The sequence below is a fragment of the Streptomyces pinistramenti genome, assembly GCF_020564935.1.
In the GTDB taxonomy this organism is placed as follows: Bacteria; Actinomycetota; Actinomycetes; order Streptomycetales; family Streptomycetaceae; genus Streptomyces; species Streptomyces pinistramenti.
Map to the genome: position 1 here is coordinate 1 of NZ_JAJCXB010000016.1, position 57,671 is coordinate 57,671.

Sequence of the window (57,671 nt, forward strand, 5' to 3'; positions counted from 1 at the left end):
CACCCCCGACCACCCGGCCGCCCCCTCCGACGGCCTGCGCGCCACCGGGCTCCAGGTCGCCTTCACCCACCGCCGCCACACCCACCAGGCCCTGAACGGCGCGGAGTTCCACGCACCGGCCGGCACCGCCACCGGCATCACCGGCCCGTCCGGATCCGGCAAGACCACCCTCCTGCGGACCCTGGCAGGACTCCAGAAACCCGACGCGGGCTCCCTCACCTGGAACGGCCGGCCGCTGCCCGCAGACGTCCGCAGGCGCAGCCGCGCACAGCAACGGAGCATCCAGCTCGTCCCGCAGAACCCACTCGGCGCCCTCAACCCCACCCGCACCATCGGCGCCTCCCTCACCCGCCCGCTCCAGCTCCACCGGACCGTCGCCAAGCCCCGGCGGCCCGCCCGGGTCCGCGAACTCCTCCACGATGTCGGCCTCCCCGCCGACTTCGCCGACCGCTACCCCCACGAACTCTCCGGCGGCCAGCGCCAACGCGCCTCCATCGCCCGCGCCCTGGCCACCGAACCCGACCTCCTGCTCTGCGACGAGGTCACCTCGGCACTCGACCCGGCAACGGCCACCGCGGTCCTGCAACTCCTCACCCGCCTGCGCGCCGACCGCCGGCTCACCCTCGTCCTGGTCAGCCACGAACTCACCCTGGTCACCGCCTACACCGACACCCTCCACCTCCTGCACGAGGGCCGGGTCACCACGGCACACCCCCAGGAGCCCGCCGCGAACCGGACAACCGGAGCCGTCAGGTCCTGATCCCGCCGGACCCGACCACCGGCGGCCAGAGCATCAGCGGACCCCCAACTCCCCCAGAACCCGCCCCTGTTCCGACGTCAACCGCACCGGGAAGTACAGGTAACACACCCCACCGGAACCGCCCTTGACCTGGCCCTTGTCGTCATACCGCTTCGTCCGCAGCCAGATGTTCTCGAACTGGGGCGCAGCGCTTTATCAGACACAGCCGCCCCTGACAAACATGCAGGTCAAAGGCTTGGGCTCGTCCGCGCCGAACGAGCCCAAGCCGGGCCGTGCTGACGTGGTGCTGAGTTCCCGCCCCGCCCCTTCCGGTCCGTTCGGGAGCGTTGCGCTGGATCGGTGCTGGCAACCGCCGCACCTCCGAGCGATGGCAGACTCAACCCACAGCGCCCCCGCGTTCCGCCTGGGGACCTCTCAGGCTCAAATCCACCACCCGCAGACGCCCCTTGCGATGGGCACCAGCAACCCCAGACGGCCTTGCGCGGGAGCATTCGGCGCGGCCGGGATTCGTCCTTATTGTGCCGCACTCCCAAACTATGGATGTGAACAGCCATGGACCAAACCATGTGGACCGTAACTTCCCTGGCCAGCTCCCTCGGAAAGCCCACGTCATGGGTTTATGACAATCACGAGAAACGAGCCATCCCCAGCTTCGCTTGGGACCGGGGCTGCGGGCGGCCTGACGCGGGATCTCAGGTGCGCCCGAGCAGGGGAGAGAAGGCGGCCGAGTTCCGTGCGCCGCGCCACCATGGCCGTCGACCGCGCCGCTGGACGCGTGCCGGGTGTCGAGGAGTTCGCCGAGGCATGCCGGGACGCGATCCGATTCTCAGTTCATTGTTGGAGTTTGACTGACGTAGGCGGAGGCTTGAGCTTGAAACAGGCCGGCGTAATGACCGTCGTCGGCCAGCAGTTGGTCATGGGTGCCTTGCTCCACGAGGGCACCTTTGTCGAGGACATAGATCCGGTCGGCGTCGCAGACGCCGTAGAGGCGGTGGGAGATGAGCAGTACTGTGCGGCCTGCGAACAGCCGTCGGATGTGAGCGAAGAGTTCGGCTTCTGCCTGGGGGTCGAGGGAGGCGCTGGGTTCGTCGAGGATGACCAGTGGGGTGCTGCGGTAGAAGGCGCGGGCGATTGCGAGTCGTTGCCACTGTCCGAGGGACAGGTCGGCGCCCTCGTTGAACTCTTTACCCAGGATGGTGTCGTAGCCGGCGGCGAGTGCGTCGATGGCGGTGTGGATGCCCGCTAGGCGCGCGGCCCTGGTCACTGCTGCGGCATCGATCGGAACTCCGGGCCGGCCGAAGGCGATGTTGTCGGTCACCGACATCCGGTAGCGCAGAAAGTCCTGGAACACCACTGTCGACAGGCTCCGCAGTGTTCGGGTGTCGGTGAGGTGCTGTCCGTTGAGCAGTATTTCACCGTGGTCAGGCGGGTAGATGCCCGCGAGGATCTTGGCGAGTGTGGTCTTGCCTGAGCCGTTCGTGCCGACCAGTGCGACGACCTGCCCTGCGGGCAGGGACAGCGAGACGTCGTGCAGGACCGGTGCGAGTGAACCCGGGTAGGTGAACCCGATGCCGGTCGCGGTGATTTCGCAGTGGTGCGGCAGTTGTCGCTCGGGGAGTGCCGGTGGCCTGGTGTTGGTCGTGAGCAGCCGGAGATCGTTGATGTAGAGAGTCGTTTCACCGGTGCTGGCGAGGACGCTGCTGGTATTGCGCATCTGGGTGGACAGCAGCCAGAGGCCGCCGACGGCAGTCAGCGTTGTGGACAGCTCGATCCAGTGCGCGTAGGTGGCCAATGCCAGGGTCGTCAGCGTGGCGAGCAGGACGAAGTCGCCAAGGGCACGTGCGCCCAATTGCCGCCAGAGGAAGCTCTGCGCGAGTACGGACCGGCGATCTACCTCGTCCGCGAAGTCCGCCTGCCAGCGGTTCAGCAGCAGGGGGCCCAGGCGCAGTGCGTGCACCTCGGCGGCTTCGCGCCGGCCGGTGAGCGTCTGCTGAAGGTACTCACGACGCCGTCGGTTCTCGGCCAGGTCGCGGTGGACGCCGTAGTAGGCCAACCGCATTCGGTGGAGCGTGCGCAGGGTGGGGATGGCGGCAATGACGAGCAGCGGCACCAACCACCACACCATCGTGGCGAAGGTTACGGCGACGATGACGACGCTCAGCGCGGATTGGATCATGCTCAGTGCGGTGAACAGCAAGATCGTCGGCTGGTGCTGGGACGCCGTGATCGCCCGTTCGACGCGGTTGTGGAATTCGGGGTCCTCGAACTGGTAAGGCTCGGCGTGAGCGGAGACGTCGAGTACCCGACCGACGGCTTCTCGTTCGAGTTTGGCGGACAGCACCAACTCTTGGGAGTCAACCACGTCCGTGACCACGCCGCCGAGCGTGGCGAGCACGACCAGGACCGCGGCATGGGCGATCAGTGCGGTGAGCGAAGCGTCATCGCCCGCGTTATCGAGGGACACCGTGCGGGTCAGGGTGCCGCGCAGGGCGAGAACTGCGGCACCGAGCCCTATCGCGGAGGCCAACTGCAGGCCCACCACAAGAAGAAGTCGCGTTCGGTCGGCGTGCCACGCCAACCGGATCGCGAACGGCAGCACGGTTCGCAGCCTCGCCGACACGCCTGCGTCCGCCGGGTCGACGGGGTTCACGGTCCTCATGCTGCACCACCAGGCTTTCCGGGCCAGGGAGACCGCCGTCGCTCGTGGCAGGGGAGCCGTGCGGCCCGACGCGGCGGTTGCTCGCGCTCGGTAATTCAGAGTGGAATCACTCGGCGTCAGACTACGCAGCGAAGCGGAACAAGCTTATGCCGGGTCATGAAACTCACTCATACGGTTACGCATTTCACTCGTCAAGGTGGTGATGTGATCGACCCCCGATTCAGGGATGGAGTTCGACCGAGCCGACCTGCTACATTCGCCTGGACCACACTGAAAGTTCCCACTCTTGAACGTACCGTGGCGCACGACATATATCTTTTAATTTTCACCGGAAGCGGCGGAGTGCAGTCCGGGAAATCCAAGCAACTCAACCTGGCCAGGCCGAGGTACGAGCTTCTCGAAGGATTTCGTTGGCCATCACTGCCATGCAGTCCCTGGAATTCTGACGGACCACCGTTGTCCCGAAAATCGAGTCACGGGGAAACGGAGTCCGCAGTGACTTCCCGAGCCGAAGAAATCGATTCGGGATGCAAGTGGAAGACCGGTCCGGCTTCCACGGCTCCGTGGTGTTAGCGAAAGAGGTTTGCCATGGCAGAAATGGTCCAGGACATCTTCGACCTTGACGTTCGAGAAGTGACAACGGAAGCCGATCCCGCCCCGACGGGAATGGTGACGGAGGGGTCCATCGTGATCACATCGTCCTGCAAGTGCACCTGCTGTTGGTGCACCCGCGCCACTTGTTAGCAGCCGTGGGTACCTCTGCCCGCACGGGCAGAGGTACCCGAGCGTGACAGCGCACTCAACACCGCGGATGTGGCTTATGAACAAGCAGGACATGTTCTCATGTGCGGACTTCGCACTGCTTCGCGCGCCGGTGCAGCCGATTGCTCGGCTTCATGAGACCACAGGCGGCGGCCTAGACGACGGTTTCGGTGACGAAATCGGAGCTGCGATCGAGAGTTTGCGGACATTGGCGGCAGACCCTTTGGTGGGTGAGGCGGTCCTGGTGTCCAGCGGTTCCTTGGCCCACGGACTGAGGCGTGTGCTCCTCGGCGGTGACCGGGGTGGCGCCAGCAAGACCCCGCGTCCGGCGGATCTGCACCGGATGATGCGGGCGCTCCTGAGGTACCGCCTGCGGATGGCCACCAGGCCCACGCCGTTCGGTCTGATGGCAGGGGTGGCACAGGTCCAGTTCACCGCCAACGCCGACGAGGTGAAGGTCCGCCTCGGCGACCGGCACCGACGGGTCAGCCGTCCCGACCGGGAGTGGCTGGGTCACCTGGCGGCGGACTGGGAACGCAGCCCGGAAGTGCTGACGCGACTCCGACTGGTGCGCAACAACCTCTGCTTCGTGCGCGGTACCCGGCTCGTCCTCCCGTACCAGCCTGAGACCGACACGGCGGGCGACCCGGAACGGCTTCACGAGATCAGCGTCCGGTACACCGAAGCTGTTCGCGCCATTTTGGAGGCCACCGCCGTGCCGGTGGCGTACCCCCACCTGCGGGACCGCTTGGTGACGAGCTTCCCCCAGGCGCCGAGCACGGCCATCGACACCGTGTTGCTCCGCCTCGTGGACAAGGGGTTCCTGCTCACCGAGCTCCCGCCACCGCCGGACTCAATCGACCCGGTCGGCCACATGCTGGAGGTGCTCGCCGGAGTCGACGCCGGCCAGTCGCCCGAGCAATGCGACCTGGCAGCGATCCGGGCCGGTCTCGTCGACTATGACGAAACACCGCTGGGAGAAGGGACTGCGGCTTGGGAGGCCGTGACCGCCCGGATGCGCGGTCTGCGACCGGGGGACGCCTTGGTGCAGGTCGATCTGGCCCTAGATGCCGACGTGCGGCTGCCGACGTCGGTGGGTACCGAAATCGCACGGGCGGCCGGACTGCTCTGGCAGCTGGCACCCACCGAGGACGAGCCCGGCTATCTGCGCGATTATCACGCCGACTTCGTGGAACGCTACGGGTTGGATCGGCTCGTGCCGTTGAAGGAGCTGCTCGACCCCAATCGCGGGTTGGGCGCGCCTGCGGGCTATCACCTACCGCCGGGTTCCCGACAGACACGTCCACCGCACGGGAAGGTCGACGGCCACGAGGCGCCGCTGCGGGACCGGATGCTCGGCGATCTCGTCCAGAGCGCCAACGCCGCCGGCCAAGGCGAGGTGGAACTGACCGACGACCACCCGGTGGTACGCGAACTCGCGACCGACACCGGTCAGCCGCCTGACTCGATCGACCTGTGTGCCCAGTTGTTCGCCGATTCGGTCGACGCGCTGGCTGCCGGTCGATTCACAGCAGTGGTCGCCGGCTGGTCCGAACGGGCTGGGTCGATGATGGGACGGTTCGCCCACCTGTCGTCGTCAGTGCAGCAGGCATTGTCCGATCTCGCATCCGGCGCTGTCGGAACGTCCCGTCCCGACGTTCTGTCCGCCCAGGTCGCTTTCCACCCCTTCTACCCGCGGTTGGCGAATGTAGCGAGCGTCCCGCGTCTGCTCTCCCACGCGATTCCGGTGGCGGTGTTCGCCGATCGGGACAACCCCGCCACCCTGGACCTGGACCGACTGGCGGTGGGAGCGCTACCGGACCGGCTGTTTGTCGTGGACCGCGACAGCGGACGGCGGATTGCCCCGACGGCGTTCGACGTGATCAACGATCGCACGAATGCCCCCAACGTGGCGCGCTTCCTGCGGGAGGTCCAACACAGCGGTGTCAGACCTTGGCAGGGGTGGTCCTGGGGCTCTGCCGAAGCCCTCACTCATTTGCCCAGGGTGCGCTACGGCCGCACCGTGCTTTCACCCGCTCGATGGCGACCTGATCCGGTCCTGTGCGACAAGCGGGCACGGTTCGACGACTGGAGCGCCGCCCTCGACCGGTGGAGGGAGCGCTGGCGCGTGCCCTCCCAGGTTTGTCTGTCCTACCTCGACCAACGCATCGAGCTGGACCTCGACAGCACGGCGCACCTCCACCTGCTCCGCCACGAACTGGAACGCAGGCCGACCACGGTGTTGCGCGAGTCCTACCGGGGCGCCGCACCAGGACACGGCTGGCTTGCCGGGCCCGGCGGGCCGCACCACAACGAGGTGGTGTTCGCGCTGACCCGTCGCACTCCGCCCGAGGAACCCCGCCGCGACGACCATCATCGACGCGCGCACGACCGGGCGATGTCGACCGTCAGGGAGGCTGCGGAGGGGGAACAGCCACCGGGCGGGCAGTGGGTCTACGCCCTCCTGCACTGCCCCACCGAACAGCACGACGAACTGCTCGTCGACGAAGTCGCACCGCTGGTCGAGCACCTGCCCGAAGGGGTCGATCGCTGGTTCTTCATCCGGTACCACGACACCGCCCCGCACCTCCGCCTGCGGATCCACGGTACGGATGCGGCCCGTGCCGAGTTGACCGATCGGGTACGCGACTGGGCTGCGCGGCTACGCCGTCTCGGTCTGATCAACCGAGTCGTCTTCGACACATACGACCCGGAATGGGAACGCTACGGCGGCCCCGACACGATGGCAGGAGCAGAGCGGGTCTTCCACGCCGACAGCGTCGCCGCCCTGGAGAAACTCCGCTTGCGCAACGCCGGGCAACTCTGCAGTGACCCCCTGCTCCTGCAAGCCTCCAATCACATCGACCTGATCCGCGCTTTCTCACACGACCCTGAAGAAGCTGACGCCACTGCTGCGGGCCGGCAACCGGAACCCTGGATGCACCAACTCCTGGACCGTACGGTCCGCCTTCCCGAACATCGTGCCTTCCAGCAACGCCGCCGGGAGGCATTGGCACTGGTAGACCCTTGGGGCGGCTGGAACCGACTGCGCGCGGAACCAGGAGGTGCGACGCTGCTCCGCTGCTGGGCCGACCGCGCCGGCGCGGTACGCGCATACCGGAAGCAGCTCGACCAACTGGGCCCACACTCGTGGTCATCGCAACCGGAAGTGCTGGACGCGCTGCTGCACATGCAGCACAACCGCTTGGTCGGCGTCAATCCCGAGTCGGAGCGGAAGGTTCTCGCTATCGTCCGAGGCGTCGTGCAGAGCGCCGTTGACCGTTGGAGAAAGGAACAGCGATGAGCAGCACGGCAATGGGTGCCCTCGACGTCGTCTACCCGCCCGGCACCGAAGACAGCCGGAAGGACGCCGCGCGGATCGTCACCGAATTGGCCACCCGGCTGTCCGATCCCGCCGCCGTGCTGGCGATCACGACCGCTCCGGACAACCTCGAACAGGTCCCCGGGGAGCCGCCCAGGAGCCCATGGGGACGAGCCGGCCTCGGAGAAGGCAACGCGGCGGTCGCAATGCTGTTCGCCGAACTCGGCCACATCGACACCCGCCACCGAACCCACGCCCACGCCCACCTGTCCGCAGCCGCCGCCGGAGTCGGCTCCTTCGCAGAGGAAGGACTCTTCTACGGAGCGCCGGCCGTCGCGTTCGCCGCACGCATGGCACAACACACCAGCACCGACTACGCACGACTGCTCCACGATCTCGACCAGCAGGTGACAGCGCGGCTCAATACCCGGCTCACGCTGGAGAACCGACGACTCGACGCCGGGATCCCGGGAGCAGACGTCCGCAGGTACGACGTCATCAACGGCCTCACCGGATACGGACGTTACCTGCTTCTTCAGGCGCCACAACACCGGCGACTGCTCACCGACGTCCTGACCTACCTGGTCCGATTGACCAAACCTGTCACGGCGCAAGGACACACCGTGCCGGGCTGGTGGCTGCCACGGCCACCGGATTCCCCTGACACCCCCTTCCCCCACGGTCACTTCAACCTCGGCCTCGCACACGGCATCCCCGGTCCACTGGCACTGCTCGCGCTGGCGAAGCAGAGGGGAATCGAGGTTCCAGGGCACGACACGGCGATCAACGACATCGTCGAGTGGACACTCGCCTGGCGACGCCACGACGACCACTGGCCAACGGAAATCAGCTTCGAACAGCAGATCGAACCCGACACGACAACATCGCTCCCGGACCGGACCGCGTGGTGCTACGGCACCCCGGGAGTAGCACGAGCGCTGTACCTCGCCGGCACCGCCCTTGACCGGCCTGATTGGCGACAGACAGCAGTCGACTCACTCATCGCCGTCATCGACAACCCACTGCACGTTCACGACCAGGCGATCTGCCACGGCTGGGCCGGACTTCTGCATATCGCCTGGCGAACAGCCCGCGACAGCGGCGACCCCCACCTCGCTGCCCGGCTTCCCCGGCTCGCATCCCCCATCCTCGCCGCCTACGACGACGCCCACCCTCTCGGCTTCCTCCACAGCAGCCCCTACACCGACCTGGCACCCCACCGGGCCGGCCTCCTTGACGGCGCCGCTGGTATCGCACTGGCCCTGCACGCGTACGCCACCAACACCTCCCCTGCCACCCCATGGGACGCCGCGCTCCTCCTCACCTGACACCGCATCAATGCCAGGGTGCAACCGATCAAAGTCACACTCTCCAGTGTGAGCTCGGAGGCCATGAGATGACATCTTCGTCCGGACCGCGCCGCTAACCTCGATCTTTCGAGATGGGCCGCTGACGGAGTCGGTGGCCCATCTCGCTGTCGATGCCAGTGATTGGGCAGGTCGTGGGCCCGAGCGTCGTGTCGGGTGAACACCGGGTTCCGCTGCTCGGGGTTGGAACCTTCTCTCATAGGGGCGGGTGAACCTACTGGTCAGCCGGATTTTGGGAGAGCGTTGAGTCGCTCGGTCGTGCCTGTGATGACGTCGGTCCAGGGCCAGTTGCACGAGCTCCAGCCAGATCTGGTTCTGCGCCGTCTTGTGGAGGGGCAGGTAGCGCGGGCGTTTCGGATGCGGTCCTCGGCGCGTACGCGTTGGCGGTGTCGCAGTTCGAGTGCGGCGATCCAGGCACGGTCGCGGATCTCGCCTTCCGGTTCGACGGCCGCCGTCCAGACGGTGGGCGGGACCGTGCGGACGGCCTGAGGAATCTGCTCGGTGATGGTCATGCCGACCGAGTACGACGGCCACCCACCCCACTTCGCGAGCCAGGCGACGAACTCGTGGGCGCCGCCACCGGAATCGGTGCGGATGAGCGTCTGCCGTCCGCGCCGGTATCTCTTCGGCCACTGGGCCAGGGCTAGTTGAGCGGTGATGATGTGGTCGGCGGCGGTGTTGCTGCCCGCGTTGCCCGGCCGCAGCAGACCCGCGACCGGGCACCCCGCTGCCACCGCTTCCATGGTCGGCGCTGCCCATCAGCGGATGACGTCCGAAGGTGTTCTTCCAGGTCGCGGTGACGTCCTGCTTCTCGGAGTGGGCCAGGACGAGTACGCCGTCCAGGTCCACAACCACCTGACCTGCGGTGCTGGGGGCCGCATCCTGGGCCAGCCTCCAGACCCGCTCGCGCGCTTCGGCACGCGCGGCCCGGATCGCTGAAAGGGCACTCGGGCCGACCGCGGCAAGGCACTCGATGAGGCGGGAGGCCGTTGGGTCGGAGGCCACCGGTCCGAACACGGCCGGCTCGGCCCGCAGCATCCCGACATCCGCGAGGCAGCCCCCGCCCAGCGCGACCGCGAGGACCGCGTCCAGCAAGATCTTGCCCGGATCGTGTACCGCCCGCTTCACGTCCGACCGCCCCGCCCGGCTGTCTACGGGGTGCGGGGCGGGTGCTCTTCAGGGCTCGTCGGCGATCCGGCGTGCCGCACGGCGGCAGCTGCTGGGTGCTTTCTACACTCACCCTCGCGGAAATCGACCTGGCCGACGAATTGATCAAGTGGGAAACGCAGGCATGGGCGGAAATCCAGACCGGCGCCTTTCGGTGGACACGGCCCAGGAGGTCCACGAGCTTGTTGTCGCCCATGCGGATGCCGCGGGGCAGCAGCGTATTGATGTCGAGGCCGCATTGAAGCGGCGCGTGCGGCGTCCGGAGGCCGACGGGGCGGAAGTAGGCCCGGGTCAGGTGGGGTCGACTGTCAGGCCGGGCATGACGAGGCGGCCGGGGTCGCTTTCCATGCCGGTGAGGCGCAGGCCGGCGGGGGTCTGCGCGTCGAGGCGCAGCTCGTTGGTGAGCAGTTCGGCCGCGTGTGCCGTCTCGTCGGGGTCGAGGACGGCGTGCTCCCACCACCCGGCAAGCGGCCGGTCCCACCCGCGCCGCCGCATCTCGGCGTGAGGCGTCGGATCGGGCCGGGCCCGGTCGTCCACCAGCACGGTGAGGTCCTCGCTGCCCTGGGCGACGCCCCCGACCGTGCGGCCGTTGTCAGCGGTGGGTTGAAGCCGAGGTGCCCGCGGGGCGGGAGGGCGGCGGCCACGGCGGGTTCACCTGTAGCTGCCACATGTACGGCAGACGGGCGAAGTCGACGCTGTGCGGGTCAGTGTCGAAGTGCCCCCGCTCGGCCTCTGCCAGATCGTGCGGGTGCCACACCGCCAGGTGCAAGGTGGTCGCGGCGCTCCGCGACAGCAGGAGGACGCGGCCTTCCATGGTCCAGCGGACGTACGGGCCACGCACGGCGCCCCCGTAGATCGCCGGGCCGCCGATGCGGCGGCATACCGCCGCGATGGCGGCCCGTATCGCGCCGGGGGCATCGGGTATCGGCTCGGGAGGCGCCTCCGCACCAGATTGGGCGAGACGGCGGCAGGCGATCTCCACCGAGTCCTCTAGACCGCGTATTCGCCCAGCCATGTGGATATCGTGACTGAGTGTGTGATTTTGCGCATGTTGAGGTGTTAAGGGCTGGTGGGGCTGTAGGGCCTTCAGCCCCACCAGCGTGCGTGAGGGGTTCGCGTAGGTGACCGCAGGGGGGTGCTTCAGACCGTGCATGGCGTGAAGCACTCCAGAGGGCGGGCTGCGTCATGCAGCGGAAGGTGGGAGTGCCCTTCGCCTTCAGCAGCCTCGGCCCGCTTGGCGTTCGCCGACTGTCACTTGCAGTAGGGCAGGAGGTCCACCATGTGCGACCAGCCGTACTGGTCCAGGTTGGTATCGCTCACGTAGACGTTGCGGTGCCCGGTGTCATCGTCCGTCCGCAGCCAATAATTACTTCCCCGGCCGTTGGTTTCGTTCTTGTAGAAACCGCCCTCGACATAGCAGTAGAAGTAGTTGCGGCCACCGTTGAGCGTGCCGGCGTGGCTGCTGCTCTGCGCGTCCGGCGTGTAGTGCGTCCACTGCGTCCGGGCGGTGTTGAAATACACCTTCGAAGACGCCGCGGCCTGTGCGGTAAGCGGCGCCCCGGGTGCGTGTGCTGCCGTGTTCCCGGACGGCTGGGCCGCGCTGACGCCCGTGGCGCCGAACAGGAGTCCGCCAGCCGCGAGCGCACCGAACAGTGTGCGCCGGAAAGTCTTGTACATCCCCGTTCCCTCATTCTTCTGCGGCCCTTGATCGGTGGGCCAGTTGAGCAGATGCTCACATGCTCATCCAGAGCCTCACAAAGGTCAATACGCACAAGTGCGTACACCGCGAAACTCCGGCCCCGAGGGGCGAGGTGGGCCCGCGCGGCGGCACATCGGCCGGCGCCCTATCCGCCCGTGAGTGCGACAGCAGGCGGATGGCTGCGCCGCATCCGGCTCCTCTTCGGGGTCGCCGGATGGTCCGGCCATGACGGGAACGGTGCGCGACGGGCTTCCGCGCCCGCTGCCGGTGATGTCAGGGGCAGTGGTCGGCCTCGGAGAGGAAGAGGGCGAGGGGCCGGCAGGGAGGAGGAAGCGGCTGTGGCGGGCGGCGTCAAAGGCGTCGCCCATGGGCCACCACATGAGTTTGAAGTCGGCTTCGGTCGGGGTGAGTTCTTGGGGGCCGAGGATGAGGTGGCGGGCTTCGTAGAGGTGAACGCGGGTGGTGGAGGCCAGCGTTATGGCGTAGGAGCCGAGGGGGCGCCACTGCTGTGCGGTGCCGCCAGGAAGGATCACCGCCGTGGCGGGGGAAGTCAGCGGTGAGGAGGGCGACGAGGCCCTGGCCGTCCCGGGCCACTACGACGGAGGCGTCCCGGGACGGTGCAGTGCGTTCGGCATCGGTCATGCGCGAGCGTAGCGACTACCCACATACCCAGGGTGGTGTGGGAGGGGCGGTGGTTGGCGCACTAGTTGCGTTCGCGGGACGACCAGTTGGCCGGGGAGAGGAGGGGGTGTTCCGTTGTTCCTGCGGGGGCCAGAGTGCATGACCAGGCCGTGAGTGCGGGGCGGCCCTCGTGGTCCCAGTCCGTGACGTACTGCGCTACCTGGTCGGCGAGGTCTTGGGCCTTGGGGCCGGGTGCGGGGTGGAGTCCGCCGGGTTGGACGAACACTGCGATGTCGTCGTCGACGAGCGCGCACCCGGTGTAGTCGGTGGTGCCTTCGGCGCCTGCGCAGGTGGTGCGTGCGTCGCGGGCCGCCAGGTGCATCCACAGGTCGACGTAGGACCCGCGGGCGTCCAGGTCACCGGGGGTGGGGTGGAGACGGGCGCAGGAGGCGGCTGGGGCGGGAAGGCGCTGTCCGCGAGTGGCCGGTGAGGTGGCGGCTCCGGCGTAGAGGGGGCCGGTGGCATTCATGAAGTCGGCGTTGGCCACCAGTTGCCCGACGAGGCTGTCGGCGTCGGTGCGGGTGACGCGGAGCAGAGGGTGGAGGCCGCCGTGCGCGACGGGGGCGAGGATGGCACCGTCGGGGGCGAGCTGGTCGAGCCAGGCCGGGGAGATGCCTGCGATGCCGCAGGTGACGAGGATCAGATCGTACGGGCCGCCTTCCGGGTGTCCGAGGTATCCGTCCCCGGTGTGAACGGCGACGTGCCGGCTGTCCGCGCGGGCGAGGGCTTCTCGGGCTTCGGCGGCGACGAGGGGGGAAGCTTCGACGGTGTGGACGTTCGCGCCGGTGATGTGGGCGATCAGGGCTGCGTTCCACCCGGTGCCCGCGCCGATCTCCAGGACCTTCAGGCCGGGCCGTAGTTGGGCGGCTTCCAGCGTCTTGGCGACGATGGAGGGCTGCGAGGCGCTGGAGAATCCGCCGGCGTCGTCAGCGGGGGTGTGGGTCATGATGCCGCGGTCGGTGTAGGCGAGGCGGAGAAGTTCGTCGGTGGGCTGCTCGGGGTCGACCGTTGTGTGCTGACCGGTGGCGTAGTGCCCTGCGATGAACAGATGCCGGGGCACCGCTTCGATGGCCGCGGCCACGGTCTCGGAGCGGAGGGCGTTCTTCGTCCGCAGGTCGGCGGTGAGTGCTTGGGCCCTGGGGGTCCAGTCGAGGGTTGTGGTCATCGGCGCGTGTGCTCCTGGGGGCCGTATCGGGTGACGGGTGTGTAGATGCGGGTCGGGTCGCTGGGCTCACCGGCGGGTCGGCCTTCGGCCTCCAGCCAGGCGTGGACCTCGGCGGTGCCGGGTTTGATGCCGACGACCAGGGCGGGGGTGTGGCCGTGGGCGCGGCAGTACAGCAGTGCCGCCACCGAACGGGACAGACAGGCGCGACGGCCACCAAGGCGGAGGTTCGCGGTGCAGACCGCCAGTACGGCGTGCTCGGTCTCCGCCGTACTGGAGGGGCGGGCCCGGCGCTGGGCTCGGGCCAAGGTGCGTTTCAGCCGGGACGTGCTCGCGCTGATCGGGGGTGCGAGGGCCCCTGTCGTGCGGGCGAGGACGTACTGCCACGGGCCGAGTCGGATGTGGGGCGGCAGCGCGACGGGGAAACTCATCGCGTGCTCCCCCGGACACCGGATTCCCCGCGCTGCCGCACCACTCCGGCCTCCTGGAGCTTGCCGAGGAGGGCGTCGAGGTCGGCGCGTAGCCGGGTGCGGGGGACGGCGGGCCAACGGCGGGCCAGTGCCTCCTCGGCACTGCCGACCGTGCCGCCGCCCGCGAGTTCGGTGACGGCCACCGCCGCGGTGGGGTTGAGCGTCCACACCTCGCCCGCGGGGCTGATCAGGTTGGCGCGGCCGGTCGCCGGGTCGGTCACCACGCGTACTCCGGTCGTCAGGGTCAGCATCGTGTCTCCGCGGGGGGAACGAGGGTCGGCAGGGGGCGGTTGTCGGCGGTGCGGGCCCAGATCTCGCACATGACGGTCAGGTGCAGCAGGAGGTCGGTGCGCTCGTTCAGACGGTCCCAGCCGGTGAGCGCCGCCCGCAGGCGTTCGGCGTCGATGAGCCCGTACGAGGCGAGCAGGCAGTCCGCATCCAGCAGTCGCGCGAACGCCCCCTGCATGGCGGCGGCTGCGCTCGTGGTGTCGGCGCTGTATCCGCCCTTGGTGCGCCGGGTGAGATGGGCGGCGGGCACGATGCCGCGCATCGCCGCGGTGAGGAGCGGCTTGTTCTGGTACGGGCTGGTGCGAGCCTCGGCACGGGTGGCCAACGCGGCTTCGATGACCTGTTGATCGGCGTACGGGTAGCCGAGCCGGATACCGAACGGGCCGGCGACATCGGCCTGGAGCCGGTTCCAGCGAGCCAGCGCCCGGATCGCGGCCATCGCCGTGTGCTGGTGAGGACGATCATGCAACGGTTCCGCGACGTCTGCTGCCGCACCCACGGTCTCGGCCAGTACCGTGCGGGCCGACGGGGTGAGCCACGGCGGGACATGCGGCCCGGCTTCCCACCCGAAGGGCTCGCCGTCCCCGCGAGTGAGACACCCGGCGAGCCACGCCGCGTACGGCTCCGGCGCCACGGCCCGGGACCGGATCTGCTGGACGGGCACGCCCCACAGAGCAGCCCACCCCTTCACATGCTGACGGGCGGTGCGCCGATCGCGGCGGCGGGTGTACCAAAGGTAGGGCAGGGCGGTCAGCGTCAGTTCGTCTCCGCCCTTGCCCGACAGCAGCGTCCTGGCTCCGGCTCCGGCGGCGTGACGCCACCAGAAGGCCGAACGCAAAGGGCTGGCGGCGGAGGGCGACGGCGCGTCCAGCGCGAACGGCGCGTCCATCCCGGCGAACTGGCCTGGTATGGAGCCGACTTCGAAGACGTCGTGTGAGGCGCCGGGCTGGGATGTGGCCACCAGGCGGGCCCAGTCGGTGTCGTCGTTCCCCGGATCCGCCGGTGCGCGCGTGAAGTTGGCCAGCCGCGCGCCGCCGACCTCTTCGTAGGCAAGGGCGGACAGCGCGGCGCTGTCGGCGCCTCCGGACAACTCGCAGCCCACCGACGGTTCGCCGCGGGTGCGCACGGCCACCGCGCGGTGCAGCGCGTCGCGCAGGGCCGGTGCCGCTGATGGCATGCGGCGGACTCCGCATTGGCGAATCGCTTGGCGTCTTCCCGGAGGATTTCCAAGAAGGCACTTTGCGCCTGCGGCGTCAAATAGTTCGAAACCGAGATAAGAACGGAATCTACACACCACGCTACGCATCCCTGAAGCACCGAAAGGAAGGAGAGTGGCGCGATGCTCCCATCCCTGGCTTCCTCTCCGCCCAATCCGATCGATTCTCCATCGTCAATCAGCAAGGCGGCATGACCTACCCCGGACTTGTCCGAAGCTCCTGGGATCGAGCCATCAAGCGCCTGGGGCTCCGCGCGTACACGCCGCACGACCTCCGCCGTAAATGGGCAACCCTGACCTTGACGAATGGAGTCGCCATTCACGAGGTGTCCCGTTGGCTCGGACACCGCTCCATCAAGGTCACGGTCGACCAGTACGGACACCTCACCCAGGACGGGCGGGAGCGCTGCCGCCAGGTGGTGACGACGGCCTTCCAGGGCCACCTTCCGCAGGAGCTGTCGGTCCACCTGGCGGCGTGACCGCTACACGATCCCGAGTTCCTGCAGGACGCGGTGCTGAGTTGGTGCTGGGTTCACGGGGAAGTAGAGGTAACACACTCCCCCACTACCGCTCTTGACCTGCCCTTTCGCGTCATACCGCTTCGTCCGCAGCCAGATGTTCTCGAACTGGCGGCGCGAGTAGACGTGGCGGACGGCGGGGTCGTCCTTGGAGGCCGGGTCGTTGGCGATGACGTCGCCGGATTCGGTGAAGCCGATGACGGTCATCAGGTGGCCCGCGGTGCCGTAGCCCGCGCCGTCGAGTTCGGTTGCCAGGAAGGACAGGGAGGTGATGACGGGGATGCCCGCCCTGACCAGGTGTTCGACGTCGGTGAGGGAGGCGAGGCGGGTGATGACGGCCTGGAGGTCGCGGTAGGTCGCGGCGTAGGCGGCGTTGAAGGGCCAGTTGCCGCAGCCGGCGTACTGGCCGTCGAAGGTGTGGCGGGCGGCGTGGCAGACCTGGGGGTCGGCGTAGGCGGGATCGACCCAGGCCAGGTCTTCGGGGGTGGGCCTGCGGCCCCAGAACTCGATGACCATCTGGGACGAGGTGGGGCTGCACCACGCCTCGCCGCCGTTGTCGTACTCGGGGTACTGGCCCTTGTGGATCTCCTGGGAGTAGCGCGGCACGTCGAGTTCCCTGCCGGTCGCGACCCCGGGCCGGGAGGCGGGGACCTCGAAGCGGTCGGGGATGTCCGAGCCCATGGCGCCGAGCCACCGGACGGTCGGGGTGCGGTCGCTGCCGGGGGTGCGGTGGAGGGTGAGGCGGAGTTCGCAGGCCGTCAGGCGGAGGCCGCTCGCCGGGTCGTCGACGGCGAGGGTGTCGGTGGAGACGCTGCTCCGGCCGTCCTTCTGGCCGTCGACGGAGGTGCGGCGGATGTCGGCGTCGCCGTCGCCCGAGGTCCAGCGGCCCATGACGTACCAGGGGGTGCGGCCACCGTCGCCGTAGGTGGCCCGCAGTTCGACGGTGAGCCAGGTGCCGGGCGGGGTGTGTGCGTTCCAGGAGGCGATGATCTCGGTGGCCGGGACGGCGAGGGTGTGCCGGGGGCCGGTCCAGGTGGCGTACTCCCAGGCGGCGGTCCTGCCGGTGTGCGGGTCGTGGTAGTCGGCGGTGCCCGCGGGGGTGGCGAGGGTGAGGCCGGGGCGGCGGCCGGACACGACGCGGGTGCCGTCGGCGCGGCCCCGGTTCCAGTCGGCCGCGGTGGTCCAGGCGTGATAGTCCACGAGGCTCCTCTGCGGCCCGGAGGCGGCGGGGTCCGCGGTGGCGGGTGCGGCGGTGTGCGGCTCGGCGGACGCCGAGGGGACCGCTGCACCGGCCGCCGCCGCGAGGGCGGCGGCCAGAACGGTGCGGCGGGGCGCGGAGCTGGTCATCGGGGATCCCCCAGTCGGTTCGGCGGACGGGACACGGGCCGGATCGGTGCGACGGCGGGCGCGGCAGCCGGGTGACGCACCCGGCACCGCCCGTAGGCAGGCAATCAACTATCGCGTTCCGGCCGGGCTTCGGCCAGCGGTTGGACGCGCGTCGCGGCGGCAATATTGGTGCAGACCACTGACGTACGCTGGCGCGATGAACCAGGATCTGGCGCCGCTCGCGGCCCGGCTCGGCGCCCTGCCGCCGTCCTGCGGGCCGGTCCGGCTGATCGCCGTGGACGGGCACGCGGGCTCCGGCAAGAGCACCTTCGCCCGGCGGCTGGCCGAAGCGCTCGGTGGCGCGCCCGTGGTACAGACCGACGATCTCGCCACCCACGAGCAGCTTTTCGACTGGGCCGAGCGGTTCCGCACGCAGCTGCTGGAGCCGCTGACCCGGGGGCGCCGGGCTCGCTACGAGGTCTACGACTGGGTGCGCGGTGCGTTCGGCGGGGTGCGCGAGCTGGAGCCGGCGCCGGTGGTGCTGGTCGAGGGTGTCGGCAGCGGACGCCGGGCGCTGCGGCCGTACCTGGCGTGCCTGCTGTGGATGGAACTGGCGGACGCGCACTCCTGGGAGCGGGGGCGGCTGCGGGACGGACCGGATCTCTCCGGTTTCTGGGATGGCTGGATCCCGGCGGAGCGCGCGCACTTCGCGGCGGACCCGTCGCGGCCGTACGCGGATCTCCTGGTGTTCCAGGGGAAGTTGGGGTACGAGATGCACATGGGGCCCGCGGCGGGCCCCTGAACTCCCCCTGTTTTCACCCTCTGTTACCGGACATGAACCGTACACGGACGACCCTTGACCGGCTCCCGCCGAGTGCCTCAACTCGGCTTGACCTGGGGGGCGTACAGGACTTACGTTCTCATTGTGCGGTTCTGACGGACCGCCCGCAGTCACGAAGCCCCCGGTTGTTCCCCCGTGATCGGGGGCTTCGTTCTGCGCGGATTTCCCTTTTGCCGCCCTCGGCGCCGCCTCCCCCTCACCCAGGGTCACCACACCCTTCGCGCCGCTCCGGCCCGCCTTCCCCGTACCGCCCCCTACGGCCTGCACCGATACCGCAGGTACCATGCGAGTCGGTGCCACCGAAGGACGGGCGAGGGCCGACGGCGTTCGTGGCGACGACAACTCCCGCCCGCCGACCGCCGGTTCGGGACGGACTGCGGTCCGGCACTCGTCCGGCGGCACACCACGGGGTACGTTTTTTGTGGGGGGACGCGATGGATTCCGGCACACAGGGCACGCCGCCCGCCCCGGCCGAACTCGCCTGGCTGCGCGCGGTCGACGCCTACACCGTCGGCGCGTATCCGCAGGCCGAGGAGGAGTTCCGGGCCGCGGTGCGGATGGATCCGACGATGGCGGACGCCTGGCTCGGGCTGCACGCACTGCGCGCCGACACCTCCACCGCACTGCTGCGCATGCACCGCCACCGCGACCGCTTCGGCGAGCAGCGGGCCCGGCACCGACGGTCCCTCAACTCCTGGTACTGGCTGGGCTGGTGGGTCCAGCCGGTGCTGGAGACCGGCCGTGACCTGCTGCTCGCGCACGCCTCCCACTGGCTCGACGGCCGCCACATCGCCGAGCTCGACCAGGCGCTGGCCGGCTGCCCGCCGGTCGACACCGACCCCCAGGTCCGTTTCCTGCACGCCTGCCGCGGCTATCTCGTCAAGGACTGGGACCAGTTGGTACGGCACACCGAGCCGCTGCTCGACGATCCCGCGCTGGGCATCGAGGCCGGGCTGTTCGGCGGCATGGCGCGGGTGCGTCTGGAGATGTACGGCCAGGCCGCGCCGCTGCTGTCCACCGCCCTGATGCGCTGCCGCAGCGAGCAGCCGCAGCGCAAGGAGCTGCGCTACTGGCTGGCCCGCGCGCACGAAGGCACCGGCCGCTCCGCCGCCGCGCTCCCCCTCTACCGCGCCGTGCACCGCGTCGACCAGGCGTTCATGGACACCACGGCGCGGCTCGCCGCCATCGCCCAGGCGGACGGCCTGGAGGAGGGCGGCGATCTCGCCGCGGTCTCCGCCTCCGGCTTCGGCCAGGAAGCGGGCGGCGATCTCGACCCGCTCGGCCCGCTCGACCCCGTCGATGGGCGCGAACTGCCGGGCAGCGGCGATCCCGGCGCCCCCGAAGAGGCCGGCGGCGCACCCGGCGTGGCCGGCCGGACGCGGAACAAGGCGGCGGCACCGGCACCGCGCGGCACCGAACGGCTGCCCGCCGGGCCCGCCGACCCGGTACTCCTGGAGAAGGCGCTGGCCGAGCTGGAGCGGATGGTCGGCATGGAGCCGGTCAAGCGCCAGGTACGGGCGCTCTCCGCGCAGCTGCGGATGGCCAGGCTGCGGGCCGGGCAGGGACTGCCGGTGCAGCCGCCCAAGCGGCACTTCGTCTTCTCCGGCCCCTCGGGCACCGGCAAGACGACCGTGGCCCGGATACTCGGCCGGGTCTTCTACGCACTCGGACTGCTCGGCGGCGACCATCTGGTGGAGGCCCAACGCGCGGACCTCGTCGGCGAGTTCCTCGGCCAGACCGCCGTCAAGGCCAACGAGCTGATCGACTCGGCGCTGGGCGGCGTGCTCTTCGTCGACGAGGCGTACAGCCTGTCCAACTCCGGCTACAGCAAGGGCGACGCGTACGGCGACGAAGCCCTTCAGGTACTGCTCAAGCGCGCAGAGGACAACCGCGACCGGCTCGTCGTCATCCTCGCCGGCTACCCGGAGGGCATGGACCGCCTGCTGGCCGCCAACCCGGGCCTGTCCTCCCGCTTCACCTCCCGCGTCGACTTCCCCAGTTACCGGCCGCTGGAACTGACCGCGATCGGCGAGGTGCTGGCGGCGGAGAACGGCGACCGCTGGGACGAGGAGGCCCGCGACGAGCTGTGCAGCATCAGCGGCCATGTCGTCGAGCAGGGCTGGATCGACGAGCTGGGCAACGGCCGCTTCCTGCGCACCCTGTACGAGAAGAGCTGCGCCTACCGCGACCTGCGGCTGTCCACCTGGCGCGGTACCCCGGGCCGCGACGACCTCGCCACACTCCGGCTGCCCGATCTGATGCAGGCGTACGGCGAGGTGCTGTCGGGCCGCGGCCCGAACCCGCAGGGGCCGCCGCCGGCCTGACCGGCGGCGATACCCCTGCGTCCGCGTCAGCCCGCCAGTGCCCGGTCCTCGTCCTGGCGCGCCGGATCGTCCTGCGGTACGGCAGCCGCGGGCGGCTGCGAGCCGTCGCGCGGGGCGGCCGGCCGCGCATCGGCGACGGCCGCGGGGCGTGCGTCGCGGGCGCCGTGGCTGCCGGTCGCCGTGCGGTGGGCGGGATCCCGCATCTCGCCCACCAGCATCTCCAGGACGTCCTCCAGCGCGACCAGGCCGACGACCCGGCCGGTGGGCCCGGCGACGGCGGCGAGGTGGGAGGCGGCCCTGCGCATCGCCGTCAGGGCGTCGTCCAGGGGCAGTGCGGCGCGCAGTGTCGCCATCGGGTGCCAGATCCGTTGCGGCACCGCACGGTCCCGCTCCTCCAGGTCCAGCACGTCCTTGACGTGCAGATATCCCATGTACGCTCCGCCGGGCGCGCAGACCGGGAAACGGGAGTAGCCGGTCTTGACGGTCAGCTCCTCGACCTGGCGCGGGGTGACCGTCGGGTCGACGGTGACCAGGCCCGCCGGGTCGAGGAGGACATCGGTGACCGGACGGCTGCCCAGCTCCAGCGCGTCCGCGAGCCGCTCCTGTTCGGCCGGGGCGAGCAGGCCCGCCTGTCCCGCGTCCTCGACGAGGTGGGTCAGCTGCTCGCTGGTGAAGACCGCCTCGACCTCGTCCTTGGGCTCGACGCCGAAGATCCGCAGCACGCCCCGGGCGCAGGCGCCGAGCAGCGCGGTGACCGGACGGCAGAGGCGGGCGAAGGCGACGAGTCCCGGGCTGAACCACAGGGCGGTCTTCTCGGGCGCCGCCATCGCGAGGTTCTTGGGGACCATCTCGCCGATGACCAGGTGCAGAAAGACCACCAGGGCGAGGGCGATGGCATAGCCGAGCGGGTGGATCAGCGGTTCGGGAAGGTGCACCGCCTGGAAGACCGGCTCCAGCAGGTGGGCGACGGTCGGCTCGGCGACCGCACCGAGCGTCAGGGAACAGACGGTGATGCCGAACTGGGCCGCCGCCATCATCTGCGGCAGATTCTCCAGACCGTGCAGCACCTGGCGGGCCCGCTTGGAGCCCTCGGTGGCCAGCGGCTCGATCTGGCTGCGGCGTACGGAGACCAGGGCGAACTCGGCGCCGACGAAGAAGCCGTTGGCGAGCACGAGGAGGACGGCGAGCAGAAGCTGGGCGGCGCTCATCGGGCCACCTCCGCGCCGGCGCCGACAGGCTCCCTGGCCGGGGCCGCGCCGACCGCAGCCGTGCGCACGATCCTTATCCGCTCGGCTCGGTGGTGCGAGACCAGCCGCACCCGCAGCCGCCAGCCGTCGAGTTCGGCGGTGTCGCCGGGGGCCGGGATCCGGCCGAGTATGTGGGCCACCATTCCCGCCACCGTCTCGTACGGGCCGTCGGGCGCCTCCAGGCCGATCCGCCGCAGCGTGTCGACCCGGCAGCCGCCGTCGGCGTCCCAGGCGGGCCTGCCGTCCTCGGCCGGGGCCTGGCCCAGCTCGGGCAGGTCCACCCGGTCGTGCTCGTCCCGCACCTCGCCGACGAGTTCCTCGATGATGTCCTCCAGCGTGACCACACCGGCGGTGCCGCCGTACTCGTCGACGACCACCGCGATGGGCTGTTCGCTGCGCAGCCGCTCCAGCAGCGGCGCCACCGGCAGCGTCGCCGGGACCTGGAGGGGCGGTACCGCGATCCGGACCGCCGGGGTGCGCAGCCGGTCGTGCGCCGGGATCGCCAGCGCGTCCTTGAGGTGCACCATGCCGACGACCTCGTCGAGGCGGGTGCGGTAGACGGGGAAGCGGGAAAGGCCCGTGGCGCGGGTGAGGTTGACGACATCCTCCGCGGTCGCCGAAGCCTGGAGCGCGCTGACCCGCACCCGCGGGGTCATGACGTTCTCCGCGGTCAGGTCGCCGAGGGACAGGCTGCGCACGAACAGGTCGGCGGTGTCCTGCTCGATGGCGCCCGCCTGGGCGGAGTGGCGGGCGAGGGAGACCAGTTCGCCGGGGGTGCGGGCGGAGGCCAGTTCGTCGGTGGGCTCCACGCCGAGCGCCCGGACGAGACGGTTCGCGACGGTGTTCAGCAACGTGATCACCGGACGGAAGAAGCGGGAGAAGGCGCCTTGCGGGGCGGCGACGAAGCGGGCCACCTGGAGCGGCTTGGAGACCGCCCAGTTCTTGGGCACCAGCTCGCCGATCACCATCTGGACGGCGGAGGCCAGCAGCATGCCGATCACCACGGCGATGCCGGGCACCGCGCCCTGGGGCAGCCCGGTCGCGGTCAGCGGCCCGTTCAGCAGCTCGGCCAGCGCGGGCTCGGCGAGCATGCCGACGACCAAGGAAGTGATGGTGATGCCCAGTTGGGTGCCGGACAGTTGGAAGGACAGCTCGCGGAGCGCGGACACGACGGTGGCGGCGCGGCGGTCACCGTCGGCGGCGGCCCGCTCGGCCTCGGCCTTCTCGACGGTGACGAGACCGAACTCGGCGGCCACGAAGAAGCCGTTGGCCAGGATCAGCACGAGCGCGGCGGCGAGCAGCAGCAGCGGGCCGGTCATGCCGCCGCCTCCGTCGTCCGCGGGTGTTGGGGAGGGGTGGCGCAGGTACTACAGGACGATCCGTCCATTGCTGGAGGGAGTCACTCCTCAGGTCGCAGTGGCCCCGGGGCGGGGCAGGGCGTGAACAGCGCCCCGCAGAACAGAGTAATCAGCGGGGCGCGGATTCGAGGTGAACACCTCTGAGAGCGAAGTCACCGGCCGGGCCGACCGGCGGCGGCGTCACCCGGCGGCGGAACCGCCGGCGCCGTGGCTCTCGGCGAGCGCGCGCAGCGCGCGGGCGTCGCGGACGGCGTGCTCCCGGCCGATGCCGGGCTGGATGCCCATCGCGGGGAGGCTGGTGCCGTCGGCGAGGTCCAGGTGGACCCAGGCGTCGCCGTTCCGGAGGTTGACGCGCAGCACCTGGGCCCAGGCCAGCTCGCGCCGGGTGGTGAGGTTGACGACCGTGAGGCCCTCCTGCCGTGCGACCACCTTGGGGCGGGCGAGCAGCAGGAGGACGGCGAGCACCACGAGACCGGTGAGGACGAAGCTGACCCGCTCGCCCCCGGTCAGCTCGGGCAGCGCCAGCGCGATGGCCGTCAGCGCGGCGAACTGGGCGATGCCGACGGCGTACAGGACGGCCCGGGTACGGGTCGGCCGGAAGGTCACCGGGAGGCTGGGCAGGGATGCGGGCGCGGACACGTCGTCGGTCTTCCGTCTCGTGGGCAGGCGGTGGTGCGGGCCGTTCGACGGCCGCGGGTCAGAGCCGGCAGGCGTGGATGCCGGTGGTCAGGATCGCGCGGGCGCCGAGGTCGTACAGCTCGTCCATGATGCGCTGGGCGTCCTTGGACGGGACCATCGAGCGGACCGCGACCCAGCCTTCGTGGTGCAGCGGGGAGACGGTCGGCGACTCCAGGCCGGGGGTGAGCGCCACGGCCTTCTCGACGTGCTCGACGCGGATGTCGTAGTCCATCATCACGTACCGGCGGGCCACCAGGACGCCCTGCATACGGCGCAGGAACTGGCGCACCTTCGGGTCGTCGGCCGGGGCACCGGTGCGGCGGATGACGACGGCCTCGGACTTGAGGATCGGCTCGCCGATGATCTCCAAGCCCGCGTTGCGCAGGGTGGTGCCGGTCTCCACGACATCGGCGATGATCTCGGCGACGCCGAGCTGGATGGCGGTCTCCACCGCGCCGTCGAGGTGGACGACCGAGGCGTCCACGCCGTTGTCGGCGAGGTGCTGGGTGACCAGGCCGGAGAACGAGGTGGCGACCGTCATGCCGCCGAACTCGGTGACGTCCTTCGCGGTGCCCGGACGGGTGGCGTAACGGAACGTGGATCCGGCGAAGCCGAGCTGGAGGATCTCCTCGGCCTGCGAGCCGGAGTCCAGCAGCAGGTCGCGGCCGGTGATGCCGATGTCGAGCTTGCCGGAGCCGACGTAGACCGCGATGTCGCGCGGGCGGAGGAAGAAGAACTCGACCTCGTTCTCGGCGTCGACCAGGACCAGTTCCCTGCGGTCCTTGCGCTGGCGGTAGCCGGCCTCATGGAGCATCGCCGACGCAGGCTCGGACAGTGAACCCTTGTTGGGGACAGCGATGCGCAGCATGAGGTGGACTTCCTTCGGTGGGTGGGGTGTTGAGGGGTGAGCGGGGAAGCTCAGAGGTGGCTGTAGACGTCGTCGAGGGTGAGGCCCTTGGCGATCATCATGACCTGGAGGTGGTAGAGGAGCTGGGAGATCTCCTCCGCGGCCGCCTCGTCCGATTCGTGTTCCGCGGCCATCCAGACCTCGGCGGCCTCTTCGACGACCTTCTTGCCGATCGTATGGACGCCGGCCTGGACCAGCTCGGCGGTACGGGAGGTCGCGGGGTCGCCGGTGGCGGCCTTCTGCTGGAGCTCGGAGAAAAGCTCCTCGAAAGTCTTCTTGGACATGGTGATCCCTACCCTAGCGGGCAATGTCGGAGCGGCGCGCAGCGCCACCGCTGAAGGGCGGTGGCGGGCGACGGGCGGGCGCGCAGCGCCACCGCTGAAGGGCGGTGGCGGGCGACGGGCGGGGGCGCAGCGCCACCGCTGAAGGGTGGTGGCGGGCGACGGGCGGGCGGTCAGCGCCAGGGTTCGGACACGGTGCGCAGGGTGGCGGCGGTGGCGACCGCCGCGGTGACCGCTTCGTGGCCCTTGTCCTCGGTGGAGCCCTCGATGCCCGCGCGGTCCAGGGCCTGCTGCTCGGTGTCGCAGGTCAGGACGCCGAAGCCGACCGGGACGCCGGTGTCGACCGCGACCTGGGTCAGGCCCTGGGTGACGCCCTGGCAGACGTAGTCGAAGTGCGGGGTGCCGCCCTTGATGACGACGCCGAGCGCCACCACCGCGTCGTAGCCGCGGCCGGCCAGGACCTTGGCGACGACGGGCAGCTCGAAGGCGCCTGGCACCCGCAGCAGCGTCGGCTCGTCGATGCCCAGCTCGGCCAGGGCGCGCAGGGCGCCTTCCACCAGGCCGTCCATGATCTGCTCGTGCCATTGCGCCGCGATCACGGCGACCCGCAGGTCTCCGCAGTTCTTCACGGTCAGTTCGGGTGCGCCCTTGCCGCTCACAATTCTCCTCGTACGGGTGATGGTGCTGTGCGTGCTGACGGTCGGTGGGGGCCGCGGCCTGCGGCTACTGGTTGTCGCAGCCGCTGGTGCGTTCGGCGTCCAGCCACGGCAGGTCGTGGCCCATCCGGTCCCGCTTGGTGCGCAGGTAGCGGAGGTTGTGCTCGCCCGCCTGGACGGGCATCGGCTCGCGGCCGCTGACCTTGAGGCCGTCCCGGATGAGGGCGGCGGTCTTGTCGGGGTTGTTGGTCATCAACCGGACCGAGCGGACGCCGAGGTCCTGGAGCATCTGGGCGCCGGCCGCGTAGTCGCGGGAGTCGGCGGGCAGGCCCAGTTCGAGGTTGGCGTCCAGGGTGTCGTGGCCCTGTTCCTGGAGCGCGTAGGCACGCAGCTTGGAGAGCAGGCCGATGCCGCGTCCCTCGTGGCCGCGCAGGTAGATGACCACGCCGCGGCCGGCCGCGGTGATCCGCTCCAGCGACGCCTCCAGCTGGGGGCCGCAGTCGCAGCGCAGCGAGTGGAAGATGTCGCCGGTCAGGCACTCGGAGTGGACCCGGACCAGGACGTCGTCGCCGTCGCCGATGTCGCCTGCGACCAGTGCGATGTGCTCGACGCCATCGACGGTGGAGCGGTAGCCGTACGCGGTGAACTCGCCGTGCGCGGTGGGCAGCAGGGTCTCGGCCTCCCGGCGGACGGTGGGGGCGGACGTCCGGCGGTAGGCGATGAGCTCCTTGATGGAGATGATGGCGAGGCCGTGCTTGCGGGCGAACGGCACCAGTTCCGGCAGCCGCAGCATGGTGCCGTCCTCACCGGCGATCTCGACGATGGCGGCGGCCGGGCGCAGTCCGGCGAGCCGGGCGAGGTCGACCCCGGCCTCGGTGTGGCCGTTGCGGACCAGGACGCCACCGGGCCTGGCACGCAGCGGGAAGATGTGCCCCGGGCGCACGAAGTCGCCGGCCGCGCAGCCGCCGGAGGCGAGCATCCGCAGGGTGGTGGCGCGGTCGGCGGCGGAGATGCCGGTGCTGACGCCGTGTTCCGGGGTCGCGTCGACGGAGACGGTGAACGCGGTCCGCATCGATTCGGTGTTGTGCTCGACCATCTGCGGGAGCGCGAGCCGGTCCAGGTCGGCGCCCTCCATGGGGGCGCAGATCAGGCCGCGGCATTCGCTCATCATGAAGGCGACGATCTCGGGGGTGGCCTTCTCCGCGGCGACGACCAGGTCGCCCTCGTTCTCGCGGTCCTCGTCGTCGACGACCACGACGGGGCGGCCGGCCGCGATGTCGGCGATGGCCCGCTCGACCGGGTCCAGCGTCAGATCCGCTTCGTCGGCGGGCTCGTACCAGCTCTGCAGTGCGGTCATGCCGCTGCTCCTTCCAAGACGGTGGCGGCGCTCGTCCGCGAGCGCAGCCACCAGTCGCGCATGCCCCACGCGACGAGCGCGAGATAGATGACGTAGACGAATCCGGAGAAGGCGAGCCCGCTGCTGAAGGCGAGCGGGACGCCGACGAGGTCGACCAGCAGCCAGGCGAACCAGAACTCCACCAGGCCGCGCGCCTGGGCGACCATCGCGGCGAGCGTGCCGACAAAGATGTAGGCGTCCGGCCAGGGGTTCCAGGACAGCTGCGGGACGAGTGCGAAGAGTCCGCCGACGGCGGCGGTGCCGAGCGCGGTGCCGCCGATCAGCAGCCCGCGCTCGCGCCAGGTGGCGAAGCGGACGGCGATGGAGCCGTCCTGGGCCTGCCTGCGGCCGCGCTGCCAGGCCCGCCAGCCCCACAGTGCCACGCCGATGACCAGCAACTGCTTGCCGACTCCGCCGCTGAGGTGGGCGGACGCGTAGGCGGCGACGAGGATGAGGCCGGACAGGAACTGGGCGGGCCAGGTCCATATCGAGCGGCGCCAGCCGAGGGCCAGGGCGGCGAGCCCGATGGTGTTGCCGATCATGTCGGACCAGATGACGTGCTGTCCGAAGGCCGTGAACGCCTCACCGTTCAGCCAGGTCAGCGCGCTCACCGGACGACTCCCTCAGAGTCCTTGCCGCCGGCGCCGAGCAGCCGCTCGACGTACTTGGCGAGGACGTCGACCTCCAGGTTGACGGGGTCGCCGGCCTGCTTGATGCCGAGGGTGGTCAGGGCGAGGGTGGTGGGGATGAGGCTGACGGTGAAGTGGTCGTCGGCGGCGTCGACGACGGTGAGGCTGACGCCGTCGACGGTGATCGAGCCCTTCTCGACGACGTAGCGGGCGAGCCCGGCCGGCAGCACGATCGTGACGATCTCCCAGTGTTCACCGGGGGTGCGCGCGGTGATGGTGCCGGTGCCGTCGACGTGGCCCTGGACGAGGTGTCCGCCGAGCCGGCCGCCGAGCGTCATGGGGCGTTCGAGGTTGACCCGCGAGCCGACGGTCAGCGCTCCGAGGCTGGAGCGGCCCAGGGTCTCGGCCATCACGTCGGCGGTGAACTCACCGTCGGCGGTGTCCACGACCGTCAGACAGACGCCGTTGACGGCGATGGAGTCGCCGTGCCGGGCGCCGTCGGTGACGATCGGGCCGCGCAGGCGGAAGCGGGAGGCGTCGCCGAGGTGCTCGACGGCGGTGACCTCACCCAGTTCTTCGACGATTCCGGTGAACACTTCAGTTCTCCTCGTGGAGCGTGTGACGGGTGGGAGTGGCGGTGATGCGCAGGTCGGGTCCGAGCCGCGCGGTCTCGGTCACATCGAGTCGCAACGCCTGCCCGATGGTGGTGATTCCGGCGTCGCCGACGGCGGCGGGGCCCGCGCCGAGCAGCACCGGCGCGAGATAGCCGACGACCTTGTCGACAGCGCGGGCGGCGAGGAAGGCACCGGCGAGGGTGGGGCCGCCTTCCAGGAGCACGGAACGCACGTCGCGCTCGTGGAGCGCCTGGAGCAGCGCGGGGATGTGCAGCCCGCGGCCCCCGGCGGCGCGCGGCAGCCGGACGAGCGGGGCGAGCCCTTCGAGGTGGGCGGTGACGGCGTCATCGGCGACCGCGATGAGGGTCGGCGCGGTGCCGTCCAGGACCCGGGCGCCGGGCTTGACGGCCGAGGCACCGGAGTCGACGACGACCCGCAACGGCTGGCTGACCTCGTCATCCGTCAACCCGCTGACCCTGGCGCCGAGTTGGGGATCGTCCGCGCGGGCGGTTCCCGAGCCGACGATGACGGCGTCGGCGCGGGCGCGCAGCCGGTGCACATCGGCGCGGGACTCGGGCGAGGAGATCCAGCGGCTGGTGCCGTCCGCTGCGGCGATCCGGCCGTCGAGGGTGGCGGCGTACTTCCACAGGACGAAGGGGCGGCCGCGCAGTACGGACGTCAGCCAGGCTTCGTTGACGGCCGCGGCCTCGTCGGCGAGCAGTCCGCCCTCGACGTCGATGCCGGCTTCGGCGAGGGCGGCGGCGCCGCCGGTCGCGGTCGGGTTGGGGTCGGATACGGCGTAGACGACGCGGGCGACACCGGCGTCGATCAGCGCCTGGGCGCAGGGGCCGGTGCGGCCGGAGTGGTTGCAGGGCTCCAGGGTGACCAGTGCGGTGCCGCCTCTGGCGCGTTCGCCCGCCGCGCGCAGTGCATGGATCTCGGCATGCGGGCCGCCGGCCCGCCGGTGCCAGCCCTCGCCCGCGGTGCGGCCTTCGGCGTCCAGGACGACGCAGCCGACGACGGGGTTGGGGCTGGTGTGCCCGAGGCCGCGCGCGGCGAGCTCGATGGCACGGCGCATCGCCGCGGTCTCGGCGGGGTCTGAGGTGGCCACCGGGTCCTCCTGCCTCTTCGGGCACGGACTCCGGGGCTGTCTGGACGACAGAAGCGGAAACAAGCCATGGCACACCGGCCGCAAAAGGAGGGCTCACCCGGAATGACGCACCGGGTGTGCCGCCGACGGCGGTATACCGAAGCTCGCCCGCCGCGCACTGCCTCCCATCCGGACTTTCACCGTCGGTGCAGGAATTTCACCTGCTCAACCGGCCGCTGGCTGCGGACGGGTCGCGGACTGTTACCGCCGGTTCGGAATTACACCGACCCCGGAGTGCGCTGCTGCTCATTTCAGTACAGGGCCAGTCTGCCACGGTTGATCGTCGGCCATGCGGGCGAAGCCTGTGGGCTGCCTCACAGGACGCGGGTGCGTCGAATGTCACAGGCGTAGCGGCTGAGCCGTCATAACGGGGAGCGCCCTCCGACCTCAAGGGCTGATCCGCGATGGCGACAATTCTGGTGACCGGCGGCACGGGCACGCTCGGGCGGGCCGTGGTCGACCGGCTGCTCGGCGACGGCCACGACGTCCGCTCGCCGAGCCGGCGGCGGGTGGCCGGGACCGGTGGCGGGGCGCGGCCCGTACGGATGAGGCAGGCGGGCACCGTTCGCTGCCCGCCGGATTGCCCTTCCGTACCTTCCGGGCCGAAGGCCGGGCGTGGCACCGTGCGGCATCTTGGCGGCAATGCGAAAGGGCCACTGATGCACACACACGAGCCGGAACGGGCCCCTGCGGGCGAGCGGCGACAGCCGCTCCCGCAGCGTCAGGAACGCGGCTCGGGCCCGGCCGGGACGGCCGCGTCGGCGCTGCTGGCGCTCCAGCGCAGCGCGGGCAACGCCGCCGTGGTCCGGGCGATGGAACAGGAACGCCACGTGCACGGGGCCGGGTGCGGGCACCCCCAGGAGGAGCCCGCGGTGCAGCGCTCCGCCGACGGGCCGAGCGTGCAGCGGGCCGCCGACCAGGAGGATTCCGGGAAGCAGCCCCGGTACAAGCAGGTCCGCCCGAGCACGGAGGGCACCCGCTCCGCCGACCTCCGCATGAAGGACCGGATGGCGCGCACCGCGCATGTGCCGGTCGGCCGGAGAACGCCGCACGTGGCGGTCAGCGACGTCCCCGGCGACGGGATGATGTTCTCGTCCAACTCGGGCAACAAGAAACTGTCCGAGGCGCGGCAGCAAGAGGCACTCGGTCATCTGGAATCGGCGATGGATCCCCGTCAGCCGCTCTCGGACGACCCACGCCGGCGCAAGGACCAGCTCAAGCTCCGGGCGGCGGTCACCGGGCAGTACGGCCAGGTGCACTCCGGCGACGCGAACCTCGCGCGCACCACGAAGGCGATGCGGGACAAGAAACTGACCTGGGACGGCGGCCCGTCGACCTGTAAGAAGGACGGCTCGGTGCACGGCGAGATGACGCTGCTCGGGAGGCAGATCGCGCACTGGGAGAAGGAGGGGAACCACTGGCCGCGCGGTGAGGGGAAGTTCGAGATCGTGGCGATGGGCGGCGTCAAGCTGGCCTGCGGAGCCTGCCAGATGGCGTTCGAGGCGGCCAACGCGCACATCGGGAAGCGGTACGGCTACCAGGTGGCGGCATCCGGCACCCACAACGAGATGTTCCGGTGGCAGGCGCCGGAGTGGCTGACCGGCCCGGCGTTCGCGCAGGTGCAGCAGCAGGCCGCCGCGCGGGGATGGGTCTTCCACGGCAGGAACCTGGAGGACGGCAGGTCCGAGGAGGAGAGGCAGGGCGAGACGCGGAAGACCAGCGATCAGCACCTGCCGGAGGACTCCGGTTCGGAGTGGGCGGAGAGCGACGGGTCGCAGAGCGACGGCTGACCGCGGCGCGGGTCGCGTCAAGGCAGGCCGGAAACCGTTGCGCGCCGCGCGGGCGGGTTCGCACGGGCCGCCCGCGCGGTCAGCCGCCGCACGCGAACAGCTCCTCCTGCGCGGCGTCCATCGCCGCGAGTACCGCGCCGCGCAGCACGCCGCGGCCGCCGGCCGTGCCCGCCCGTACCTCGGTGGCCAGCGGTGACAGCCGGGCGAGCTGCGCGCCGACCCGGTCGGCGAGTTCCGTGCCGCCGGCCCGGCCGATCTCGCCGCCGAGCACCACGCAGCCGGGGTCGAGCACGGCGCTGACCGCCGCAGCGCCCAGGGCGATGTGCGCGGCGAGCACGTCGAGGAAGACGCCGCCCGCCGGATCCGCGAGGGCGGCCCGTACGAGCGCCTCGGCGGGTGGCGCGCCGTCGTCCGGGGATGCGTCGCCGTTCCGTCCCGCGCCGTCCGCCGTGATGCCGTGCTCCGCCGCCAGCCGGACGATCGCCGCCGACCCCGCGAGCGAGTGGAAGCCGCCGTCGCAGCCGTGCGCGGAGGGCAGGGCCGCGGTGCCGGGGACGGGCAGGAAGCCGATTTCGCCGGCGCCCCCGGAGGCGCCGCGGCGCAGCCTGCCGTCCAGGATGACCGCCGCGCCCGTGCCGTGGCCCAGCCAGAGCAGCACGAAGGTGTCCCGGTCGCGGGCCGCGCCGTCGCGCTGCTCGGCGATGGCGGCAAGGTTGACCTCGTTCTCCAGCAGGACCGGCGCGGCGCGGGCGCGGAGCGCCGCGATCAGGCCGGCATGCCAGGCGGGCAGCCGGTCCGTGCCGCCGAGCCGTCCCGTCGCCGGGTCGACGAGGCCGGGGGCGCCGACGGCGAGGGTGTGCGGGCCGGGCGCGCCGGCCGTCCGCAGCGCGGCGTCCAGGGCCTTGCGGGTGGCCGCCACGGCCCGTTTCTCCGGGGTGCCGGGGCTGATGCGGACGGTGCGTTCGGCGCGGGTGCGGCCGAGCAGGTCGGCGACCGCGACGGTGGCGCGGTGGGTCCGCAGGTCGAGGCCGACGAGGTGGGCGCGGTCGGCGACGATGCCGTAGAGCCGGGCGTTGGGGCCGCGCCGCTCGACGCCGCTCTCACCGACGACCGCGATCAGGCCCGCTTCCTGGAGGCGTTCGACGAGGTCGGCGACGGTCGGGCGGGACAGGCCGGTCAGCGACTTGAGCCGGCTTGCCGTCAACGGGCCTTCGGATTGCAGGAGTTGCAGGGCGATCCGGTCGTTGATCCGCCGGGCGGTGCTCGGGGACGCGGTACGGCCGGTGGCCACCGTGCGCGGTGCGTGCATGGCGGGATCCTTGCAGAAGGCTGCCCCCTTATTAACAGGCAGGGTTCCTGATAATTTACGCGCATGCCCGGCCCCGGCGTCTCCGACGCGACCCCGCATCCGCCCCCGCACCCCTCGGCCCACGCCCCGGAGACCGCCCTGCGCCGCGCGCGCTGGTCCGTCGCCCTGGTCTTCCTCGTCCACGGCGCGGTGACCGGCAACTTCGCCACCCGCGTCCCGTGGATCCAGGACCACGCCGGCATCAGCGCCGGCCAACTCGGCCTCGCCCTGGCCTTCCCGGCTATCGGCGCATCCCTGGCGATGCCGCTCGCCGGGCGGATCAGCCACCGGCTCGGAGCCCGTACCGCGCTGCGCGGACTGCTGGCCCTGTGGACCCTGGCGCTGATCCTGCCCGCCCTCTCCCCCGGCCTGTTCACGCTGTGCTGCGCGCTGCTGGTCTACGGCGCCAGCGCCGGCATGGCGGACGTCGCGATGAACGCCCTGGGGGTGGAGACCGAGGAGCGGCTGGGGCGGCCGATCATGTCGGGGCTGCACGGGATGTGGAGCGTGGGCGCGCTGCTCGGTTCGGCGGCCGGCACGGTGGCTACGCACGCTGGGATGGACGCCCGGCTGCATCTGGGCGGCGCCGCGCTGGTCCTGACCGTACTCGGCACGGTCGCCTGCGGCGGCGTGCTGGATCTGCGCAGCACCCCGGACGAGCACCCGCCGCCGCGCTTCACGCTGCCGCCGAAGTCGGCGCTGGTCATCGGCGCCGTCGGGTTCTGCGCGATGTTCGCCGAGGGCGCGAGCCTGGACTGGTCGGCGGTCTACCTGCGCGACGTGCTGCGCACCGACGCGGGCCTGGCCGCCGCGTCCACGACCGCCTTCGCCTGCACGATGGCGGCGGCGCGGCTGGCGGGCGACAAGGTGGTGGCACGGTTCGGCGCGGTACGCACCGTGCGGGCCGGCGGCGCCCTGGCCACCGCGGGCGGCCTGCTGGTCGTCGCGGCACGGCAGCCGGTGATGGCGCTGGCCGGGTTCGCGATGATCGGGCTCGGCATCGCTCTGGTGGTCCCGCTGGCCTTCGCGGCGGCCGGACGCAGCGGCCCCGCCCCCAGCCAGGCCATCGCCGGTGTCGCGACGATCACCTACGCGTCGGGCCTCATCGCGCCCTCCACGATCGGCGGCATCGCCCAGGCGACCTCGCTGACGGCGTCATTCGTGCTGGTCACGGTGTTGGCGGCGGGCCTGATCGCCGGGGCGCGGGTGCTGCGGCTGCCGAGCCGCACGACGACGGCGGGCGGTGCGGAGGCGGCGGCCACGGGCGAACCGGAGCGGGCCTGAGCGGGCGCCGGCCGCGGCCGGCGCCCACCGTTCGTCAGGCCGCGACGTCCGCCACGTCGGCCTCCGGGCTCCGCAGCAGCCCGGAGGCGATCGTCCGGGCGCGGTCCGACCAGGGGGTGGGGCGCAGCGCCTGCGGGTCGACGCGGACCAGGACGCGGTGGCCCCGTGCGTAGGTCTCGGCGCCGTCGGCGGAGCAGATCCGGAAGCCGTAGGTCAGACCGGTGCGGCCGATGCGTTCGACCCAGAGGTGTGCGGCGTAGCGGCCGGCGCGGGCGACGGGGCGCTCGTAGGAGATCTGCATCTCCTTGATGACGTTGCACATGTCGCCTGCGGCCGACCAGTCGCCGTCGAAGGTGAAGCCGTGGCCGCCCCAGTACGCGGCCCAGGCGCGCTCGGACAGCAGCGGGAAGCGGGAGTTGTGGAGCATGCCGAGCGCGTCGAGGTCGTCGAAGTGGACGGTGACGGGGACCAGTTGCCCGTAGGGGACGGGGCTTGCGGCCTGGCGGGGTTCGACGCTCACGGGTGGTGCTCCTGAAGTGCTCGGTACGGCTGCCGTGCGGGGTGCACGGAGCGCCACCGGCCGGCGAGGCGCTGCTCGCCGCCGGCGGACGCCGCCGTTGGTACGGGTGGTGCGATCAGTACGGGTAGTACAGAACGAAACTACCTTAAGCGGCTGCTTAGGATGTTTATCGCCCGGGACAGCGCCGCTCGCACACCTGCGACAGGCAGCGGCTCACGGCCTCCGCCGCGGCGGAGTCCTTGTGGCGCGCCTCAGTCGTCCCGGCCGGCCGACCCGTCGCCATCGCTGGTGCCCGCGTCGAGGAGCGGCGTACCGGGCCGGCCGGCCGCGCTGGAGAGCCAGCGCAGGGAGTGATAGCCGGTGAGCACGACGAGCGTGCCGAGCGCGATGCCGCTGAGTTCGAAGGTGTCGGTGAACTTCAACGAGACGCCGCCGATGGCGATGACGATGCCGGCCGCCGCGGGGATGAGGTTCAGCGGCACGGTGAAGTCCACCTTGTTGCGCACCCAGATCTGCGCGCCGAGCAGGCCGATCATCCCGTACAGGATGACGGTGATGCCGCCCAGCACACCGCCGGGGATCGCGGCCACCACCGCACCGAACTTCGGGCACAGGCCGAACAGCACGGCGAAGCCCGCCGCGGCGGTGTAGGCCGCGGTGGAGTAGACGCGGGTCGCCGCCATCACGCCGATGTTCTCGGCGTAGGTCGTGGTGGCGGGGCCGCCCACCGCTGTCGAGAGGACCGTTGCCGTGCCGTCGGCGACGATCGCCATGCCCATCTTGTCGTCCAGCGGGTCACCGGTCATCTCGCCGACCGCCTTGACGTGCCCGGCGTTCTCCGCCACCAACGCCACCAGCACGGGCAGGGCGACCAGGATCGCGGACGCCGAGAAGTTCGGTGCGTGGAAGGTGGGCACGCCGATCCAGTCGGCCTTCACCACGCCGGAGAAGTCGATCCGCCAGTGATCGGTCACCTTGCCCGCGCCGTTGGCCGAATGGATCTGTCCCGCGGTGCGGTCGAGCACCCAGGACAGCGCGTAGCCGAAGACCAGCCCCAGGAAGATCGCGATGCGTGACCAGAAGCCCCGCAGGACGACGAGCGCGAGGCCGGTGAAGAGCATCGTCGCAAGGGCGGTCCACTGGTCCTGCGGCCAGTAGGTGGACGCGGTGACGGGCGCGAGGTTGAAGCCGATGAGCATGACGACGGCGCCGGTCACCGTGGGCGGCAGCACCGCGTGGATGACCCGGGCCCCGAGGACGTGGATCGCGATACCGCAGCCGGCCAGGCAGGCGCCCACCACGAGCATCGCGCCGGTGAGGGTGCCGGCGTCGCCCCCTTGCCCCGCGATCACCGCGGAGACGCCCACGAACGAGAGGGAGGATCCCAGGTAGCTGGGGATGCGCCCGCGCGTCATCAGCAGGAACAGCACGGTGGCGACGCCGGATGCCATGAGGGCGAGGCTGGGGTCGAGCCCCATGAGCACCGGGGCGACGAAGCACGCCCCGATCATCGACACCACGTGCTGGGCGCCGAGCCCGATCGTCCGCCCCCAGGTGAGGCGTTCGCCGGGTTTGACCACCTCCCCCGGCTCCAGGTGACGCCCGTCTCCGTGCAGCTTCCACCCGAAACCAGCCATGATCACACTCCACATCTGCGACGCCCTGCACGTCACAGAGCCGAGGTGATTCATAGTCGACCGATTGCTTCTGGACAAACCGAACCCGGGGGAATGCGGTGGGCCGGAGCGACGGACGGGGACGGGCCTGGCGGCAGAGACCCGCCGCCCATTCCGGATTCCCCCGCCCGGCCGTCCCGTTCAGCCGAATTTCTTCACGGCCTGGTAGTACGTCCAGGCCAGTGCATTACAGGAAGTCTTCTTCGCGCCGGAGTAGCGCAGGCAGACGCGCCGGAGATCCGCGTACAGCATGCTGTCGAGCCGCGGTTTATTCGCCGCGAAGCTGCCCGCCTTCTTGTAGTTGCGATAGCCGAAGTCGTGCCGCGCGCAGGAGATCCGGAAGGGGAAACCCAGGGGATTGTCGGGTGAACCGGAGCAGTAGTCGGTGGACCAGTCGAATCGGTACGCAGACCATTTCGATCGGTTACCGCGGGCCGCCACCCAGGTGGTGTAGCTGGTCGCTGTGGTCTGCGTCCAGCTCTTCAGGATCCGGGGTCTGTCGGCGGGAACGGCTTGCGCGGGCGCGGCGGCGGCCAGCAACGCGCTCAGGCCGAAGAGAAGGGCGGTCAGTGCGGCGGCGAGTCTTCGGGACATACTGCAACCTCCGGAATTCGGCGCCGCGTTGTCCGCTGAACGCTTCCCGGGACGCCGAAACTATGCGGTTCTCAAAGGTCCGTTGCGCTCTCGCTGAACGGCCGAAAGCCACAAGAGGGCGCGCCGGTTATTACCCCGATCCGGTCAATGCCACACGGCTTTCCGCAGCGTTCACACGCAAGGTGCCACGCTGGCACGGTGACGACTACTCAGCAGCGCGGCGGCGAAAGCCCGCCGGACAGGGCGCAGCACGCGCGGCAGCTCTCCGCCGACGCGGCCGGCGGCGCGGCACAGGCCCTGGCGCGGATGCGCGCGCTGGCCGCCGCGCTGCCCGCCGATGACGGGGTGGCCGTCTTCAACGGGGTGTATCTGGCGGTCACCGAAGAGGTGGACCGGCGGATCGGGAGCGGCGCCTTCCAGGACCCGTCGGCCGCCGGCGAGCTGGATCTGCGGTTCGCCCGACGGTACTTCGCCGCGGTGGACGCGGCCGCCGCGGGGCTGCCCACCCCGGCCTGCTGGCGTCCGCTGTTCCAGCTCAGACGCCACCCCGGCGTGCGTCCCCTCCAGTTCGCGCTGGCCGGGATCAACGCCCACATCGGGCACGATCTGGCGCTCGCCGTGGTCGACACCTGTCATGCCCTGGGCTGCGAACCGGCTCACCTGGAAGGGGACTTCGACCGGGTCGGCACGGTCCTGACCGGGCTGGAGGAGCGGATCAGGGAACGTCTGATGCCCGGCCCCGACATCCTGGACATCGCCGATCCGCTCACCCACCTGGCAGGTTCCTGGAGCCTGGAGATGGCCAGGGACGGCGCCTGGGCCGCGGCCCGGATGCTGTGGGGTGCGCGCCGGTTGCCGGACTTCGCCGAAGAGTTCGCCGATCGGCTCGACGCGAGCGTCGGACTTGTGGGCCGCTGCCTGCTGACCCCGTTGGGCTGAGCCTTCGTGCACCGTCCCTCCGGCGCACGGCCGCGCCGGTTCCGCTCGGTCGGCGGCCGCCGTATGGTGCGCCTATGACGCTACGACTGGGACTGGGGCTGCCCCAGATGGCGCAGTACACCCCGGGCACGACGTGCTGGAGGTGGCGCGCACCGCAGAGCGGGCCGGGTACGACAGCGTGTGGGTCTTCGAGCGGACCCTGATGCCGCGGGCGCCGCTGGACGGCCTCTACGGCGCGGCGGGTGTCCCCTGGCCCGACCAATACCACGCCTGCGCCGACCCGTTGGTGACGCTGTCGCTGGCCGCCGCCGTCACCGAGCGGGTGCGCCTGGGCAGCAGCGTGCTGGTCTCCGGGCTGCACGCGCCGTTCCCCCTGGCCCGTACGCTCGCGACGCTCGATGCGGCGAGCGGCGGCCGGGTGCTGGCCGGGTTCGGGACCGGCTGGTCGCGGGACGAGTACCGCGCGGCCAAGGTCACCGACTTCGCCGACCGCGGCGCCCAGCTCGACGAGCTGCTGGACGTCTGCGCCGCGGTCTGGGGCCGGAATCCGGTGGCGTACGCGGGCCGCTACGCCGAGATCGCCCCGGCCGACGTCGGGCCCAAACCCGCAGGGCCCCTCCCGGTGTATCTGGCGGCGACCGGTGGCCGGGCCCTGGAGCGAGTGGCCGGGCGGGCCGACGGCTGGCTGCCCGCGCATCTGACCGGTGAGCAACTGGCCGTCCAGCGGCGGAAGTTGGCGGAGGCGGCCGAGCGGCAGGGCCGGGACGCGGCGGAGATCGCCGTCTGTCTGCGGGTCGGGGTGGAGCCGACCGGCGCGCCGCTGCCGGCCGCCGGCCGCCGCCCGTACAGCGGCAGCCTCGACCAGATCGTGCAGGACCTGGCCGAGGCCGGGCGGGCCGGTGCGCACGAGGTGCTGCTGGATCTCCAGGTGCACTGCGCCGACGGCAGCGAACTCGCCGATCAGGCGGCCGAGCTGTACGCGGGCGTGCGGGCGGCCGGACTGTAGGGACGACGGGGGCCGCCGCGCGGGCGGCCCCCGGGGATCAGTCCTCCGGGAGTTCGACCGGCGCGATCTCGTCGTAGACGTCGCCGGGGCCCGGGTTCGAGGCGTCGGTGCTGCCGCCGAAGTGGTGCATCACGCCCCACACCGCGTTCAGCGCGGTCTGCACGGCGCCCTCGGCCCAGCCCGCCGTCCAGGAGATGTCGTCGCCCGCGAGGAAGATGCCGCGCTTGTCCTCGGGGAGGCGGTCCTGCATGAAGTGGGTGAACAGGCGCCGCTGGTAGCGGTAGTGGCCGGGCAGGTTGGCCTTGAACGCGCCCATGAAGTACGGCTCGTTCTCCCAGGAGACGGTTACCGGGTTGCCGATGATGTGCCGCCGGATGTCGACCTTGGGATAGATCTCCGACAGCGACTTCAGCATGACCTCCATCCGCTCGTTGGCGTTCAGCGGCAGCCACTTGAGGCTGTCGTCGCACCACGTGTAGGAGAGGCAGATGACGGCCGGCGCGTCGGGTCCGTTGTCCAGGAGGTAGGTGCCGCGGGTCATCCGGTCGGTGAGCGTCATGCTCATCACGTCCCGGCCGGTCTCCTCGTCGGTGTCCAGCCAGAACGGCCGGTCGACGGGCACGAACAGCTTGGACGACTCCATGTAGTGGGTGCGCTCCACCGCCGTCCAGTGGTCGATCGGCAGCAGTGCGTCGTCGCAGGCGATCTTCGACAGCAGCATCCAGGACTGCGCGGTGAAGACGGCCGCCTCGTAAGTGCGGATGTCGCCGTCGGCGTCGGTGACCGTGATGCGGTTGCCCGCGGTGCGGTGCAGCCGGGTCACCGCGGGGCGCGGCGTGCCGCCGTGCAGCGAGGCGAGCGAGGTGCCCTGCGCCCAGTGCAGGATCTTGCCCGGCTCGCGCTCCCACAGGCGCAGCGGCAGCTGCTGGCTGCCGCCGACGATGCCGCGGTGGTGGTCGTCGGCCTCGGTGTAGACGACCCGCAGGATCTCCAGGATGGAGTTGGGGAAGTCGGTGTCCCAGCCGCCGGTGCCGAAGCCGACCTGGCCGAAGATCTCCCGGTGCCGGAAGGACTGGAAGGCGGTGGAGTCGCAGAGGTAGCCGTAGAAGGTCTGGTTGTCGAGCTTCTCGACCAGGCGGGACCAGATCTCGCGGATGCGCGGGACGTCCCGCTCGCGGATCGCCCGGTTCATGCCGGAGAAGTCGGCGCCCTCTTCCAGGCAGGCGTTCCAGGCGTCCATGACCTGGTGGTAGACCTCGGGGAGGTCGTCGACCGTGCGGGCGTAGTGCGACTCGCCCTTGAGGTCGACGACGGTCGACGGGGTGCCGGGCGCCAGCGGGTTGGGGAACGGCCGGGTCTCCAGGCCCACCAGGTCGATGTAGTGCTGCAGGGCGGTGGAGGACGGCGGGAAGCGCATCGCGCCCATCTCGGCCGTCAGGGCCCCTTCTTCACCCTTGGTGGAGCACCCTTCGAAGCCGACGGTCCGCAGCCGGCCGCCTATCTCGTCCGCCTCGTAGACGACGGGTTTGAGGCCCATCTTCATCAGCTCGTAGGCAGTGACGATGCCGGAGAGGCCGCCGCCGATGACCGCGACCTCCTTGCCGTGCTCCGTCGCCGGGACCTGGCCGAGGCCCGCCGGATGCGCGAGGAAGTCGTCGTAGGCGTACGGGAAGTCCGGGCCGAACATGGTGATCGGCGGCTGGGCATCCGCGTGGTGGGCTGCGGTGGGCACCGTGGACGTCATCGGGTACGGACTCCTTGCGGGCAGGTCGAAGAGCAGGCGGGAGGTGGGGCGGGCGGCGGCCCGAGGGGGCGCCGCCCGGTGCGGGGTGAGGTGCGGGGCAGCCGTCAGGCGAGCGAGCCGTAGAGCTCAGGGCGGCGGTCGGCGAGATACGGGTTGTCGGACCGGGACCGGGTGAGGAAGGCGGCGTCCACCTCGGCCTGCACCAGCTGCTCGGAGCGGCCCGCGCGGGCGCGTACGACACCGTCGGGCCCGGCGAGAGCGCTGAGGCCGACGAACTCGAACTCGCCCTCCGCGCCGACCCGGTTGACGTACGCGACGTACATCTGGCTCTCGAAGGCGCGCACCGGAATGACGGATTCGGCGACGAACTGGAAGGGGTGCATCTGCGCGGTGGGCACCAGCAGCAGATCGGTGCCGGCCAGCGCGTGCGCCCGGACGTTCTCGGGGAACTCCACGTCGTAACAGATCAGCAGGCCGATCCGGAGGCCGTTCAACTCCGCCTGGACGACCGGCTGTTCACCGGGTGTGAACCACTCGCGCTCGAAGCAGCCGAAGAGGTGCGTCTTGCGGTAGTTCGCGAGCCGGGCGCCGTCCGGGCCGATCAGCTGGGCGGAGTTGTAGACCGCGTCGCCGCCGGGGTCCTGGTCCAGCTCGGGGTAGCCGTAGAGGACCGCGATGCGGTGGTCGGCGGCGATCCGGGCGACGGCAGCGGCGCTCGCGCCGTCGGCGGTCTCGGCGAGCCGGTGGACGCCGTCGCCGATGGCGTAGCCGGTGAGGAACATCTCGGGACAGGCGAGCAGTCCCACGCCGGATGCGGCCGCGTCCCGCGCGGCGTCCTGAAGGATCCGCAGATTGTGCGCGGTATCGCCCGGCCTGCCCGAACTCTGGAGCAGGGCGGTGCGCAGCGACGACATGAGACCCCTCGGCGGGACGGTTCGGGTGGGACGCCTCGACGGTACGGGCCGCCGATCACCGGGGACAAGGCGGCACCGTTGCGCGTCCGTGGACGATTCGTTGCGCGTTATGGCAGCTCAGCGGCGATTCGTTGCGGCGGTGCACCGCCGGCCGCCGTCATCACCTCGCGTACCAGGCCGCGCAGCCAGCGGTGTCCCGCATCCGCGTCCTGCCGCGGATGCCAGGCCATGGCCATCGGCATCGGCGGGAGACCGAGCGGGATTTCCAGGGTGCGCAGGCCGAGGCCGCGGGCCGCCGCGGCGCCGAGCCGTGCGGTGGAGAGGCCGACCGCGTCGCTGTCCCGCACCATCAGCAGCGCGGCCGCGAAGGTCGGGACGGTGGCGATCACCCGGCGGCGCAGTCCCTGGGCGGCGAGTGCCGCGTCGATCGGTCCGGTGAGCCGGCCGCGGCGGGAGAAGTTGAGGTGCGGGGCGTCGGCGAAGCGGCGGACGGTGAGGCGGGCCTCGGTGAGCGGATGCCCGTCGCGCACGACGGCGACGCCGCGGTCCACGAACAGCGGCTCGGCCACGATCTCCGGTTCGCGGCTGTCGATGACCCCCAGCTCCAGATCGGCGGCGCCGTCCCGCAGCAGCGGCAGATCGACGTGGCTCTCGCCGAGGAAACGCAGCACCACCTGCGGCGCCTCACGGGCGATGCGGGCGACGAGGCCGGGCGCCACGGTGGTGATGAGCAGGTCGTTCGCGTGGATCGTGAAGACCCGGGCCAGCTGCGCCGGATCGGCGGGCGCGGGCGGCGCGAAGAGGCCGTGCGCCGCCTCGACCAGCCGCCGCACCTCGGCGCGGATCTCCAGGGCACGCGGCGTCGGCACCATCCGCTGCCCGGCGCGGACCAGGACGGGATCGCCGATGGCGCGGCGGATACGGCCGAGGGTGCGGCTCATGGCGGGCCCCGAAAGCCCCATCCGGTCGGCGGCCGCGGCGACGCTCTCCTCTTCGAGCAGAGCGTCCAGTGCGGTCAGCAGGTTGAGGTCGATGTTCGGGTCTCGCGTCATCGGGCGGCGCACCCCTTGTCCTGGAGATCGGCGGGGCTCCAGCTTCCCAGGCGCGGCGCCGCGGCCGGGAACTGCGGGGTTCAGCCCGGCGACCCCGAGCTGAAGCGCCGCAGCAGCGGCGAGAGGACCAGCACCGATTTGGTGCGCTCCACGAACGGCTCGCCGGCGATCCGCTCCAGCACCCGCTCGAAGTGGCGCATGTCGGCCGCGAAGACCTGGACGATGGCGTCCGCCTCGCCGGTGACGGTGGAGGCGGACGCCACTTCCGGGTAGCGCGACAGGCCGCGGTGGATCGCCTCGGGCGAGGTGTTGCGGCTGCAGTACAGCTCGATGTACCCCTCGGTCTTCCAGCCCAGCGCCGCCGGATCGACCCGTACCGTGAACCCCGTGATGGCGCCCTCGGCCCGCAGCCGGTCCACCCGGCGTTTGACGGCCGGCGCGGAGAGCCCGACCTCCTGGCCGATGTCGGCGTAACTGCGCCGGGCATCCTCGGCGAGGGCGTGGACGATGCGTTCGTCGAGGTCGTTCAGTCGCACTGCGGGTGGATCACTTCTCTGCCGTGGCCAATCGGGACCGGCGCATGCCGTATCCGAAGTAGACCACAAGGCCGACGGCCATCCAGATGCCGAAGACCACCCAGGTCACGGTGCCCAGGCTGCCCATCATGTAGACGCACAGCAGGAAACCGATCGCCGGGAAGAGCGGCGAGAGCGGCGTACGGAAGGAGCGCTTCATGTCGGGCCGGGTACGGCGCAGCACGATCACCGCGACGTTGACCAGCGCGAAGGCGAAGAGGGTGCCGATGCTGGTGGCGTCCGCGAGCTGGCCGAGCGGCACGGCGGCGGCGAGCACTCCGCAGAACAGCGAGACGATGACGGTGTTCACCCGGGGAGCGCCGGACTTGGCGTGCACCTTGGAGAACGCCTTCGGCACCAGGCCGTCCCGAGACATCGCGAAGAGGATGCGGGTCTGTCCGTAGAGCACGGTGAGCACGACGCTGGCGATGGCGACGACGGCGCCCGCGGCCAGCAGCACGGCCCAGACGTCCTGGCCCGTGACGTCCTTGAGGATGCCGGCCAGCGCGGCTTCGGATCCGGCGAACTTCTTCCAGGGCAGGGCGCCCACCGCGACCGCGGCGACCAGGCAGTACAGCGTGGTGACGATCACCAGCGAGAGCATGATCGCGCGCGGCAGGTCACGCTGCGGATTCTTGGCCTCCTCACCCGCCGTGGACGCCGCGTCGAAGCCGATGTACGAGAAGAACAGCGTCGCCCCCGCGGCGCTGACGCCCGCCATGCCCATCGGCATGAAGTCCTTGTAGTTGCCGGACTTCACCCCCTGCAGGGCGACGCCGCAGAACAGCAGCAGCGCGACGATCTTCACCGCGACCATGATCGTGTTGGCGCGGGCGCTCTCCCTGGCGCCGCCCAGCAGGAAGACCATCGCGAGCAGCACGACCAGCAGTGCCGGCAGGTTGAAGATGCCGCCGTGGCCGGGCGGCTGGGAGAGCACGCCGGGGATGGTGTGGCCGATCGTGCCGGCCAGGAACTCGTTCAGATACTGGCCCCAGCCGACCGCGACGGCCGCGACCGAGACGCCGTACTCCAGGATCAGACACCAGCCACAGATCCAGGCGACCAGTTCACCGAGGGTGGCGTACGCGTAGGAGTAGGACGAGCCGGAGACCGGGATGGTGCCGGCCAGCTCCGCGTAGGACAGCGCGGAGAACAGGGCCGTGATGCCGGCGATGACGAACGAGATGACGACGGCGGGCCCCGCCTTGGGGACGGCCTCGCCGAGGACCACGAAGATGCCGGTACCGAGCGTGGCGCCGATGCTGATCATGGTCAGCTGCCACATGCCCATCGAGCGGCGGAGCGTGCCGCCCTCACCCTGACCGCCCTCGGCGACCAGCCGCTCGACGGGCTTGCGCCGCATCAGCCGGGTGCCGAGACCCCCGGAGGAGGGCCGCCTTGGGTCGCTGTCCCCTGCGGGTGGGGCTGCGCCGTGGTCCAACACTGGGGTGGCTCCTTCATCGCTGCCGGTCAGATGGTCCGGATGACGGCGACCGGGCAGCGGTCGGCATGCGGGCGCGCCGAAACGCCCCGCAGCGGGAGACCGCCGAGCAGGCGGTCCCCGCCACTCCACGTACAGCGCTTGACCTTACGGGCCGTCGCTGACCTGCCGTAATGCAGGTTCCTTGCGCAACCACGGACGATCGTTGCGCACCGGAGCGGCGGGCGGTCGTTCGTTGCGCACCCACCGTCCGATCGTACGGCCGGCGAACGCCGTACCGCCCTCCGGGCAGCGGGACGCGCCCGCCGTCACCGTCCCCCGCACATGCGGCAGGCCCCGCACCGAAGCGATTCGGTGCGGGGCCTGCCGGGGGATGCGTACGGGACGCGGTGGGTCAGCTCCAGCTGTCGTGCAGCGGCTTGCCCTCGGCGTAGCCCGCGGCGCTCTGCACCCCGACCACGGCCTTCTCCGCGAACTCCGCCAGCGATGCGGCACCGGCGTAGGTGCAGGAGCTGCGGACACCCGCGATGATCGAGTCGATCAGGTCCTCGACGCCGGGGCGCGCCTGGTCGACGAACATCCGCGAGGTGGAGATGCCCTCCTCGAACAGCGCCTTGCGGGCCCGGTCGTACGCCGACTCCTCGCTCGTGCGGTTGCGCACCGCGCGGGCCGACGCCATGCCGAAGCTCTCCTTGTACGGACGGCCGTCGGCGGTGTGCTGGAGGTCGCCGGGCGACTCCAGGGTGCCGGCGAACCACGAGCCGATCATGACGTTGGAGGCGCCGGCGGCCAGCGCCATGGCCACGTCGCGCGGGTGCCGCACGCCGCCGTCGGCCCAGACGTGCTTGCCGTACTTCCTGGCCTCGGCGGCGCACTCCAGCACCGCGGAGAACTGCGGGCGGCCGACGCCGGTCATCATGCGGGTGGTGCACATCGCGCCGGGGCCGACCCCGACCTTGATGATGTCCGCGCCGGCCTCGATGAGGTCGCGCACGCCCTCGGCCGCGACGATGTTGCCGGCCACGATCGGGACCTGCGGGTCCAGCGCCCGGACGGCCTTGACCGCGCTGATCATCGACTCCTGGTGGCCGTGCGCGGTGTCCACGACGAGGGTGTCGACACCGGCGGCCAGCAGCGCCTTCGCCTTGCCCGCCACATCGCCGTTGATGCCGACGGCGGCGGCGATCCGCAGCTTGCCGTCGGCGTCCGTCGCCGGGGTGTAGAGGGTGGCGCGCAGGGCGCCCTTGCGGGTCAGGATGCCGACGAGCATGCCGTCCTCGTCGACCGCGGGGGCCAGCTTGCGGTTGGCGGCGTCCAGGCGGTTGAAGGCTTCGCGCGGGTCGATGTCCGCGTCCAGGACCAGCAGGTCCCGGCTCATGACCTCGGCGACCTGGGTGAAGCGGTCCACCCCCGCCAGGTCGTGCTCGGTGACCACACCGACCGGCCGGCCGCCCTCGACGACGATGCCCGCGCCGTGCGCCCGCTTGGGCAGCAGCGACAGGGCGTCGGCGACGGTCGCGATCGGCGACAGCACTATCGGCGTGTCCAGGACCAGATGCCGGCGCTTGACCCAGGTGACGACCTCGGTGACGACGTCGATCGGGATGTCCTGCGGGATGACGACGAGCCCGCCGCGGCGGGCTACGGTCTCGGCCATCCGGCGGCCGGCAATCGCGGTCATGTTGGCGACCACGAGCGGAATGGTGGTGCCGCTGCCGTCCGGCGCGGACAGATCCACGCCCTGCCGGGAGCCCACGGCCGAGCGGCCGGGCACCATGAACACGTCGTCGTACGTCAGGTCGTACGGCACCGAAGAACACTCTTCGAGGGCGCCGTTCTTCGGGTTCAGGAATCGCATAACGCCAGGATACGGGTCACCACCTGCGGTGATGCGATCATCCGAGGACCCGCGGGGACCTCCTGTGCGATGCGACAAACAACCCGCCCCGCGGGCTCAGCCGGCCCGCCCCCGCGCGAGGATCACGGCGAGGCCGGTGTCCGTGCCGCGCCAGTACGCCACCGCGTCGGCAAGGATGTTCTCGACCATGCCCCAGTCCGCCGGAGCGGCGCCGGCGAAGGACTGCCAGCCGGTGATCACCAGCAGTCGGCCACGGCCCGCCGGGCACCAGGACAGATCGGTGAGGCAGTCGGCCAGCGCGTCCCAGTTGCCGCCGAACCAGTCGGGGAAGCGCAGCGCGCGGGCGCAGCGGTCCAGGAACTCCGCCTTGTCCGCGGCGCCTTCGAGATCCAGCGCGGCGCCGCTCCAGCCCGCGTCGGCAGCGGCAGCCAGCGCCTGTGCCACCGGCCGGTCGGCGGGCCAGGACAGCACCCCGGGAGGCGTGCTGCCGTCGAGCACCGCCACCAGCGGCGCCGGCACGGAACCCGTCATCGGAGCACCGCCTTGAAGGACCGGTAGTGATCGTTCGTGTAGTACGTCTCGTGCCGGTCACCGGTGATCAGCCGACGCGCGCCACGGTCCCGCGAACCCGGCGTGCGGACCGTGTACTCGTGGTAATAACCGCGCTTCTGGCGGGGCAGCAGCCGCTCGTGATTTCCGAAGACCGTCCCGTCCTTGGCGTACGGGAAGGGCCCGCCCGCGTCGATGAGCCGGAGCGTGTCCCGGGCCTGGCGCGGCAGTCCTGATGCCTGGACGGCCGGCATGCCGTGCGCCCAGGACGGTACGCCGGAGCCGCCGGGCGCCCGGGTGGCGGCGGCCGTGGCGGAAGGGCCCGGCGCGCCCGAACTCCCCTTGCCCGCCCCGCTCGTCGAACAGCCCGTGAGGACCAGCAGCAGACCGGCGAGGAGCGCGCCGATGACGGCGGTGGCCGTGCGCGGGGCGGAACGGATCATCATGGCGCCGATGCTGTCACAGCGGCGGCCGCGCTGCGCGCCGGTGGCGGCAGCGTGGTGCACCCCGGATCCGGCGCCCCGGCCTCGGGGTCACACCCCGTCGGGGTCCGCGCGGTCCAGGGCGGGGCGCGGCCCGGGGCCGGTCTCCAGCAGCAGGTGGTCGGCCGCCGCGGTGTCCGTGACCAGGCTCGTCACCAGTCCGGAGCGGAGCACCGCGCCGATCGCCGACGCCTTGCGCCGCCCGCCCGCGATGGCGACGACCTCGGGGATACGCCGCAGCCGGTCCGCCTCGACCGTGATGCAGCGCTCGCCCAGATCGCGCCCGATGCGGCGGCCCTCGGCGTCGAAGAGGTGCGCGGACATCTCGGCGGCGGCGCCGAGCGAGGCGTAGTGCTCGCGCTCGTCCTCGCTCAGCATGTCGTAGACGGTCGACACACCGGGCTCCCAGGAGCCGATGGAGACGCAGGCGACGGTGACCTTGTCGAAGTATTCGAAGGCCCTGGCGATGCCGGTCTGGCCGCGCAGCGCGGCGGCGGTCGCCGAGTCCGGCAGCAGCATCGGCGCGTAGATCGGGTGCGCCTCGCCGCCCGAGACGTCGGCCGCCCTGCGCACCGCCTCGACCGAGCCCCGGTCGGCGGTGCCCGCGTCGTACACGCCGGTCAGCTGGACGACGGTGCACGGCGGGAGCCGGTGCAGGGCGGCCGCCATGTGGATGGTCGACCGGCCCCAGGCCAGGCCCAGCACATCGCCCTCGGCGACCAGCTCGCCGAGCAGGTCGGCCGCGACCTCGCCGAGGTTCTCCGGGTCGGCGGCGTCCTCGGACGCGTCGGCGGGCGATTCGACGACGACCGCGTGCCGCAGGCCGTAGCGGGCCCGCAGCGCGTCGGAGCGTTCGGCGTCCAGCTCGGACGGCACCCGGATCTCGATCCGTACGAGATCACGCTCCAGGGCCGTCTCCAGCACCCGGGCGACCTTGAACCGGCTGACGCCGAACTCCTCCGCGATCTGGATCTTGGATTTGCTCTCCAGATAGAAGCGGCGGGCCATGGCCGCGGCCTGCACCAGCTCGGCGGGGCCCATACCGGACTGCGGGCGGCTGGCTACCACGAAAATCTCCCCTGTTGCGCATCTGATCGAGTCTTTGCTCATCCTTTCAGAAACCCGGGGCCGACGGGGACCACGACCGCCCCCTGGGTGTGAACGCCGGGTGGCGCCGTGCACAACCGGGGGCGGGGCAAGGATGAAAGAAGCGGGACGGGACGGAGCCGCCCCGTCCGCCGGATCAGTGGGCGCAGCCCCAGCTCGCCGCCGTGGCCGCGGCCGCCTTCTCACGCAGGTCGTGGACGGCCTTGGCCGGGTCGTCCGCGCCGTAGACCGCGGAGCCCGCCACGAACACGTCCGCGCCCGCCTCGGCGCACCGCTCGATCGTCGCGGCCGAGACCCCGCCGTCCACCTGGAGCCACAGCTCCAGACCGTGCCGCGAGATCAGTTCACGGGTCCGCCGGATCTTCGGCAGCATGATGTCCAGGAACGCCTGGCCGCCGAATCCCGGCTCCACCGTCATGATCAGCAGCATGTCCAGCTCGGGCAGCAGATCCTCGTACGGCTCGATCGGCGTGGCCGGCTTGAGCGCCATCGACGCCCGCGCGCCCTGCGCCCTGATCTCCCGCGCCAGCCGCACCGGCGCCGCCGCCGCCTCCGCGTGGAAGGTCACCGAACCCGCGCCCGCCTCGATGTACTGCGGCGCCCAGCGGTCCGGGTCCTCGATCATCAGATGCAGGTCGAGCGGGGTGTCCGTCGCCTTGCTGAGCGACTCGACGACCGGCACTCCGAGCGTGAGGTTCGGCACGAAGTGGTTGTCCATGACGTCGACATGGAGCCAGTCGGCGCCCTCCACCGCCTTCGCCTCCTCGGCGAGCCGGGAGAAATCTGCGGACAGGATGCTGGGGTTGATCAAGGCCATGGAACCAGTATGGCCTGCCCGAGCGGCCACCTCGCAGCGGGCTCCCGGGGCCTTCCACCTGCTCCAGGAATGCCCCGGGGGCCGAAGCGGGCCCGGATCCGCCCGGCACCCTCAGCACCGCCACCCGCCATCCGGCGTCCGGACACACCGGGCAACCCACGCTGCCCGCAAGGCCGTTGACACCGGCAGAACGGCCCCTGGGGGTAGGCCCGCGTTCGGCATGGCCCGTTCTGCGGCGATGACCTGGCCGTTCTCCAGCCGTCTCATTCGGGGCCACGCCGATCTGTCTCACGATCTTGTCCCTTCGGCTCTGATGGGGAGTCCTCACGGGCTCGTGCTGCTCCGCCCAGGCCGTCGGCGTCATGCCGTCAGCGTCATAGAGGGATCCTCCCAAGGTGGTTCCCGGTGATGGTTTTGCCCCGGGTGGTAGTCCGGGCGGTGACGTCGAACGGGTGATCGGTGCTGCTGTGCAGCGGCAGGTGGCACGGCAACCCGCCATAACAAGATCACTGCCGATCTGCGCGAGGCCGGATCGGAGCCCTGACCGATCTCGGCTTCGTCGGCTTGGACGACAACCTCGCGGCGCAGGAGCACGGCGTCACCACCCGCTGAACGGGAGGATCTCGACCACGGTCCGAATGAACGCGGAGCACGCCATCACCCTCGTGCGGGCCGTGCTCGTGCTGACGACCCCGAAGGTCTCCCGCTGACGGGCTATCACGGCGAAGCGATCACGCCGCCGACCAGTCCGAGCGCCGGGCCCCCGCCCCCACCAGCCCCCGCGACCTGCAACCATCAAGTCGAAACGGGCTCGTTGCCGGCAGCCCCGCGCTGCCGGGGCAGCATGTGGGGGTGCCCACCAGCGGGCACCCCCGTTTCGCCTACTGCGCCGGCAGCTGATGACGACGCGACCCTCTCCGCCGAGCCCACCGTTCCCGCCCAAGGCGCCGTGAGCGGTGACATCGGTGCCCGTATGGGCCAGGTCAGGGCCACCTGGAGTGCCGCTGTTCCCGTCACCACTGCCGATACCGGCTTTGCCGCCGGCTTTTCGGGCTCCGGACCTGACACCGGCAGCTCCCCTGACGCCATGGGCTTCCACGATCGGAACGGTTCAGCAGGAGGCTGGTGCGCCGACGCCGGCCTGTCCGCCACTGCCCTCAGGAAACCCGCCACCGCCCCCGTTGCCGCCGGTGTTGGTGGTGTCTGCGGGCTGCGAGCTTCCGCAGACCGTGCCGTTGCCACCGTTGCCGCCGTCGCCACCCCGACCACGGCCCGTTACGGAAGTGACCGGGCTGTTGCCGCCGTTGCCGCCGTCGCCTCCGGTGTTGTCGCCTCCGGTGTTGGTGTCAGAGACAACAGCGATGCTGCCGGCGTTCCCGGTGCCACCGGTGCCGCCGTTACCACCGCTGCCGGCGGCGCCGGGATAGCGAACGCTGCGGCCGCCGTCACCGCCGTCGCCGCCGTTGCCGCCGTTGCCACCTCGTGCGCTCACACTGCCACTGGCGGTGACGGAGCTTCTGCTGCTGTTGCCGTCACGACCGAGGCCGCCTCTGCCGCCCATGCCACCCGCGCCGCCGTTGCCCATGAAGCTGCGGTCGCCTTCGCCGCCGGGGCCGCCCCGGCCTCCCCGGCCCCCGTCACCCCCCGTGCCACCTGTCACGACGACGGCACTGGCAGTGATGACGCCGGCGCCGCTGGAGTTACCGGAGATGCCCGTGCCACCGATGCCCCCGACACCGCCGAGGCCGCCCTCGCCGTTGTAGCCGTTGTAGACGGCGGCGCCGCGGGTGCCGCCCTGACCACCGATACCGCCCTGACCGCCGACGCCGCCGGGGCTGCTGGTCGCCGTCACGGTGGCGGCGGACGCTGTGACGGCACCGTCGTTGCCGCCGCCGCCGGCACCCCCCGGGCCACCCGAACCACCCGAACCACCGTCGCCGCCGTGGCCGCCGACGGCCGTCTGGCTGCTGCTGTTGCCGCCGGTGCCGCCTCTGCCGCCAGAGCCGCCGGTGCCCCCGGCCGCGCCGACGCCGCCGCGCGCCGTCACCTCGGCGTCGCTCGCGGGGCTGCTCACGGTGATGGTGCCGTTGTTGCCGTTACCGCCGTTACCGCCTCTGCCGCCGATGCCCCCGTCGGCACCCGTGCCGCCGTCGGTGCCTTTGGCGCCGTTGATGCCGTCGGTGCCGTTGGCACCGGTGCCACCGATGCCACCAGCGCTGCCGTTGCCCCCGGTGACGGTGACGTGTGCGGTACCCGCGCTGTCTCCGATGTTGATGGTGCCGTCGTTGCCATCGCCCCCGTCCGGGGCCGCACCACCGTCGGCACCCGTCACCGAGATGGTGATCGTGCCCGTGCCGGTATAGGCGAGCGTGGCGTCCCTGCCGATGCCGGGGGCACCCGGCGTGCCGTTGGTGACGGTGACCACGGTGTCACCGCCGGACAGCGTCCAGTTCTCCGTCAGCCCGCCGGTACACCTGTACGTGACCGGCCCGGGAAGACCGATCGGCGGCACGTCCTGTGAACATCCGGGGGGCAGGTCGGCGGCATGGGCGGGCGCCCCGAACGCCGTCATCAGGGCACCCACGAGCACGACGGCCGAAGCCAGGGGCACCATACGGGGGCAACGCTTGCGTACAGGCACGTCAGCTCTCTCCCATGAGTCGTCGAAGCACCGACATTCGTCGTCGGCTGCCATGTGTTCCTCGCCGGTATGAACCTCCACGCGGAGAGGAGAGGGGCGACACAGGTGAGTCACGCGTCGACCCGCCTGGGTTCCCCGGGGCCGCGCCGGCACGACCGGCAGCGGGGCGAGCCCCGGCCCTACGGCGCTTCGGTCCCGGCTGCGGGCGGCGCGCTGTCGAACGCTCCCAGGTCTCACAGGCTGTCCCGCCAGGGTGTGGATCCATTGCCCGACTGCTTTGACGACCTTTCTGCCGAGATCGGTGGGTATCGAGTCGGCGGCCGCGTCCCGCGCGGCTCAGCAGCGGCCGCCGAGGTCCGTTATCAGACACCTGAGTTGCATCGTGAAGGCTGCGCGTTCGACACCGTGCGCCTGGCACGCTTCGGCCAGGGCGGGGTGCCGGCCGATGGCTGGCCAGAGTGCGGCGTTGAACGATGTGCTGCTCGCGGAGCCACTGCCATGGAGGGAACGTCGACGCCCGCCGTCGCCAGGGGCAGTCCTCGTCGATCTTCCCGTCCGTACGGCGAAGGCTCATGGAGACCTCGCCCACCACGCGCGACATGGCCCACTCCGACCCGTAAGGACGGAGGACGAAGCCCCCGGCCCTGACCAGCTGAGACATCACCACGATCGCGCCGGAGAACGCCACCGCATAGGTCAGGGCGGGTTCAGCACCACTACGAGTGAACGGTCAAACCGGCGTTCGTCCCATCGCCCTGTCCCTTGGGCCGGAAGAGGGCCACCGTCGATGAGAAAGGGGCACGGGAAATGCGATCCTACAGAGGAAGCCCTCTCAGGCCATCCGTCGCAGCAGCGCCAGGTACATCGCGTCCGTACCGTGCAGATGCGGCCACAGCTGGACGTCCGGGCCTTCACCGAGCGCCGGGACGCCGGGCATCAGGGGACGGGCGTCGACCCACTCGACCTCGACGGGGGCTCCGCCGTGCCCCTTGAGCACGTCGTCCACCACGGCACGGGTCTCGGCCGGATGCGGGGAGCACGTCGCATAGCCGACGACGCCGCCGACCCGCACCGCGGCCAGCGCCTGGCGGAGCAGTTCGCGTTGCAGCGGCGCGAAGCCGTCCAGGTCATCGGGCCGACGCCGCCAGCGCGCCTCGGGCCGCCTGCGGAGCGCGCCGAGGCCGGTGCACGGCACGTCCACCAGCACCCGGTCGAAGGAGCCGGGCCGCCACGCAGGCCGGGTGCCGTCGGCGGCGATCACCGCGTAAGGGCCGGGGTTGCCCTCCAGTGCGCGGGCGACCAGACGGGCGCGGTGCGGCTGCTTCTCGGAGGCGAGCAGGGCGGCGCCGCGCTCGGCCGCCAGCGCGGCCAGCAGCGCCGCCTTGCCGCCGGGGCCCGCGCAGCCGTCCAGCCAGGCCCGGTCGCCGCCCTCGACGGGCGCGTTGGCCAGCGCGATGGCGACCAGCTGGCTGCCCTCGTCCTGCACCCCCGCGCGCCCCTCACGGACCGCGTCCAGCGCGCCCGGCTCGCCGCCCTCCGCAAGCCGTACCGCGTACGGTGACCAGCGTCCCGGCAGGCCGCTGTCCTCGCCGACGGCGGCCAGCAGCTCCTGCGCCGTGGACCGGCCGGGGCGCGCCACCAGCGTCACCTCGGGCCGCTCGTTGTCCGCTTCCAGCAGGTCCTCGATACCCGCGCGGCCGCCGCCGAGCGCGTCCCACAGGGCCGAGACGATCCAGCGCGGATGGGCGTGCACCAGGCCGAGATGCGCCTCGGGATCCTCGTCGTAGTCCGGCGCGACGCGCTCCAGCCAGCCGTCGAAATCGGCGGCGGCGATCTTGCGCAGCACGGCGTTGACGAACTTCGCCCGGCCGTCACCCAGGACGACCCGGGCCAGCTCCACGCTCGCGCTGACCGCCGCGTGCGTCGGGATGCGGGTACCGAGGAGCTGGTGCGCGCCGAGCGTGAGCACGTCCAGCACCGGCGGGTCGACCTCGCGCAGCGGACGGTCCACGCACTGCGCGATGATCGCGTCGTAGGTGCCCTGGCGGCGCAGCGTTCCGTAGACGAGTTCCGTCGCCAGCGCGGCGTCCCGGCTGTCGAAGTCGTCGCTCTCGCGCGCCTTGCGCAGCAGCGGCGGCAGGACGAGGTTGGCGTAGGCGTCCCGCTCGTCGACGGCCCGCAGCGCCTCGAACGCGAGGATCCTGACCGGGTCCTTCTGCGGGCGGCGGTAGGGCTTGCTGGGGCGACGGCGCGGCTGCTGGCTCACAGAAAAGGTGCTCCGGATACGAGAAGAGAGGTCCGTGACCAGCCTACGCGGAGCGGCCCGCGGGCCCGCGCGGGGACGGGGACGGACGCCCCGGCCCCCGCCCGGACAGCCCGCTACTCGCCCATCAGCTCCCCGGCCTCGATACGGACCCCGCGCGCCCAATCCGCGCCCTGCATCGGCTTCTTGCCCTGCGGCTGGACCCAGAGGAGTTGCACGGCGTGGCTGCCGGTGCCGACGTACACGGCCTTCTTCGTGGCCGCGATCTCGCCGGGCGCGAGGTGCAGATCGGCGTCAGGTCCTGCGGACGTCACGGACATCAGCTTCAGGCGCTCGCCGCGGAACTCCGTCCAGGCGCCGGGGGCCGGGGCACAGCCGCGCACCAGGCGCTCCACCCGCAGGGCGGGCGCGGACCAGTCCGTCTTCGCGTCCTCGACCTCGATCTTGGGCGCGTAGGAGATGCCTTCCGACGGCTGCGGTACGGCGTGCAGGGTGCCGTCCTGGATGCCGTCCATCGTCGCGACGAGCAGTCCCGCGCCGGCGAACGCCAGCCGGGTCAGCAGGTCGCCACTGGTGTCCGTCGGACGCACCTCTTCCGTCAGGACGCCGTAGACGGGCCCGGAGTCCAGGCCCTGCTCGATCTGGAAGGTCGAGGCGCCGGTCACCTCGTCGCCGGCGAGCACCGCGTGCTGCACCGGCGCCGCGCCACGCCAGGCCGGCAGCAGCGAGAAGTGCAGGTTGACCCAGCCCTTCTCGGGGACGCCGAGGGCGGCCTTCGGCAGCAGCGCGCCGTAGGCGACGACCGGGCAGCAGTCCGGAGCGATCTCGCGCAGCCGGGCGAGGAAGTCCTCGTCCCCCGGCTTCGCGGGCTTGAGCACCTCGATACCCGCCTCCTCGGCGCGCTCGGCGACCGGACTCGCGACCAGCCGCCGGCCGCGGCCGGCCGGGGCGTCGGGCCGGGTCACGACGGCGACGACCTCGTGCTGGTCCGAGGCGATCAGAGCATCCAGGGCGGGTACGGCGACCTCGGGGGTACCGGCGAAGACGAGCCTCATGGGTGGCGCACTACCTCTCACACGCTGCGGAACGACGCATCAGTCTAGGGCGTGCCCGGTGGGCCGCGCCGGGTGCCCGCAGGCCCGGCTCGTGCCGTCCGGCGCGATGCCCCGCACGGCAACGGGCCTGCCACCAGGGGATTCCGCAGGTACCCAGGAGGCGAGGGAGAGAGGCGCTGCGCCGGGGGTCGTGGGCAGCGCGCCCCAGGGCATGCGCCGCAGGTCGCGGGCCGTCCGCCCCGGAGCATGTGCCCCAGCTCGCGGGCCGTTTCCGCGCGGGGGCGTACGCACCCGGCCGCGCCCCGCGCACAAGCTCGTACGCCCCCACACCGTGACCCGAGCCGCTGCTGCCGCGTTGGTCAAACAGCATTGACCCACCATCGGGCCGCCCGGACGGTCCCGTCGTCTTCATCCTTCCTTGCCCTTCCTTTTCCACGCCGGTTCGAGAGGCTTGCCCATGGCCGACCACGCAACCCACGACGCCCAGGCGCGCGCCAGCCTGCATCTCCTGGTGCGCGACATCGAGCGGGTACGCCGGCAGGTGGACGCGTTGCGCACCCTGACCGCGCAGCTCGGCAACGTCTACCGGCCACGCCGCACCGGGCCCTCCGCGGGCTTCGTCGTCTACGGGCGCGCGCCCGCCCCCACCGTGCGCCTCGCCCAGGAACTGCGGGACAGCGTCGAAACACTCGTCACGGCCGCGGTCGACTTCGACCGCTCGCTCGGCTTCTCCTGGGACGCCGTGGGCTCGGCGCTCGGCGTCACCAAGCAGGCGGTGCACCGCCGCTACGGTGGCCGCCGGGCCAGCGCCCAACCCGCGGCCGACGGCGGGGAATCGGCGCCCCGCTCCCCCGAAGCGCCTGCGGCCCGCGCGGTGACCGTCGCCGGCCTGCCCGGTACGCCGTCCGTCCCCTCCGCCCGCGCGATGCCCGCGCAGTCCTCCCCCGCCGTGCGGGACGAGACCCGGCCCGGCGCCTTCCCCGGCCCGCGCAACGGCTGACACACGCCGCCGGTCACGCCAAGAGCGCCAAGCCCCCTTCCCTGCCGCCGAGTTCCCGCCCACGCGCCCGAGCCGCCCGCAGCGGTGCTCACATCACCCGAGATCAGGCGGATCGATCCGCACCCGCACCGCATCCCCCTCCCGTTTGACCAGGCGCGCCGCGCGGGCGGCCTTCAGGGACGCCGCCAGCGCTGCGCCCTGGCCCGGCCTGACCCGCACCAGCGCCCGCTCCCACGACTCGCCCGGCGGCGGATCGCCGGGACGGCGCGGCCGCCCCGGATCCGCGACCGGCAACGGAACCGGCCCCAACACCTCGGCCCCCGCCGGGAGTTCGGCGGCCCTGAGCAGCTCCACGACATCCTCGGCACGGCCGGCGACCGCCGCCATCCGGGAGACCGGCGGAAAGCCGAGCTCGGCCCGCTCGGCCAGCTCACGGACCGCATGCCCGACGGGATCCCAGCGCACCAGCGCCTGCACCGGCCGCAGCGTCGGCTCCGCGATCACCGCGACCGTGCCGCCCGCCTCCTGGCCGCGCACCAGGGACGCGGCGGTCAGCCAGCGGCGCAGCGCCTCCTCCCCGGCCCGCAGGTCCGGCCGGCCCAGCAGCGCCCAGCCGTCGAGCAGCAGCGCGGAGGCGTATCCGGGGCCCTCGGCCACCGGTTCGGCGCCCGGCGTGCTCACGACCAGGGCGGGGGTGCCGGGCACCGTCGTCAGGATGTGATCGCGGCCCGACGTGCGCACACCGGGACCGCGGGAAATGCCCGGCCCAGCTCCTCCGCCGTCCGCCTGGCGCCCACGATCCGGGCCCGCAGCCGGGTGCCGCCGCACTCCCCGCAGTGCCAGTCCGGCTCCTGGCGGCCGCACCAGGAGCACGCCAGCTCACCGGCGTCCTGCGACTCCAGCGGGCCCGCGCAGGCCCGGCAGCGGGCCGGTGCCCGGCACCGCTCGCAGGCCAGCCGGGGTGCGTAACCGCGCCGCGGCACCTGGACGAGCACCGGTCCCTGCTTGAGCCCCTCGCGCACCACCTGCCACGCCATCGTCGGCAGCCGCGCCGCGCGGGCCGCCGCATCCCGCGCCTCGTCGCCGTCACCGATCGTCCGCACCCTGGGGGCGACGGCCCGCACCCGCTCGCGGTCGGCAGCCAGCGGGCGCGCCCAGCCCGTCTCGACCAGCTGGGCCGCCTCCACCGTGCAGCTCAGCCCGCCGAGCAGGAACCCCGCGCGCTCCCCCACCGCGCGCTGGATCAGCACCTCCCTGGCATGCGGCTGCGGGGCGTGCGGATCGCTGTGGCTGGCGTCGCCGTCGTCCCACAGCGCGACCAGCCCCAGGCCGGCGACCGGCGCGAACATCGCCGCCCGCGTCCCGATCACGGCGCGCACCGAGCCACGGCTCACCGCGAGCCACCGCCGGTAGCGTTCCTCGGGCCCGGCATCCGCGGTCAGCAGCACATGCCGCCCGTCCCCGATCAGCTCGCCGAGCGCCTCGTCCACCCGCGCCGCGGCCCGCCCGTCCGGCACCACCACCAGCGCGCCACGCCC

General features: G+C 71.6%; 47 protein-coding genes, 4 pseudogenes and 1 riboswitch (1 of these 52 running past the window's edge). Of the genes and pseudogenes, 12 read left to right on the forward strand and 39 right to left on the reverse strand.

What is annotated here, in order from left to right; translation table 11 throughout:
- Window positions 1-760, forward strand: a 760-nt coding sequence (locus LIU39_RS13685) for an ABC transporter ATP-binding protein (RefSeq protein ID WP_227046970.1), incomplete at its 5' end; no start/stop codon positions are given.
- A 33-nt stretch (window positions 761-793) separates the two neighbouring features.
- Here the strand turns inward: LIU39_RS13685 and LIU39_RS13690 are convergent.
- A pseudogene (locus LIU39_RS13690) lies at window positions 794-940 on the reverse strand (peptidase C39 family protein); the annotation flags it as partial.
- A 646-nt stretch (window positions 941-1,586) separates the two neighbouring features.
- Window positions 1,587-3,410: an ABC transporter ATP-binding protein gene (locus tag LIU39_RS35275; RefSeq protein WP_227046971.1), complete on the reverse strand. Its 1,824-nt coding sequence runs from the start codon at window positions 3,408-3,410 to the stop codon at window positions 1,587-1,589.
- An 829-nt stretch (window positions 3,411-4,239) separates the two neighbouring features.
- Between LIU39_RS35275 and LIU39_RS13700 the strand changes: the two genes are divergently transcribed.
- Both LIU39_RS13700 and LIU39_RS13705 read left to right on the forward strand, forming a co-directional pair.
- Window positions 4,240-7,485: a lantibiotic dehydratase gene (locus LIU39_RS13700; protein WP_227046973.1), complete on the forward strand. Its 3,246-nt coding sequence runs from the start codon at window positions 4,240-4,242 to the stop codon at window positions 7,483-7,485.
- Window positions 7,482-8,831 (forward strand): lanthionine synthetase C family protein, encoded by a 1,350-nt coding sequence (locus LIU39_RS13705; protein WP_227046975.1) that lies wholly within the window; start codon window positions 7,482-7,484, stop codon window positions 8,829-8,831. The genes LIU39_RS13700 and LIU39_RS13705 overlap by 4 nt, the downstream gene beginning before the upstream one ends.
- 315 nt (window positions 8,832-9,146) lie before the next feature.
- Here the strand turns inward: LIU39_RS13705 and LIU39_RS13710 are convergent.
- The 8 genes and pseudogenes from LIU39_RS13710 to LIU39_RS13750 all read right to left on the reverse strand — a co-directional run.
- A pseudogene (locus LIU39_RS13710) lies at window positions 9,147-9,992 on the reverse strand (transposase); the annotation flags it as partial.
- Window positions 9,993-10,328: 336 nt separating this feature from the next.
- Window positions 10,329-10,580 (reverse strand): hypothetical protein, encoded by a 252-nt coding sequence (locus LIU39_RS13715; protein ID WP_227046976.1) that lies wholly within the window; start codon window positions 10,578-10,580, stop codon window positions 10,329-10,331.
- 49 nt (window positions 10,581-10,629) lie between these two features.
- Window positions 10,630-11,052, reverse strand: coding sequence for a hypothetical protein (locus LIU39_RS13720; RefSeq protein WP_227046977.1), 423 nt, complete (start codon window positions 11,050-11,052; stop codon window positions 10,630-10,632).
- Window positions 11,053-11,288: 236 nt separating this feature from the next.
- Window positions 11,289-11,714, reverse strand: coding sequence for a hypothetical protein (locus tag LIU39_RS13725; RefSeq protein WP_227046978.1), 426 nt, complete (start codon window positions 11,712-11,714; stop codon window positions 11,289-11,291).
- Window positions 11,715-12,439: 725 nt separating this feature from the next.
- Entirely contained in the window at window positions 12,440-13,582 is a 1,143-nt protein-coding gene (locus LIU39_RS13735; RefSeq protein WP_227046979.1) for a protein-L-isoaspartate O-methyltransferase family protein, read from the reverse strand.
- Window positions 13,579-14,010, reverse strand: coding sequence for a lasso peptide biosynthesis B2 protein (locus LIU39_RS13740; protein ID WP_227046980.1), 432 nt, complete (start codon window positions 14,008-14,010; stop codon window positions 13,579-13,581). The genes LIU39_RS13735 and LIU39_RS13740 overlap by 4 nt, the downstream gene beginning before the upstream one ends.
- Entirely contained in the window at window positions 14,007-14,300 is a 294-nt protein-coding gene (locus LIU39_RS13745) for a PqqD family peptide modification chaperone (RefSeq protein WP_227046981.1), read from the reverse strand. Before LIU39_RS13745 ends, LIU39_RS13740 begins: the two co-directional genes overlap by 4 nt.
- Window positions 14,294-15,514, reverse strand: coding sequence for an asparagine synthase-related protein (locus LIU39_RS13750; protein ID WP_227046982.1), 1,221 nt, complete (start codon window positions 15,512-15,514; stop codon window positions 14,294-14,296). Before LIU39_RS13750 ends, LIU39_RS13745 begins: the two co-directional genes overlap by 7 nt.
- Here LIU39_RS13750 and LIU39_RS13755 point away from each other — a divergent pair.
- The gene (locus LIU39_RS13755) at window positions 15,508-16,032 is read left to right on the forward strand and encodes a tyrosine-type recombinase/integrase (RefSeq protein WP_227047079.1); all 525 of its coding nucleotides are present in this window, start codon (window positions 15,508-15,510) and stop codon (window positions 16,030-16,032) included. The genes LIU39_RS13750 and LIU39_RS13755 overlap by 7 nt on opposite strands.
- 3 nt (window positions 16,033-16,035) lie before the next feature.
- Here LIU39_RS13755 and LIU39_RS13760 read toward each other — a convergent pair whose 3' ends face one another.
- Window positions 16,036-17,418 (reverse strand): C39 family peptidase, encoded by a 1,383-nt coding sequence (locus tag LIU39_RS13760; RefSeq protein ID WP_227046983.1) that lies wholly within the window; start codon window positions 17,416-17,418, stop codon window positions 16,036-16,038.
- Window positions 17,419-17,614: 196 nt separating this feature from the next.
- On the opposite strand from LIU39_RS13760, the gene LIU39_RS13765 reads away from it, so the two are divergent.
- Complete coding sequence (locus LIU39_RS13765) at window positions 17,615-18,199, forward strand: uridine kinase family protein (protein WP_227046984.1); 585 nt, start codon at window positions 17,615-17,617, stop codon at window positions 18,197-18,199.
- A gap of 473 nt (window positions 18,200-18,672) precedes the next feature.
- Window positions 18,673-20,562, forward strand: coding sequence for an AAA family ATPase (locus LIU39_RS13770; RefSeq protein WP_227046985.1), 1,890 nt, complete (start codon window positions 18,673-18,675; stop codon window positions 20,560-20,562).
- A gap of 26 nt (window positions 20,563-20,588) precedes the next feature.
- Here LIU39_RS13770 and LIU39_RS13775 read toward each other — a convergent pair whose 3' ends face one another.
- The 10 genes from LIU39_RS13775 to ribD all read right to left on the reverse strand — a co-directional run bounded on the left by LIU39_RS13775 (window position 20,589) and on the right by ribD (window position 29,439).
- Window positions 20,589-21,770 carry a hemolysin family protein gene (locus LIU39_RS13775; protein ID WP_227046986.1) on the reverse strand — a complete coding sequence of 394 codons (1,182 nt, stop codon included), beginning with the start codon at window positions 21,768-21,770 and terminating at the stop codon, window positions 20,589-20,591.
- Window positions 21,767-23,128 carry a hemolysin family protein gene (locus LIU39_RS13780; protein ID WP_227046987.1) on the reverse strand — a complete coding sequence of 454 codons (1,362 nt, stop codon included), beginning with the start codon at window positions 23,126-23,128 and terminating at the stop codon, window positions 21,767-21,769. The genes LIU39_RS13775 and LIU39_RS13780 overlap by 4 nt, the downstream gene beginning before the upstream one ends.
- A 219-nt stretch (window positions 23,129-23,347) precedes the next feature.
- Window positions 23,348-23,806, reverse strand: a complete 459-nt coding sequence (locus LIU39_RS13785) for a PH domain-containing protein (protein ID WP_227046988.1) — start codon at window positions 23,804-23,806, stop codon at window positions 23,348-23,350.
- A 58-nt stretch (window positions 23,807-23,864) separates the two neighbouring features.
- A complete protein-coding gene (gene hisG, locus LIU39_RS13790) occupies window positions 23,865-24,713 on the reverse strand; it encodes an ATP phosphoribosyltransferase (RefSeq protein WP_227046989.1) in 849 nt (282 codons plus the stop codon).
- A 50-nt stretch (window positions 24,714-24,763) separates the two neighbouring features.
- Window positions 24,764-25,036: a phosphoribosyl-ATP diphosphatase gene (locus LIU39_RS13795; protein WP_227046990.1), complete on the reverse strand. Its 273-nt coding sequence runs from the start codon at window positions 25,034-25,036 to the stop codon at window positions 24,764-24,766.
- 170 nt (window positions 25,037-25,206) lie between these two features.
- Window positions 25,207-25,692: a 6,7-dimethyl-8-ribityllumazine synthase gene (gene ribH / locus LIU39_RS13800; RefSeq protein ID WP_227046991.1), complete on the reverse strand. Its 486-nt coding sequence runs from the start codon at window positions 25,690-25,692 to the stop codon at window positions 25,207-25,209.
- A gap of 64 nt (window positions 25,693-25,756) precedes the next feature.
- Complete coding sequence (locus tag LIU39_RS13805) at window positions 25,757-27,046, reverse strand: bifunctional 3,4-dihydroxy-2-butanone-4-phosphate synthase/GTP cyclohydrolase II (protein WP_227046992.1); 1,290 nt, start codon at window positions 27,044-27,046, stop codon at window positions 25,757-25,759.
- Entirely contained in the window at window positions 27,043-27,696 is a 654-nt protein-coding gene (locus LIU39_RS13810) for a nicotinamide mononucleotide transporter family protein (RefSeq protein WP_227046993.1), read from the reverse strand. The genes LIU39_RS13805 and LIU39_RS13810 overlap by 4 nt, the downstream gene beginning before the upstream one ends.
- A complete protein-coding gene (locus tag LIU39_RS13815; protein WP_227046994.1) occupies window positions 27,693-28,310 on the reverse strand; it encodes a riboflavin synthase in 618 nt (205 codons plus the stop codon). The genes LIU39_RS13810 and LIU39_RS13815 overlap by 4 nt, the downstream gene beginning before the upstream one ends.
- Window position 28,311: 1 nt before the next feature.
- Complete coding sequence (gene ribD, locus LIU39_RS13820) at window positions 28,312-29,439, reverse strand: bifunctional diaminohydroxyphosphoribosylaminopyrimidine deaminase/5-amino-6-(5-phosphoribosylamino)uracil reductase RibD (protein ID WP_227046995.1); 1,128 nt, start codon at window positions 29,437-29,439, stop codon at window positions 28,312-28,314.
- 150 nt (window positions 29,440-29,589) lie between these two features.
- Window positions 29,590-29,720: riboswitch (FMN riboswitch) on the reverse strand.
- Window positions 29,721-29,882: 162 nt separating this feature from the next.
- On the opposite strand from ribD, the pseudogene LIU39_RS13825 reads away from it, so the two are divergent.
- Both LIU39_RS13825 and LIU39_RS13830 read left to right on the forward strand, forming a co-directional pair.
- A pseudogene (locus LIU39_RS13825) lies at window positions 29,883-29,987 on the forward strand (NAD-dependent epimerase/dehydratase family protein); the annotation flags it as partial.
- Between the two features lie 150 nt (window positions 29,988-30,137).
- Complete coding sequence (locus LIU39_RS13830; protein WP_227047080.1) at window positions 30,138-31,268, forward strand: hypothetical protein; 1,131 nt, start codon at window positions 30,138-30,140, stop codon at window positions 31,266-31,268.
- Between the two features lie 79 nt (window positions 31,269-31,347).
- Here LIU39_RS13830 and LIU39_RS13835 read toward each other — a convergent pair whose 3' ends face one another.
- Window positions 31,348-32,577 (reverse strand): ROK family transcriptional regulator, encoded by a 1,230-nt coding sequence (locus LIU39_RS13835; RefSeq protein WP_227046996.1) that lies wholly within the window; start codon window positions 32,575-32,577, stop codon window positions 31,348-31,350.
- Between the two features lie 63 nt (window positions 32,578-32,640).
- On the opposite strand from LIU39_RS13835, the gene LIU39_RS13840 reads away from it, so the two are divergent.
- Complete coding sequence (locus LIU39_RS13840) at window positions 32,641-33,900, forward strand: MFS transporter (RefSeq protein WP_227046997.1); 1,260 nt, start codon at window positions 32,641-32,643, stop codon at window positions 33,898-33,900.
- A 34-nt stretch (window positions 33,901-33,934) separates the two neighbouring features.
- Here LIU39_RS13840 and LIU39_RS13845 read toward each other — a convergent pair whose 3' ends face one another.
- The 3 genes from LIU39_RS13845 to LIU39_RS13855 form a co-directional block, all read right to left on the reverse strand.
- Window positions 33,935-34,420 carry an acyl-CoA thioesterase gene (locus LIU39_RS13845; RefSeq protein WP_227046998.1) on the reverse strand — a complete coding sequence of 162 codons (486 nt, stop codon included), beginning with the start codon at window positions 34,418-34,420 and terminating at the stop codon, window positions 33,935-33,937.
- Between the two features lie 251 nt (window positions 34,421-34,671).
- Window positions 34,672-36,057, reverse strand: coding sequence for a uracil-xanthine permease family protein (locus LIU39_RS13850; RefSeq protein ID WP_227046999.1), 1,386 nt, complete (start codon window positions 36,055-36,057; stop codon window positions 34,672-34,674).
- Between the two features lie 180 nt (window positions 36,058-36,237).
- Window positions 36,238-36,690, reverse strand: coding sequence for a phospholipase (locus LIU39_RS13855; RefSeq protein ID WP_227047000.1), 453 nt, complete (start codon window positions 36,688-36,690; stop codon window positions 36,238-36,240).
- A gap of 297 nt (window positions 36,691-36,987) precedes the next feature.
- Here LIU39_RS13855 and LIU39_RS13860 point away from each other — a divergent pair, with 297 nt between their 5' ends.
- Complete coding sequence (locus tag LIU39_RS13860; protein WP_264482758.1) at window positions 36,988-37,629, forward strand: DUF5995 family protein; 642 nt, start codon at window positions 36,988-36,990, stop codon at window positions 37,627-37,629.
- 142 nt (window positions 37,630-37,771) lie between these two features.
- On the forward strand, window positions 37,772-38,635 hold the full coding sequence (locus LIU39_RS13865) for a TIGR03619 family F420-dependent LLM class oxidoreductase (RefSeq protein ID WP_308409380.1): 864 nt from the start codon (window positions 37,772-37,774) through the stop codon (window positions 38,633-38,635).
- Between the two features lie 37 nt (window positions 38,636-38,672).
- Here the strand turns inward: LIU39_RS13865 and LIU39_RS13870 are convergent, their stop codons facing one another.
- From LIU39_RS13870 to fmt, 13 genes are all read right to left on the reverse strand, one after another.
- Complete coding sequence (locus LIU39_RS13870) at window positions 38,673-40,379, reverse strand: flavin monoamine oxidase family protein (protein ID WP_227047001.1); 1,707 nt, start codon at window positions 40,377-40,379, stop codon at window positions 38,673-38,675.
- Between the two features lie 104 nt (window positions 40,380-40,483).
- A complete protein-coding gene (locus tag LIU39_RS13875) occupies window positions 40,484-41,293 on the reverse strand; it encodes a carbon-nitrogen hydrolase family protein (RefSeq protein WP_227047002.1) in 810 nt (269 codons plus the stop codon).
- Window positions 41,294-41,400: 107 nt separating this feature from the next.
- Window positions 41,401-42,345 (reverse strand): LysR family transcriptional regulator, encoded by a 945-nt coding sequence (locus tag LIU39_RS13880; RefSeq protein WP_227047003.1) that lies wholly within the window; start codon window positions 42,343-42,345, stop codon window positions 41,401-41,403.
- A gap of 80 nt (window positions 42,346-42,425) precedes the next feature.
- Window positions 42,426-42,881: an Lrp/AsnC family transcriptional regulator gene (locus LIU39_RS13885; protein ID WP_227047004.1), complete on the reverse strand. Its 456-nt coding sequence runs from the start codon at window positions 42,879-42,881 to the stop codon at window positions 42,426-42,428.
- Between the two features lie 10 nt (window positions 42,882-42,891).
- Complete coding sequence (locus LIU39_RS13890; RefSeq protein ID WP_227047005.1) at window positions 42,892-44,364, reverse strand: amino acid permease; 1,473 nt, start codon at window positions 44,362-44,364, stop codon at window positions 42,892-42,894.
- A 391-nt stretch (window positions 44,365-44,755) separates the two neighbouring features.
- Window positions 44,756-46,219, reverse strand: a complete 1,464-nt coding sequence (locus LIU39_RS13895; protein WP_227047006.1) for a GuaB1 family IMP dehydrogenase-related protein — start codon at window positions 46,217-46,219, stop codon at window positions 44,756-44,758.
- Between the two features lie 96 nt (window positions 46,220-46,315).
- The gene (locus tag LIU39_RS13900) at window positions 46,316-46,750 is read right to left on the reverse strand and encodes a barstar family protein (protein WP_227047007.1); all 435 of its coding nucleotides are present in this window, start codon (window positions 46,748-46,750) and stop codon (window positions 46,316-46,318) included.
- The gene (locus LIU39_RS13905) at window positions 46,747-47,214 is read right to left on the reverse strand and encodes a guanyl-specific ribonuclease (RefSeq protein WP_227047008.1); all 468 of its coding nucleotides are present in this window, start codon (window positions 47,212-47,214) and stop codon (window positions 46,747-46,749) included. Before LIU39_RS13905 ends, LIU39_RS13900 begins: the two co-directional genes overlap by 4 nt.
- 87 nt (window positions 47,215-47,301) lie before the next feature.
- Window positions 47,302-48,291: a sugar-binding transcriptional regulator gene (locus LIU39_RS13910; protein WP_227047082.1), complete on the reverse strand. Its 990-nt coding sequence runs from the start codon at window positions 48,289-48,291 to the stop codon at window positions 47,302-47,304.
- Between the two features lie 202 nt (window positions 48,292-48,493).
- Complete coding sequence (gene rpe / locus LIU39_RS13915) at window positions 48,494-49,174, reverse strand: ribulose-phosphate 3-epimerase (protein ID WP_227047009.1); 681 nt, start codon at window positions 49,172-49,174, stop codon at window positions 48,494-48,496.
- A gap of 1,111 nt (window positions 49,175-50,285) precedes the next feature.
- A complete protein-coding gene (locus LIU39_RS34920) occupies window positions 50,286-51,788 on the reverse strand; it encodes a hypothetical protein (RefSeq protein ID WP_264482748.1) in 1,503 nt (500 codons plus the stop codon).
- Between the two features lie 859 nt (window positions 51,789-52,647).
- A complete protein-coding gene (locus LIU39_RS13930) occupies window positions 52,648-54,081 on the reverse strand; it encodes an RsmB/NOP family class I SAM-dependent RNA methyltransferase (protein ID WP_227047011.1) in 1,434 nt (477 codons plus the stop codon).
- A gap of 113 nt (window positions 54,082-54,194) precedes the next feature.
- The gene (gene fmt / locus LIU39_RS13935; RefSeq protein WP_227047012.1) at window positions 54,195-55,133 is read right to left on the reverse strand and encodes a methionyl-tRNA formyltransferase; all 939 of its coding nucleotides are present in this window, start codon (window positions 55,131-55,133) and stop codon (window positions 54,195-54,197) included.
- 457 nt (window positions 55,134-55,590) lie between these two features.
- On the opposite strand from fmt, the gene LIU39_RS13940 reads away from it, so the two are divergent.
- A complete protein-coding gene (locus tag LIU39_RS13940; protein ID WP_227047013.1) occupies window positions 55,591-56,133 on the forward strand; it encodes a hypothetical protein in 543 nt (180 codons plus the stop codon).
- A 93-nt stretch (window positions 56,134-56,226) separates the two neighbouring features.
- Here LIU39_RS13940 and LIU39_RS13945 read toward each other — a convergent pair.
- Window positions 56,227-57,671, reverse strand: a pseudogene (locus tag LIU39_RS13945) (primosomal protein N'); it runs 693 nt beyond the window's last position.

Bases quoted from the DNA above. Each gene is read 5' to 3' on its own strand.
- LIU39_RS13775 (WP_227046986.1), bottom strand. From the start codon at position 21,770: ATGAGCGCCGCCCAGCTTCTGCTCGCCGTCCTCCTCGTGCTCGCCAAC.
- LIU39_RS13780 (WP_227046987.1), bottom strand. From the start codon at position 23,128: ATGACCGGCCCGCTGCTGCTGCTCGCCGCCGCGCTCGTGCTGATCCTG.
- LIU39_RS13750 (WP_227046982.1), bottom strand. From the start codon at position 15,514: ATGCCATCAGCGGCACCGGCCCTGCGCGACGCGCTGCACCGCGCGGTG.
- LIU39_RS13740 (WP_227046980.1), bottom strand. From the start codon at position 14,010: ATGAGTTTCCCCGTCGCGCTGCCGCCCCACATCCGACTCGGCCCGTGG.
- LIU39_RS13940 (WP_227047013.1), top strand. From the start codon at position 55,591: ATGGCCGACCACGCAACCCACGACGCCCAGGCGCGCGCCAGCCTGCAT.
- LIU39_RS13875 (WP_227047002.1), bottom strand. From the start codon at position 41,293: ATGTCGTCGCTGCGCACCGCCCTGCTCCAGAGTTCGGGCAGGCCGGGC.
- LIU39_RS13835 (WP_227046996.1), bottom strand. From the start codon at position 32,577: ATGCACGCACCGCGCACGGTGGCCACCGGCCGTACCGCGTCCCCGAGC.
- LIU39_RS13850 (WP_227046999.1), bottom strand. From the start codon at position 36,057: ATGGCTGGTTTCGGGTGGAAGCTGCACGGAGACGGGCGTCACCTGGAG.
- LIU39_RS13905 (WP_227047008.1), bottom strand. From the start codon at position 47,214: ATGATGATCCGTTCCGCCCCGCGCACGGCCACCGCCGTCATCGGCGCG.
- fmt (WP_227047012.1), bottom strand. From the start codon at position 55,133: ATGAGGCTCGTCTTCGCCGGTACCCCCGAGGTCGCCGTACCCGCCCTG.
- LIU39_RS13725 (WP_227046978.1), bottom strand. From the start codon at position 11,714: ATGTACAAGACTTTCCGGCGCACACTGTTCGGTGCGCTCGCGGCTGGC.
- LIU39_RS13705 (WP_227046975.1), top strand. From the start codon at position 7,482: ATGAGCAGCACGGCAATGGGTGCCCTCGACGTCGTCTACCCGCCCGGC.
- LIU39_RS13745 (WP_227046981.1), bottom strand. From the start codon at position 14,300: ATGCTGACCCTGACGACCGGAGTACGCGTGGTGACCGACCCGGCGACC.
- LIU39_RS13755 (WP_227047079.1), top strand. From the start codon at position 15,508: ATGGCATGCGGCGGACTCCGCATTGGCGAATCGCTTGGCGTCTTCCCG.
- LIU39_RS13805 (WP_227046992.1), bottom strand. From the start codon at position 27,046: ATGACCGCACTGCAGAGCTGGTACGAGCCCGCCGACGAAGCGGATCTG.
- LIU39_RS13895 (WP_227047006.1), bottom strand. From the start codon at position 46,219: ATGCGATTCCTGAACCCGAAGAACGGCGCCCTCGAAGAGTGTTCTTCG.
- LIU39_RS13735 (WP_227046979.1), bottom strand. From the start codon at position 13,582: ATGACCACAACCCTCGACTGGACCCCCAGGGCCCAAGCACTCACCGCC.
- LIU39_RS13910 (WP_227047082.1), bottom strand. From the start codon at position 48,291: ATGGGCCCCGCCGAGCTGGTGCAGGCCGCGGCCATGGCCCGCCGCTTC.
- LIU39_RS13840 (WP_227046997.1), top strand. From the start codon at position 32,641: ATGCCCGGCCCCGGCGTCTCCGACGCGACCCCGCATCCGCCCCCGCAC.
- LIU39_RS13765 (WP_227046984.1), top strand. From the start codon at position 17,615: ATGAACCAGGATCTGGCGCCGCTCGCGGCCCGGCTCGGCGCCCTGCCG.
- LIU39_RS13900 (WP_227047007.1), bottom strand. From the start codon at position 46,750: ATGACGGGTTCCGTGCCGGCGCCGCTGGTGGCGGTGCTCGACGGCAGC.
- LIU39_RS13720 (WP_227046977.1), bottom strand. From the start codon at position 11,052: ATGGCTGGGCGAATACGCGGTCTAGAGGACTCGGTGGAGATCGCCTGC.
- LIU39_RS13770 (WP_227046985.1), top strand. From the start codon at position 18,673: ATGGATTCCGGCACACAGGGCACGCCGCCCGCCCCGGCCGAACTCGCC.
- LIU39_RS13880 (WP_227047003.1), bottom strand. From the start codon at position 42,345: ATGACGCGAGACCCGAACATCGACCTCAACCTGCTGACCGCACTGGAC.
- LIU39_RS13870 (WP_227047001.1), bottom strand. From the start codon at position 40,379: ATGACGTCCACGGTGCCCACCGCAGCCCACCACGCGGATGCCCAGCCG.
- hisG (WP_227046989.1), bottom strand. From the start codon at position 24,713: ATGCTGCGCATCGCTGTCCCCAACAAGGGTTCACTGTCCGAGCCTGCG.
- LIU39_RS13795 (WP_227046990.1), bottom strand. From the start codon at position 25,036: ATGTCCAAGAAGACTTTCGAGGAGCTTTTCTCCGAGCTCCAGCAGAAG.
- LIU39_RS13830 (WP_227047080.1), top strand. From the start codon at position 30,138: ATGCACACACACGAGCCGGAACGGGCCCCTGCGGGCGAGCGGCGACAG.
- LIU39_RS13700 (WP_227046973.1), top strand. From the start codon at position 4,240: ATGAACAAGCAGGACATGTTCTCATGTGCGGACTTCGCACTGCTTCGC.
- rpe (WP_227047009.1), bottom strand. From the start codon at position 49,174: ATGGCCTTGATCAACCCCAGCATCCTGTCCGCAGATTTCTCCCGGCTC.
- LIU39_RS13760 (WP_227046983.1), bottom strand. From the start codon at position 17,418: ATGACCAGCTCCGCGCCCCGCCGCACCGTTCTGGCCGCCGCCCTCGCG.
- LIU39_RS34920 (WP_264482748.1), bottom strand. From the start codon at position 51,788: ATGGTGCCCCTGGCTTCGGCCGTCGTGCTCGTGGGTGCCCTGATGACG.
- LIU39_RS13855 (WP_227047000.1), bottom strand. From the start codon at position 36,690: ATGTCCCGAAGACTCGCCGCCGCACTGACCGCCCTTCTCTTCGGCCTG.